Source organism: Mesorhizobium sp. LMG17149 (genome assembly GCF_024518695.1).
Classification (GTDB): Bacteria; Pseudomonadota; Alphaproteobacteria; order Rhizobiales; family Rhizobiaceae; genus Mesorhizobium.
This window is the reverse complement of record NZ_JANIFL010000008.1, coordinates 169,012-223,702: the sequence shown is the minus strand read 5'-3', so window position 1 is coordinate 223,702 and position 54,691 is coordinate 169,012. Positions and strand designations below refer to the sequence as shown.

61 protein-coding genes (2 of these 61 running past the window's edge) are annotated in these 54,691 nt (G+C 63.3%); 35 read left to right on the top strand and 26 right to left on the bottom strand.

Features of this window, described 5'->3' with window-relative positions; all coding sequences use genetic code 11:
- On the bottom strand, window positions 1–303 hold the start of the coding sequence (locus NP945_RS20685; RefSeq protein ID WP_245456832.1) for a YadA-like family protein. Its footprint begins 1,020 nt before the window's first position; the window shows 303 of its 1,323 coding nt (coding positions 1–303); its start codon is at window positions 301–303; its stop codon lies beyond the left edge, outside the window.
- A gap of 411 nt (window positions 304–714) precedes the next feature.
- Between NP945_RS20685 and NP945_RS20680 the strand changes: the two genes are divergently transcribed.
- Complete coding sequence (locus tag NP945_RS20680; RefSeq protein ID WP_256747394.1) at window positions 715–1,851, top strand: helix-turn-helix transcriptional regulator; 1,137 nt, start codon at window positions 715–717, stop codon at window positions 1,849–1,851.
- A gap of 131 nt (window positions 1,852–1,982) precedes the next feature.
- Window positions 1,983–2,600, top strand: coding sequence for a LysE family transporter (locus NP945_RS20675; protein ID WP_127271743.1), 618 nt, complete (start codon window positions 1,983–1,985; stop codon window positions 2,598–2,600).
- Between the two features lie 24 nt (window positions 2,601–2,624).
- On the opposite strand, the gene NP945_RS20670 is transcribed toward NP945_RS20675, so the two are convergent.
- The 5 genes from NP945_RS20670 to NP945_RS20650 all read right to left on the bottom strand — a co-directional run bounded on the left by NP945_RS20670 (window position 2,625) and on the right by NP945_RS20650 (window position 6,675).
- A complete protein-coding gene (locus tag NP945_RS20670) occupies window positions 2,625–3,719 on the bottom strand; it encodes a helix-turn-helix transcriptional regulator (RefSeq protein WP_127273828.1) in 1,095 nt (364 codons plus the stop codon).
- Window positions 3,716–3,994, bottom strand: a complete 279-nt coding sequence (locus NP945_RS20665; protein WP_256747393.1) for a hypothetical protein — start codon at window positions 3,992–3,994, stop codon at window positions 3,716–3,718. Before NP945_RS20665 ends, NP945_RS20670 begins: the two co-directional genes overlap by 4 nt.
- A complete protein-coding gene (locus NP945_RS20660; protein WP_127270920.1) occupies window positions 3,991–5,097 on the bottom strand; it encodes a helix-turn-helix transcriptional regulator in 1,107 nt (368 codons plus the stop codon). Before NP945_RS20660 ends, NP945_RS20665 begins: the two co-directional genes overlap by 4 nt.
- Before the next feature lie 266 nt (window positions 5,098–5,363).
- Window positions 5,364–5,504, bottom strand: a complete 141-nt coding sequence (locus NP945_RS20655; RefSeq protein WP_013529236.1) for a DUF1127 domain-containing protein — start codon at window positions 5,502–5,504, stop codon at window positions 5,364–5,366.
- A gap of 160 nt (window positions 5,505–5,664) precedes the next feature.
- Window positions 5,665–6,675: an NAD(P)H-quinone oxidoreductase gene (locus NP945_RS20650; protein ID WP_256747392.1), complete on the bottom strand. Its 1,011-nt coding sequence runs from the start codon at window positions 6,673–6,675 to the stop codon at window positions 5,665–5,667.
- A gap of 123 nt (window positions 6,676–6,798) precedes the next feature.
- Between NP945_RS20650 and NP945_RS20645 the strand changes: the two genes are divergently transcribed.
- From NP945_RS20645 to NP945_RS20635, 3 genes are read left to right on the top strand one after another with little or no spacing between them, the layout of a single operon-like run.
- Window positions 6,799–6,993: a DUF1192 domain-containing protein gene (locus tag NP945_RS20645; RefSeq protein ID WP_023810953.1), complete on the top strand. Its 195-nt coding sequence runs from the start codon at window positions 6,799–6,801 to the stop codon at window positions 6,991–6,993.
- Window positions 6,960–8,330, top strand: coding sequence for an MFS transporter (locus NP945_RS20640; RefSeq protein WP_348628944.1), 1,371 nt, complete (start codon window positions 6,960–6,962; stop codon window positions 8,328–8,330). Before NP945_RS20645 ends, NP945_RS20640 begins: the two co-directional genes overlap by 34 nt.
- A 32-nt stretch (window positions 8,331–8,362) precedes the next feature.
- Window positions 8,363–8,626, top strand: coding sequence for a helix-turn-helix transcriptional regulator (locus NP945_RS20635; RefSeq protein WP_013529232.1), 264 nt, complete (start codon window positions 8,363–8,365; stop codon window positions 8,624–8,626).
- Window positions 8,627–8,632: 6 nt separating this feature from the next.
- Here NP945_RS20635 and NP945_RS20630 read toward each other — a convergent pair whose 3' ends face one another.
- Window positions 8,633–9,289, bottom strand: a complete 657-nt coding sequence (locus NP945_RS20630; RefSeq protein ID WP_256747391.1) for a glutathione S-transferase family protein — start codon at window positions 9,287–9,289, stop codon at window positions 8,633–8,635.
- A gap of 105 nt (window positions 9,290–9,394) precedes the next feature.
- Entirely contained in the window at window positions 9,395–10,225 is an 831-nt protein-coding gene (locus NP945_RS20625; RefSeq protein ID WP_256747390.1) for an alpha/beta fold hydrolase, read from the bottom strand.
- 99 nt (window positions 10,226–10,324) lie between these two features.
- Between NP945_RS20625 and NP945_RS20620 the strand changes: the two genes are divergently transcribed.
- The 3 genes from NP945_RS20620 to NP945_RS20610 all read left to right on the top strand — a co-directional run bounded on the left by NP945_RS20620 (window position 10,325) and on the right by NP945_RS20610 (window position 11,739).
- Window positions 10,325–10,846, top strand: a complete 522-nt coding sequence (locus tag NP945_RS20620; RefSeq protein ID WP_256747389.1) for a helix-turn-helix domain-containing protein — start codon at window positions 10,325–10,327, stop codon at window positions 10,844–10,846.
- A 77-nt stretch (window positions 10,847–10,923) separates the two neighbouring features.
- Window positions 10,924–11,157 carry a hypothetical protein gene (locus NP945_RS20615; protein WP_027037125.1) on the top strand — a complete coding sequence of 78 codons (234 nt, stop codon included), beginning with the start codon at window positions 10,924–10,926 and terminating at the stop codon, window positions 11,155–11,157.
- Window positions 11,158–11,307: 150 nt separating this feature from the next.
- The gene (locus NP945_RS20610; RefSeq protein WP_256747388.1) at window positions 11,308–11,739 is read left to right on the top strand and encodes a heme-binding protein; all 432 of its coding nucleotides are present in this window, start codon (window positions 11,308–11,310) and stop codon (window positions 11,737–11,739) included.
- Between the two features lie 78 nt (window positions 11,740–11,817).
- Here the strand turns inward: NP945_RS20610 and NP945_RS20605 are convergent, their stop codons facing one another.
- The 3 genes from NP945_RS20605 to NP945_RS20595 all read right to left on the bottom strand — a co-directional run bounded on the left by NP945_RS20605 (window position 11,818) and on the right by NP945_RS20595 (window position 13,548).
- Entirely contained in the window at window positions 11,818–12,219 is a 402-nt protein-coding gene (locus tag NP945_RS20605; protein ID WP_023810946.1) for a hypothetical protein, read from the bottom strand.
- 245 nt (window positions 12,220–12,464) lie between these two features.
- On the bottom strand, window positions 12,465–12,647 hold the full coding sequence (gene rpmF / locus NP945_RS20600) for a 50S ribosomal protein L32 (RefSeq protein ID WP_008834724.1): 183 nt from the start codon (window positions 12,645–12,647) through the stop codon (window positions 12,465–12,467).
- Between the two features lie 139 nt (window positions 12,648–12,786).
- Window positions 12,787–13,548 (bottom strand): transglycosylase domain-containing protein, encoded by a 762-nt coding sequence (locus NP945_RS20595; protein WP_256747387.1) that lies wholly within the window; start codon window positions 13,546–13,548, stop codon window positions 12,787–12,789.
- A 222-nt stretch (window positions 13,549–13,770) separates the two neighbouring features.
- Here NP945_RS20595 and NP945_RS20590 point away from each other — a divergent pair, with 222 nt between their 5' ends.
- The 3 genes from NP945_RS20590 (at window position 13,771) to NP945_RS20580 (ending at window position 18,112) form a co-directional block, all read left to right on the top strand.
- Window positions 13,771–14,688, top strand: a complete 918-nt coding sequence (locus tag NP945_RS20590) for a polyprenyl synthetase family protein (protein ID WP_256747386.1) — start codon at window positions 13,771–13,773, stop codon at window positions 14,686–14,688.
- Between the two features lie 161 nt (window positions 14,689–14,849).
- Window positions 14,850–15,656 (top strand): class I SAM-dependent methyltransferase, encoded by an 807-nt coding sequence (locus tag NP945_RS20585; protein WP_256747385.1) that lies wholly within the window; start codon window positions 14,850–14,852, stop codon window positions 15,654–15,656.
- 116 nt (window positions 15,657–15,772) lie between these two features.
- The gene (locus NP945_RS20580; protein WP_128307235.1) at window positions 15,773–18,112 is read left to right on the top strand and encodes a response regulator; all 2,340 of its coding nucleotides are present in this window, start codon (window positions 15,773–15,775) and stop codon (window positions 18,110–18,112) included.
- Window positions 18,113–18,131: 19 nt separating this feature from the next.
- Here the strand turns inward: NP945_RS20580 and NP945_RS20575 are convergent, their stop codons facing one another.
- From NP945_RS20575 to NP945_RS20560, 4 genes are all read right to left on the bottom strand, one after another.
- Entirely contained in the window at window positions 18,132–18,953 is an 822-nt protein-coding gene (locus NP945_RS20575; RefSeq protein WP_256747384.1) for a Stf0 family sulfotransferase, read from the bottom strand.
- 85 nt (window positions 18,954–19,038) lie between these two features.
- Window positions 19,039–19,893, bottom strand: coding sequence for a lytic transglycosylase domain-containing protein (locus NP945_RS20570; RefSeq protein ID WP_127319382.1), 855 nt, complete (start codon window positions 19,891–19,893; stop codon window positions 19,039–19,041).
- 5 nt (window positions 19,894–19,898) lie between these two features.
- Window positions 19,899–21,149, bottom strand: a complete 1,251-nt coding sequence (ispG, locus tag NP945_RS20565) for a flavodoxin-dependent (E)-4-hydroxy-3-methylbut-2-enyl-diphosphate synthase (RefSeq protein ID WP_164761630.1) — start codon at window positions 21,147–21,149, stop codon at window positions 19,899–19,901.
- A gap of 334 nt (window positions 21,150–21,483) precedes the next feature.
- Complete coding sequence (locus tag NP945_RS20560; protein WP_013529217.1) at window positions 21,484–21,663, bottom strand: YdcH family protein; 180 nt, start codon at window positions 21,661–21,663, stop codon at window positions 21,484–21,486.
- Window positions 21,664–21,902: 239 nt separating this feature from the next.
- Here NP945_RS20560 and NP945_RS20555 point away from each other — a divergent pair, with 239 nt between their 5' ends.
- A complete protein-coding gene (locus tag NP945_RS20555; RefSeq protein ID WP_013529216.1) occupies window positions 21,903–22,106 on the top strand; it encodes a YdcH family protein in 204 nt (67 codons plus the stop codon).
- A gap of 24 nt (window positions 22,107–22,130) precedes the next feature.
- Here the strand turns inward: NP945_RS20555 and NP945_RS20550 are convergent, their stop codons facing one another.
- Window positions 22,131–22,919 carry an IclR family transcriptional regulator gene (locus NP945_RS20550; protein ID WP_128307236.1) on the bottom strand — a complete coding sequence of 263 codons (789 nt, stop codon included), beginning with the start codon at window positions 22,917–22,919 and terminating at the stop codon, window positions 22,131–22,133.
- A gap of 127 nt (window positions 22,920–23,046) precedes the next feature.
- On the opposite strand from NP945_RS20550, the gene NP945_RS20545 reads away from it, so the two are divergent.
- From NP945_RS20545 to NP945_RS20480, 14 genes are all read left to right on the top strand, one after another.
- Window positions 23,047–23,928, top strand: a complete 882-nt coding sequence (locus tag NP945_RS20545) for a transporter substrate-binding domain-containing protein (protein ID WP_127267516.1) — start codon at window positions 23,047–23,049, stop codon at window positions 23,926–23,928.
- 172 nt (window positions 23,929–24,100) lie between these two features.
- Window positions 24,101–24,766 carry an amino acid ABC transporter permease gene (locus tag NP945_RS20540; RefSeq protein ID WP_127331004.1) on the top strand — a complete coding sequence of 222 codons (666 nt, stop codon included), beginning with the start codon at window positions 24,101–24,103 and terminating at the stop codon, window positions 24,764–24,766.
- A gap of 1 nt (window position 24,767) precedes the next feature.
- A complete protein-coding gene (locus NP945_RS20535) occupies window positions 24,768–25,418 on the top strand; it encodes an amino acid ABC transporter permease (protein ID WP_023810936.1) in 651 nt (216 codons plus the stop codon).
- A 2-nt stretch (window positions 25,419–25,420) separates the two neighbouring features.
- Window positions 25,421–26,215: an amino acid ABC transporter ATP-binding protein gene (locus tag NP945_RS20530; RefSeq protein WP_128364174.1), complete on the top strand. Its 795-nt coding sequence runs from the start codon at window positions 25,421–25,423 to the stop codon at window positions 26,213–26,215.
- Between the two features lie 38 nt (window positions 26,216–26,253).
- A complete protein-coding gene (locus tag NP945_RS20525) occupies window positions 26,254–26,715 on the top strand; it encodes a RidA family protein (protein ID WP_127271288.1) in 462 nt (153 codons plus the stop codon).
- A 25-nt stretch (window positions 26,716–26,740) separates the two neighbouring features.
- A complete protein-coding gene (locus NP945_RS20520; RefSeq protein WP_256747383.1) occupies window positions 26,741–27,946 on the top strand; it encodes an aminotransferase class V-fold PLP-dependent enzyme in 1,206 nt (401 codons plus the stop codon).
- A 221-nt stretch (window positions 27,947–28,167) separates the two neighbouring features.
- Window positions 28,168–29,157 (top strand): TIM barrel protein, encoded by a 990-nt coding sequence (locus tag NP945_RS20515; RefSeq protein WP_127809061.1) that lies wholly within the window; start codon window positions 28,168–28,170, stop codon window positions 29,155–29,157.
- Window positions 29,158–29,199: 42 nt separating this feature from the next.
- A complete protein-coding gene (locus NP945_RS20510) occupies window positions 29,200–30,252 on the top strand; it encodes a substrate-binding domain-containing protein (protein WP_256747382.1) in 1,053 nt (350 codons plus the stop codon).
- Between the two features lie 68 nt (window positions 30,253–30,320).
- A complete protein-coding gene (locus NP945_RS20505; protein ID WP_256747381.1) occupies window positions 30,321–31,835 on the top strand; it encodes a sugar ABC transporter ATP-binding protein in 1,515 nt (504 codons plus the stop codon).
- A 9-nt stretch (window positions 31,836–31,844) separates the two neighbouring features.
- Window positions 31,845–32,813 carry an ABC transporter permease gene (locus tag NP945_RS20500; RefSeq protein ID WP_256747380.1) on the top strand — a complete coding sequence of 323 codons (969 nt, stop codon included), beginning with the start codon at window positions 31,845–31,847 and terminating at the stop codon, window positions 32,811–32,813.
- A complete protein-coding gene (locus NP945_RS20495) occupies window positions 32,810–33,685 on the top strand; it encodes a MurR/RpiR family transcriptional regulator (protein WP_127415931.1) in 876 nt (291 codons plus the stop codon). Before NP945_RS20500 ends, NP945_RS20495 begins: the two co-directional genes overlap by 4 nt.
- Complete coding sequence (locus tag NP945_RS20490; protein ID WP_256747379.1) at window positions 33,682–34,575, top strand: ribokinase; 894 nt, start codon at window positions 33,682–33,684, stop codon at window positions 34,573–34,575. Before NP945_RS20495 ends, NP945_RS20490 begins: the two co-directional genes overlap by 4 nt.
- Window positions 34,576–34,677: 102 nt before the next feature.
- Complete coding sequence (gene purE / locus NP945_RS20485) at window positions 34,678–35,175, top strand: 5-(carboxyamino)imidazole ribonucleotide mutase (RefSeq protein ID WP_127296872.1); 498 nt, start codon at window positions 34,678–34,680, stop codon at window positions 35,173–35,175.
- A complete protein-coding gene (locus NP945_RS20480; RefSeq protein WP_256747378.1) occupies window positions 35,172–36,251 on the top strand; it encodes a 5-(carboxyamino)imidazole ribonucleotide synthase in 1,080 nt (359 codons plus the stop codon). The genes purE and NP945_RS20480 overlap by 4 nt, the downstream gene beginning before the upstream one ends.
- A 6-nt stretch (window positions 36,252–36,257) precedes the next feature.
- Here NP945_RS20480 and NP945_RS20475 read toward each other — a convergent pair whose 3' ends face one another.
- Window positions 36,258–36,680: a lysozyme inhibitor LprI family protein gene (locus tag NP945_RS20475; protein WP_256747377.1), complete on the bottom strand. Its 423-nt coding sequence runs from the start codon at window positions 36,678–36,680 to the stop codon at window positions 36,258–36,260.
- Window positions 36,681–36,921: 241 nt separating this feature from the next.
- Between NP945_RS20475 and ykgO the strand changes: the two genes are divergently transcribed.
- From ykgO to NP945_RS20460, 3 genes are all read left to right on the top strand, one after another.
- Window positions 36,922–37,047, top strand: coding sequence for a type B 50S ribosomal protein L36 (ykgO, locus tag NP945_RS20470; protein ID WP_006327841.1), 126 nt, complete (start codon window positions 36,922–36,924; stop codon window positions 37,045–37,047).
- A 112-nt stretch (window positions 37,048–37,159) separates the two neighbouring features.
- Window positions 37,160–37,765 (top strand): hypothetical protein, encoded by a 606-nt coding sequence (locus tag NP945_RS20465; protein ID WP_256747376.1) that lies wholly within the window; start codon window positions 37,160–37,162, stop codon window positions 37,763–37,765.
- Between the two features lie 119 nt (window positions 37,766–37,884).
- Window positions 37,885–38,949, top strand: a complete 1,065-nt coding sequence (locus tag NP945_RS20460) for an alpha/beta fold hydrolase (RefSeq protein ID WP_256747375.1) — start codon at window positions 37,885–37,887, stop codon at window positions 38,947–38,949.
- Window positions 38,950–38,995: 46 nt separating this feature from the next.
- Here the strand turns inward: NP945_RS20460 and pyk are convergent, their stop codons facing one another.
- Entirely contained in the window at window positions 38,996–40,432 is a 1,437-nt protein-coding gene (gene pyk, locus NP945_RS20455; protein ID WP_013529204.1) for a pyruvate kinase, read from the bottom strand.
- A complete protein-coding gene (locus NP945_RS20450) occupies window positions 40,429–40,917 on the bottom strand; it encodes a DUF1036 domain-containing protein (RefSeq protein WP_127266899.1) in 489 nt (162 codons plus the stop codon). The genes pyk and NP945_RS20450 overlap by 4 nt, the downstream gene beginning before the upstream one ends.
- Before the next feature lie 245 nt (window positions 40,918–41,162).
- Between NP945_RS20450 and NP945_RS20445 the strand changes: the two genes are divergently transcribed.
- From NP945_RS20445 to NP945_RS20435, 3 genes are all read left to right on the top strand, one after another.
- A complete protein-coding gene (locus NP945_RS20445; RefSeq protein WP_256747374.1) occupies window positions 41,163–41,960 on the top strand; it encodes an N-formylglutamate amidohydrolase in 798 nt (265 codons plus the stop codon).
- A gap of 11 nt (window positions 41,961–41,971) precedes the next feature.
- On the top strand, window positions 41,972–42,280 hold the full coding sequence (locus NP945_RS20440) for a DUF1244 domain-containing protein (protein WP_027037142.1): 309 nt from the start codon (window positions 41,972–41,974) through the stop codon (window positions 42,278–42,280).
- 122 nt (window positions 42,281–42,402) lie between these two features.
- Window positions 42,403–43,578, top strand: a complete 1,176-nt coding sequence (locus tag NP945_RS20435) for an MFS transporter (protein WP_127380694.1) — start codon at window positions 42,403–42,405, stop codon at window positions 43,576–43,578.
- Here NP945_RS20435 and NP945_RS20430 read toward each other — a convergent pair.
- Window positions 43,542–44,450, bottom strand: a complete 909-nt coding sequence (locus NP945_RS20430; protein ID WP_256747373.1) for a LysR family transcriptional regulator — start codon at window positions 44,448–44,450, stop codon at window positions 43,542–43,544. The genes NP945_RS20435 and NP945_RS20430 overlap by 37 nt on opposite strands.
- 133 nt (window positions 44,451–44,583) lie before the next feature.
- Here NP945_RS20430 and NP945_RS20425 point away from each other — a divergent pair, with 133 nt between their 5' ends.
- Both NP945_RS20425 and NP945_RS20420 read left to right on the top strand, forming a co-directional pair.
- On the top strand, window positions 44,584–44,793 hold the full coding sequence (locus tag NP945_RS20425; RefSeq protein ID WP_256747372.1) for a DUF680 domain-containing protein: 210 nt from the start codon (window positions 44,584–44,586) through the stop codon (window positions 44,791–44,793).
- Between the two features lie 98 nt (window positions 44,794–44,891).
- Window positions 44,892–45,851: an SDR family oxidoreductase gene (locus NP945_RS20420; RefSeq protein WP_256747371.1), complete on the top strand. Its 960-nt coding sequence runs from the start codon at window positions 44,892–44,894 to the stop codon at window positions 45,849–45,851.
- Window positions 45,852–45,914: 63 nt separating this feature from the next.
- Here NP945_RS20420 and NP945_RS20415 read toward each other — a convergent pair whose 3' ends face one another.
- The 6 genes from NP945_RS20415 to NP945_RS20390 all read right to left on the bottom strand — a co-directional run bounded on the left by NP945_RS20415 (window position 45,915) and on the right by NP945_RS20390 (window position 54,088).
- Entirely contained in the window at window positions 45,915–46,073 is a 159-nt protein-coding gene (locus NP945_RS20415; RefSeq protein WP_023810914.1) for a DUF3309 family protein, read from the bottom strand.
- Between the two features lie 92 nt (window positions 46,074–46,165).
- Complete coding sequence (locus tag NP945_RS20410) at window positions 46,166–49,345, bottom strand: efflux RND transporter permease subunit (RefSeq protein WP_127266905.1); 3,180 nt, start codon at window positions 49,343–49,345, stop codon at window positions 46,166–46,168.
- Between the two features lie 82 nt (window positions 49,346–49,427).
- A complete protein-coding gene (locus tag NP945_RS20405) occupies window positions 49,428–50,588 on the bottom strand; it encodes an efflux RND transporter periplasmic adaptor subunit (RefSeq protein WP_256747370.1) in 1,161 nt (386 codons plus the stop codon).
- 154 nt (window positions 50,589–50,742) lie between these two features.
- Complete coding sequence (locus NP945_RS20400) at window positions 50,743–51,351, bottom strand: hypothetical protein (protein ID WP_256747369.1); 609 nt, start codon at window positions 51,349–51,351, stop codon at window positions 50,743–50,745.
- Window positions 51,348–53,621: a xanthine dehydrogenase family protein molybdopterin-binding subunit gene (locus tag NP945_RS20395; protein ID WP_256747368.1), complete on the bottom strand. Its 2,274-nt coding sequence runs from the start codon at window positions 53,619–53,621 to the stop codon at window positions 51,348–51,350. The genes NP945_RS20400 and NP945_RS20395 overlap by 4 nt, the downstream gene beginning before the upstream one ends.
- A gap of 5 nt (window positions 53,622–53,626) precedes the next feature.
- A complete protein-coding gene (locus tag NP945_RS20390; protein WP_256747367.1) occupies window positions 53,627–54,088 on the bottom strand; it encodes a (2Fe-2S)-binding protein in 462 nt (153 codons plus the stop codon).
- 122 nt (window positions 54,089–54,210) lie between these two features.
- Between NP945_RS20390 and NP945_RS20385 the strand changes: the two genes are divergently transcribed.
- Window positions 54,211–54,691, top strand: partial view of a TetR/AcrR family transcriptional regulator gene (locus NP945_RS20385; protein ID WP_256747366.1) — the 5' portion only. The gene runs 116 nt beyond the window's last position; 481 of the gene's 597 nt are visible here — the first part of the coding sequence; its start codon is at window positions 54,211–54,213; its stop codon lies off the right edge, out of view.

The window sequence follows — 54,691 nt, the reverse complement described above, 5'->3', positions numbered from 1 at the left end:
AGCGCCTGTCGCCGTTGAAAGTCGGCCTGTCGCCTTGGAACTTGCACCGAACGCGCTGGAACCCAGCCCATTGGCCGTTGCGAAAGTCCCCACTGCGGTCGATATGTCCCCCTCAGCCTTGGCCAAGGTTCCGACAGCCGTAGCAAAGCCAAAGGTGGGGCTCGCCGGATCAGGCGGATTGGCGCTGGCCTGGGAGCCACACGCTAAGCTGTTCGGTCCGGAAGAGGTCGCACCACCATCGGTGCCGTCGTCTATCAGACAGCGATACTGCGCAAAGCCGCTGCCGGTCGTCAGCAGCAGCATTGTCCCGGCAAGCACAAACGACAGGCGAATTTTCAAAGAGAAAACCAACATCCACCCCCGAGAATGACGCCGCAGGGTTGCCTTGCACCAGACTTGATGCCTCTTCAGCCACCCCACAACGATTGTTTCGGCTCAGCGTTGGAAGAGATCCAACGAGCAATAAGCCGAACCTGACAATGGCGAGGCATCCCGAACAGTCGTCATATGACGACTGTTCGTCGCTTTGTCGGGTGGTTACGACCTTGTTGAACGAGGCTGTGACTCCAAAACCACAGATTAGTTTCTTCTAATGCTTCGCGGACTTGACCTGGAACCACCACAACTTGGCTGCACAGCGTCACAACTTGCACGAGACGATCCGCATGTTTAGGCTATCTCCCCAACGACAATCCTTGAACGCCGGAAGGGTCAATGGCTGACGTGAGCATCGAAGCGGTCTCCGCAGTGGTCGGCAAGGTCTATGAGGCCGCTTACGATCAGGAGCGCTGGTTCGATGCGGTAACTGGCCTGCGCGACCTGTTCGGCGGCTCGCGCTCCTGCATCGTGCGCATCAGCCCACACACATTCGATGCGGTTGCAACCGATTTCGATCCCGAGTTCACCTCGCCAAAGGGCATCGAAGCCCTGCTGCGCGATCCGCTGGCGGCGGCATCGGCCGCCTTGCCTCTCGGCGTGGTCAGTCGCTGGCCCCTTACGGAGGAGGTGGCGGCGTTCCGCCGCCGCGAACTCTGGCAGGACTGGCTGCGGCCGCGCGACATGTATCAAGGCCTCGTCTCCAACCTGCTCTCGTCGAACGACTCGCACTGGATGCTCAGCATCGATCGCGGCCCAGGGCAGGAAGCCTTCGGCGCCGAAGACATCGACCTGTTGCGCAAGATCGTGCCGCATATGCGGCGCGCCGGACAGATCGGCCAGCAGTTGGAGAAAACGTCGGCTCTGGCGTCGGCGTTTTCGCATCTGCCATTCGGCGTGTTTCTGATCAACGGCCATCAGCAGATCGCACAGATGAACGAGGCCGCCGAAGCGATGCTGTCGCGGCCCGACAGTCCGTTGCGATTGAGGGATGGGACAATCGCGGCCGCCAGTGCCGAGGATACGCAGGAGCTGGAGCGGCTCGTTGCCGACGCCTGCTCGCTGCATGACGGGGTCATGCCCGGCGTCGGCGGTACACTGCTGGTGCCGTCCGATCGCCGGCAATCCGACCTGGCGCGATTGGTGCTGTCGGTGGCCCCGTTCGTCGATGCCCGCGCCTATGGCCTGGCGTCCGAACGTTGCGCGGTGGTCATGGTGACGGAGGTCGCCCGCCGTATTCCCGACGGCTTCGAGTTGCATGTCCGCGAGCTGTTCGACCTGACGCCGGCCGAAGCCCGCCTGGCGACGGAACTGGCATCGGGACGCTCGCTGAAGGAGGTCGCGGCAGCGTCCAACATCACGGTAAAGACCGGCCGCACCTATCTCGAACGTATCTTCGCCAAGACCGAAACCCGCCAGCAGAGTGAACTGGTGGCGCTGCTCAAGAGCACCGAACCGCTTACCGGGCGCAGGTAGCAACCTGGTTTTTGGAACCCGACAGTCGGCATATGCCGACTGTCGGAGGCAAAGCATTCCGTGCAAGTTCCGCCCTCGATTGCAGCGGCCCGCCTTGAGGAGGCGGGCCGCTGCCGATGCGGGGAAAGTCGATGTTCGAAACCGGACACGCCGTGGTGGCGGGGTTGCTTCCGTTCGCCATTTCCTATGCGCTGGTGGCAATGCTGCCCGGCGCCAACTTCGCCGTCGTCACGCAGGCCGCGCTAACCGCTTCGCGCGCCACGGCTCTGTCTGCCGCCGCCGGTGTTGCCTTGGGCGCGAGTTCGCTGGCGACCATCGTCGCGACTGGGGCCGGAGCGTTGCCGTCAGGGGGCTTCGCACACCAGATGGCCGCCAGCCTCTACGGTGCAATGCTGGTCTTCATCGGTTGGAATTCGATGCGGCGGGCGCTGTCGATCAAGGTTGGCTTCGACGTGCCGAAGCCCGTTCCAATCACGCGATACTTTCGGCTGGGCTTTGTCACGGCAGTGGCAAACCCTGCAACTGCATTGTTCTTCGCGTCCTCCACACTGAACTTGGATGCGCGCGGGGCAATGCACCTATCCTTGGCTGTGCTGGTTTTTGCCATTGCCATCGCCTGGTTTGGCCTTCTCGGCCTTTGTATTTCCCAACCGGTCGCCCAGCGATTTTACGCACGTTTTCGAAAGCATGCAGACATCGTATTGGGAGGAACTCTGGTGGCGCTCGGCTTCTCCGCATTTGGACATTGAGCGACAGGTGTATGCGCCCACTTGTCAGCCGCGGTTGGGCAGCTCCACGTTCTTCAGCAACGCCACGAGCTGGCTTTGCTGGCGGGTTCCGGTCTTGGCGAAAATCCGTTCGAGATAGGTGCGGCCGGTTTTCACGGTGATGTTGGAACGCGCCGCCGCCTCCTTCAACGGCCGCCCTTGCGAAAGGGCGGCCGCCAGCCGCGCTTCGGCGGGCGTCAGGTCGAACAGGCCGGCAAGCAGGGTTGGCGAAGGCACCATGGAACTGGCGCTCACCGCCGTCGCGGCGATCAGGATGTCGCCCCCCGAAAAGATATCATGCGCCGAACGGAGCAGCGGCAGGACATGGACGATGATCGACTGCCTGTCTTGTCGCGCGGGTACCGGGATTGATCGGACCGAGGGTTCGATCTCGCTGCGCACGGCGGCGATGGCTTGCTGAAACAAAAGGTCTGCTTGCACATCGCCAATCGCCATGCTGCCGAAGGCGACCGGCAGGAACATCGCGGGCATGGCCTCAAGCAGCGGGTTGGTGGCCAGCACGCGTCCATTGGATGAAAGGACAGCAGCCGGCAGTCCCATTCTTTCCATTGCCGCAACTGTTCCTTGCGCGCGCTCAAGCCCGAGCCTCGCCGCAATCAGGCTGGCACGCGCCAGATGCGGCCGCAGCGCGTTCATTCGCGCGAGATCGTCTGCCGAAGGACGATCGTTGTCGCGCCAGCGCTCGGTCGAAAACAGTGCCATTTCCCCCGTCGGCATGACGATGAACGAACCAATCTGTCCGCCAATCCCCAGCGGCCGGGTGCGATCGAGGCGCAGGTGATTGCTTGCCAGAGCTCCGGCGGGGAAATAATCGGCGTCGTAGACAAAAGCCGAAGGCGGGGTCATCGAGAAGAGGAGTTGCACCTCCTCGCTCTTCTGCCATCCATTGGCAGCGTCGAAAGCCTCCAGCACTGGCGAGATCAAATCGGTCGCGATGAATTTTGGCGGGGCTCGGTCATCGAACAGGACAAGCGAGGCGGCAGCCGAGTTGGACTCGCTGCTCAACTGCTCCAGGACGTCGCGCCACATCTCCGGCACGAATGCAGCCTCGTAGATGCGGTCGGCCAGATCGGAAGTCACTTGTGCCTCGTTGGCTGCGCTACCAACTCCGCGTTCTTCACCAAGGCGGCAAGCTGGCTTTGCTGTCGGGTTCCTGTCTTGGCGAATATCCGCTCAAGATAGATGCAGCCGGTTTTCACGGTGATGGTCAGATCGGACGCCGCATCCTTCAACGGCCGCGGTTCTGCATCAGCGACAATCAGTTGGAACTCTCCGCAGGCGGAACCGGTCGTGCCGGGCCAGAGCTCGGGAACGAAAGCCGCCTCGTAAATCGCTTCGATCAGGCCGCCGCTCATCGGAACGGCTCCGCGCTCTTCAACAAGGCGACAAGCTGGCTTTGTTGCCGTGTCCCGGTCTTGGCGAAGATCCGTTCGAGATAGGTGCGGCTGGTTTTGACGGTGACGTTGGAGCTTGCCGCTGCCTCCTTCAACGGCCGCCCTTGCGCAAGGGAGGCCGCCAGCCGCGCCTCTGCGGGCGTCAGGTCGAACAGGCCGGCAAGCAGGCTTGGCGACGGCACGGTGGCGCTGGCGCTCATCGCCGTCGCCGCAACCAGAATGTCAGCCCCGGAAAAGATCTCATGCGCGGCACGGCGCAGCGGCAGGAGATGAATGACCAGCGCCGGTTGGCCTTCCCTGGCAGGAATGGGGATGGAACGGACGACCCGATCTTGCAAATTGTGCGTAATGGCTTGCCGGAAAAGCTCATTGGCGGATACGTCGGCAAGTGCCATGCCGCCATGTGCGGCGGCGATGAAAACGGATGGCATGTTTTCCAGCAGCACATTGGCCGTCAGCACGCGTCCCGATGCGGTCATTACCGCCGCCGGCAGACCAAGGGCCTCGAGCGCCGAGACGCTCGCTTTGGCCTGCTCCATGCCCAGCCGCGCCGATACCAGGCCGGCACGCGAAAAGTGCGGGCGAAGCTGGTCGAGCCTGTCGATCGACGTCTGATCGTAGGTGCCGTCCCGCGTCCAGCGTTGAAAGACAAATGTAACCAGTTCGCCGCTCGGCATGGCAACAGCCGAACAGATGTGAGCGCCGATACCTGCCGCCCTCAATTGTATCCGTACCGGATCATGCTCGAGCTCGTCGGCAGTCAGAAAATCTTCGACCTGCACGAAACTCGCCGGTTGCAGGCTGCACATGCGCTGAATCGCATCGGAGAATTTCCAGCTGTCGCCGGCAATGAATTCATCGAACAGCGAGCGGACGGTTTCAAGGGAATTGCCATGCCCGGGAGACTCGTCACTCAACCGGCCGCGAACAGGGGAGCCGTCGCTGAACAGGAAGATCGCGCCGTCAGCCGAACTCGAAAGCTCGCTGGCCGCTTCGAGCGCACCCGCCCACAAATCCGGCACGAACGCGGCCTCGTAGATCCTGTCCGTAAGATCATCGAACATGAGAGCGCACAGCCCTTTCAGAGTCAGCGTCTTGCCGGCTCGGATCGTCAACGCGCTCCCACACGCCAACCGATACCCGCAGGATCAAAATGCCATGCTGAAAGCTGAGGTCAACCTCAGATTGCTGTCGAGCCGCATGCAGTTGCCGGCCCCAAAACGACAAAACCCGCCGGACTGAGTCCAGCGGGCTCGGAACCGCGACAAAAATCGTCTGGTGCGGCTCTGGCTTCCACGGCTTGGTCCGCCGGAGCGGACCAGACGTGGCTTTAGATAGCCCTGCGGGCGATCTTTTCGATGTCGGCGCGGTTGATGCCGAGATCGCTGAGCTGACGTGCGTTGAGACGGTTCAGTTCGCGGACGGTCTCGGTGTACATACGCCAGTTACGGAAAGCGCGGATCGGGTTCATGGTAGTCCTCCAAATTGATGTTCGTTTCGATGGTGCTCAAATAGGCGTCATCGATGAGGACTTGAATGGCTGATTTTGCATAGCAATAATGCAAATGCTGCATTGCAGCATTAAGCTTCTGTTCATCTTGTAGGCAGCGAGGCGCTGACCTCGCTCGCTGTCAGCCGACGTCGAGCACGATCTTGCCGATGTGTTCGCCGTCCTCCATGCGCTCGTGCGCCCGCCAGGCTTCGCTGAGCGGGAAAATCATGTCCATGACAGGAGCAACCTTGCGCGTGCCGAGCAACGGCCACACCTGCGCTTCCAACGCTGCCGCGATCGCCGCCTTGAACTCGACGGTTCGCGGCCTCAGCGTCGACCCGGTGTGGGTAAGCCGCTTGACCATGATTTTCGAAAAATCCGCGCTTGCGACAGCGCCGGCCTGCACGGCGATCTGGACGATCCGACCCTCAACCGCAGCGGCCTCGTAGTTACGCCCCACATAGTCGCCGCCGACCATGTCGAGGATGACATTGGCGCCCTTGCCCCCCGTTGCCTCCTTGACCGCGGCGACGAAATCCTCCTCGCGATAGTTGATCGCCCGGTCTGCGCCGAGCTTCAGGCAGGCGTCGCATTTCTCCTTGCTGCCCGCAGTGGTGATGACATAGGCGCCGAAGGCCGAGGCAAGCTGGATCGCCGTCGTGCCGATGCCGGACGAGCCGCCATGGACGAGCAGCGTCTCGCCTTTCTTGAGGCCGCCACGCTCGAACACATTGTGCCAGACGGTGAAGTAGTTTTCCGGCACCGCCGCGGCTTCGGTATGGGTGAAGCCGGCGGGCAACGGCAGCACGCTCCCGGCATGCACCTTGACATATTCGGCATAGCCGCCGCCGGGCGTCAGCGCGCAGACGCGGTCGCCGATGCGCCAGCGCGATATGTCGTCGCCAAGGGCCGCCACTTCGCCCGACGCCTCGAGGCCCGGCAGGTCCGACGCGCCGGGCGGCGGCGGATAGGCGCCCTTGCGCTGCTGGATATCGGGCCGGTTGACGCCGGCGGCATGCACCTTGATCAGGATCTCGCCGGGGCCGGGCTGCGGCACGTCGCGTGTTTCCGGCTTCAGGACCCGAGGGCCACCCGGCTCCGAGATCGCGATGGCCGTCATCCTTGCCGGAATTTTCTGTCCGCTCGCCATGAGATTTCCCGTCTTTCCTCGCCGTTGTCCGATCGGCTGTTTGCATCGACGCCCCTGCCCTATGTATGCTGATTGCCAAATCAGGCAAATGGCCAATCTGGTCTTGGCGGAGGAGGAGCGACGATGGCGATCTTCGACGACGAACCCAAGAAGAAGGCACGCCCGCACGAGATCGGGCAGGACCTGTCACTGCTTTCCGTCAGCGACCTGACCGAGCGGATCGGTATCCTGCGCGACGAAATTGCCCGCCTGGAAGCCGAACTCAAGGCCAAGGACACCACCAAATCCGCGGCCGAAGCACTGTTCCGCCGCGGATAGGCGCGCTGGCGCAAAGCCCGCCGCCGAAAAGCCCGAATGCGGCTGTCTTCAGACCCAGCGTCCCCGCCAAACCTGAGCCGGATCAAACAATGTTCGCAACCTACCGACCGATCCTCTCGCTGCTTCGCGGCACCGCTTTCCTGCTCGCGGCATCTGGATTGCATGGACTGCTCTTGCCCCTGCGCGGTCAACTGGAAGGTTTCTCGACCGCATCGCTCGGCCTGATGGGCACGGCATGGGCCGGCGGCTTCGTCACCGGCTGCTTCTTCGCACCGCGCATCGTGCGCCGCGCAGGCCACGTTCGCGCCTTTGGCGCCTTTGCCGCATCCGGCGCCATCGTGGCGCTACTGACCGGGCTGATCATCGACGAATATGTCTGGATCCTGCTGCGCGCCTTCACCGGCTTCACCATGGCCGGTGCCTTCATGGTCATCGAAAGCTGGCTGAACGAGAAGGCCACCAACGAGAACCGCGGCACCGTCTTCGGCCTCTACATGATGGTCACTTATGCCTCGATCATGGGCGGGCAGATGATCGTCGCCGGCGGCGACGTGAAGTCCGCATCGCTGTTCATGATCACCGGCATCCTGTTTTGCCTATCGCTCATTCCGACGGCGGTCTCGACCGCCTCTCACCCCAAGCCGCTGCAGGATGTCTCACTTGATGTCAGAGGCCTTTATGCCAATTCGCCGGTGTCGGCGGTCGCTTGCGTGTTGATCGGCATCGCCAACGGCGCCTGGGGCACGCTTGGCGCCGTCTATGGCGCCCGCATCGGCATTTCCACGGCCGAGATCGCCCTGATGATGAGCCTTGTGGTCGTTGCCGGTGCCGCCATGCAGCTTCCGGCCGGGCGTCTCTCCGACAAGACCGACCGGCGTTTCGTGCTGGCGGGAGCGGCTTTCGGCGGGGCTTTGTTCGCGCTCTTGATCTTTCTGTTCGAGCCGCGCTCCGGCGTCTTCGTCATCGTCTTCACTGCCGCCTATGGCGCCTTCGCCTACACGCTCTATTCGATTGCCGTGGCGCATGCCAACGACCACGCGCGCTCGGAGGATTTCGTCAAGGTATCTGGCGGGCTGTTGCTGCTCTACGGCTTCGGCACGATGATTGGACCCTTGCTCGCCGCCGCTTTGATGGGCTGGATGCGCCCGGAAGGTCTGTTCCTGGCGACCGCCTTGGCGCATCTCTGCCTGGCGGGCTACACGCTGCTGCGCATCAGCCGCCGCGCGCCGGTGCCGATCGGCGATCGTGATGCCTTCAAGACGCAGCCGGCCGACCGTTCGGTCACCCCGGAAGCATTGCGGCTCGATCCCAGAAGAAAAGCAGAAGCAGACGGTTGAGATTCGAAAGGCTTTGCCTCACTAATACAGGCATGATGTTTTCCGACGCCTTCATGGCGATTGCCGATCCCAATCGGCGCCATCTTCTGGAAGAACTTCGCCGCGGCCCGAAAACCGTCACCGAACTGGCCGCCGGCTTGCCGGTCTCGCGCCCGGCTGTGTCGCAACATCTGAAAGTGCTGCTCGATGCCGGCCTGGTCCACGCCAAGCCGGAAGGAACAAGGCGCGTCTATACGGTAAGCGGCACCGGCTTCCTCAAACTCAACATCTGGCTCGATCAGTTCTGGGAAGCCTAACCCCGATCAACCGTTGTTGTAGGGGAAGAACTTGAAGTAGGGCTGCGCCTCCTCGATCACCCGGGCGAAGGCGGAGCGCTGCAGCAGCCGGTCATGGTAGCGTTTCACGGTCGGATACTTGTCGCCGAACGGCTCGACCTTGTTGGCATAGAACAGCGCCGGGGACGCTGCGCAATCGGCCATGGTGAAGGTGTCGCCCATCGCCCAGATCTTCGACTGCATGTCTTGTTCGATGATGGCATAGGAATTTCGAAGCTGGTCGCAGGCCTGCTCGACGCCGAACGGGTCGGTCTTGTCCTGCGGCCGCAACCGGTCGCCAACGATCTTCTGCATTGGCTCCTGCACATAGAAATCATAGAAGCGATCGGTCTGGCGGACGGCCAGCGCCAGATCGATGTCGGCGGGAACGAGGTCAACCGGCCCCGGATAATGCGCGGCCAGATATTCGACAACAATGGTCGATTCCAGCACCGTGCGGTCGCGCGCATCGTCGCGCAGCGCCGGCATCTTGCCGGCCGGCGAAATCTTCAAGAAGGCCGCGCGCGACTGAGCATCGCCAAGGTCGACGATGACAGGCGTGAACGGCGTGGCGTTCTCGTACAGCGCGATCAGCGGCTTCCAGCAGAAGGAGGCCAGCGGATGGAAATGAAGCGTCAGGGACATTTTTTGCTCGCCTGTTTCCTGGTTTACGGTGGCCGGCGCCGGGCACGCTCGTCATAGGTTAAACACTGCGGCAAGCATTGTCCGCCAAGACCTGCTTTGGCCGCTTCAAGCGGCGTGGGCGACGATGCCGGCAACAATCATATCCCAGTCGTTTGGATGCAGCTCGTGGCCGCCACCTTCGATCCGGATGATTTTCGCGCCGGTGACCGCCTTCCCCAGCGCCTCGCCATGTTCGACCGGAAAGACCGGATCGGCCGTGCCGTGGATGACCAGCAGCGGCGACGCGATCTCGTGCAGGCGGCCCTTCCAGGCGTCGCCGCCCCTGAGCATGAAATGGTTGGTGGCGCTCAGGAAGCCGCCGGAGCGGTCGTAGTCTTGCTCGACGAAGGCACGCATCCGGGCTTCGTCGAATGGGTGCGCGATGCTGGCGATCGCCCGCGCGTCCCTGACGATGAAATCGATCACCTGGCCACGGTCCGACCACTCGACTTTGGCGCCCTCGGCCGAGTGTTCCATGTAGGCTTCGGTCGTCCCAGGAAGGCCGGATGTGTCGATTCCCACCGGCGAACTGCTGATCACGGTCAGAGAAACGACACGGGACGGGTGTTCCAACGCCACAAGTTGCGCGATCATGCCGCCCATCGACATGCCGACGACATTCGCCTTGCCGATACCGTGGTCGTCGAGAACGCGCATTGCATCGTCGGCCATATCATCGAACGTGTAGGGCGGCTCTCCCGGCTTGTATTTGGTCGAACGGCCGCTATCGCGATTGTCGTAGCGGATCACGAACAGGCCGGCACCGGCCAGTTTCCGGCAAAACGCCTCCGGCCACCACAGCATCGAGGCCATCGCTCCCATGATCAGCAACAGCGGCGGGTTCGCCGGATTGCCAAAGGTCTCGGATATGATCTTGGGGCGTTGGGTGGTCGTCATGGCGCAGTCTCCTCTCTGCAAAACTGATTGCATTTTGCAATCGGTTGCACGATAATAAAACCGATACGATAATGCAACTGGTTTTGGAGAAAAAATCTCATGAGCATGGATCGCCGGTCCGGATGTCCGATCAACCTGTCGCTGGAAGTGTTCGGCGATCGCTGGAGCCTGATCATCCTTCGCGACATGATCTTCGGCGGCAGGCGTCATTTTCGCGAGCTGCTCAACGGATCGATGGAAGGCATCGCCTCCAACATCCTCGCCGATCGGCTGAAGCGGCTGATGGAACTGGGCATGCTGACCAAAGCCGACGACCCCTCGCACAAGCAGAAGGCGATCTACAGCCTGACCGAAATGGCGATCACGCTGGTGCCGATCCTGGCCCATCTCGGCGCCTGGGGCCGCGTCTGGCTGCCGGTCAGCGAAGAACTCTCGATCCGCGCCGAACTTCTGGAAAAGGGCGGACAGCCGATGTGGGACAAATTCATGGACGAGTTGCGCCATGAACATCTCGGCAAGCCGCTCGATACCGCGTCGGATCCTTCTGTCCGCGCCACCTTGCAGGCCGCCTATGAAGCCCTGGTTGCCAGCAAGGCTCTCGCCGCCGACTCTGCCGCTTGACCAACTTATTTTCCCGTTTGGGGGCCGGCTCTGCTAGAAGAAGCGGAAAATCACAATTCACGGGATTGGATAAGGTCTTGGTTGAGAACTCTCGGGATGCTGCCCGCGCACGCGCCGACCTGCGCTTCAAGAAGCAGGAAGAGGCGGCAACCGTCCGCCAGAAGGCGATGGCCGAATACGTCGCCGAGAGCGACGCCCGCCAGGCCAAGACCAACAAGCTGCGGGCGCTGCGTCTCGCCAAGGAAGCCGAAGACCTCGCCAACGCGCCGGCGGAACCTGCCAAGAAGCCGGCCCGCGCCAAGAAAAAATAACCTGAAGCCGCACAGGCACCAACTCCTATCCGGGAGGCTGTGACGGTCGCTTCCATCCCACCTTTCACGCGAAGCAATTTCAACCGAAACCGGGATGTTATCTCGCCCGTCGACGGTCGATGATCGACGCCTTTCAGACAGGAGACCGCCATGACCGCACTGCCGCTCGAAAAAGCCAGGCAAATCATCGATGCCGCCTTTGCCAAGGGCTCCGATCTCAAGCTTAAGCCGCTTGGCGTCTCAGTGCTCGACGCCGGCGGGCATCTGGTCGCCTTCCAGCGCCAGAACGGCGCCTCGTTCCTGCGCCCGCAAATGTCGGCCGGCAAGGCCTTTGGTGCGCTCGCCATCGGCATGGGCTCGCGCAAAGTCGAGGCTTTCGCCAAGGAGCGCCCGCACCTCGTCGCCGGCATCTCGGACGTCTCTGGCGGACGCGTGCTGCCGGTCGTCGGCGGCGTGCTGATCCGCGACAAGACTGGCGCTATCATCGGCGCCGTCGGCATTTCCGGCGACACCTCGGACAATGACGAAGCCGCGGCCATCGCCGGCATCGAGGCCGCCGGCTTCACCGCCGATCCGGGCTGAGCGTCGGGGACGTTACGGGCGTTTCCGACAACTGTCAGCGCAAGCGCCCGTCAAACTTCCGCCTTCCGCGCTGGGGACCTAATTCAGATTGATGTCCCGGCTGGCCGATCGCATCGACACTGCGAATCCGGCCAGCACGTCGAACAGCGCGATGACCATCAGCGTGAAGAAGACGGAATGGGCCGCGCCCTTCACCAGCAGGAACTCGACCAGGAAGGCCACGAACACCAGCGTCGACAGAAGATGGTCCATGATCGAGGCGTTGGTCGTGCGCACCGACTTCGCCATTTCGAGGAACAGGAAGACCAGCCCGATCAGTATCATCAGGTCGCCCAGCGTCATCGAGAACACGCCGCCCGACATCATACTGAAGGAGAAGACCTCGCTCGCCCAAGGATCGTCACCGCTGCCGAAAATTCCCAACAGTCCGAGGTTGTAGAGCACGAAAGGCACGATCAGCAGCGGAATGGCACCGAACATCTGGCGTCTCCATGTGGGGGCAATCCTTTGTAGAATGCGCCACAGGCACGCCGTCAAGATGTTTCGATGGCAGCGTTGAACACGGTCGAAGACCGCACGCAACAACCATGTCAGCCGGTTGCCGGCCGAAGGATTTGCAACGCCTGCGGTGCACGCCTCGAAATGCGCTGCCGGCCGGCCCAAACGCAAAAGGACCAGCCACCGGCCGGTCCTTATGGAAATTCAAACCTTTGAAAAAGCTGGGCTCAGCTTTCCTTGGGCGTCAACACCTGACGACCGCGATACATGCCGGTCTTCAAGTCGATATGATGCGGACGGCGCATTTCGCCGGAATTCTTGTCCTCGACATAGGTCGGGGCCTTGAGGGCGTCGGCCGAGCGGCGCATGCCGCGCTTGGACGGAGAGGTTTTACGTTTCGGAACGGCCATGGATATGCTCCACTACATGGTCAAAAGCCCGCCCGCCCTCGTGAAAGGGCCATGTCGGGGCCTAAATCTGAGAAAGTCGGGTGCCTATACACGCCCTGTGCCGTTTTGGCCAGCACTGGCGCGAATTTTTTTGGATCGGCTAGCGGAGACAACCGACATAGGCGCCGGAGCGGCCGGCGCGCCGCTCGATCAGATTAGCGAGCCGCCTCAAGCCAGGCCCGGGTTTGGCCGGATTGCGGGCGATCGGATTTGGCAAGGAGACCGCAAGCAAGGCGGCCTGCCGTCGCGACAGCTGTTTTGCCGAAACGCCAAAATGGTGCTGTGCCGCAGCCTCGATGCCGTAGATGCCCGGCCCCCACTCGGCGATGTTGAGGTAGATTTCCATGATGCGCCGTTTCGACATCACCGCATCGAAATAGACGGCCAGCGGCAATTCGACCACCTTGCGCACCGAGCCCAGCGGCCGCGACCACAGAAACAGGTTCTTTACCGTCTGCATGGTGATGGTCGAGGCACCGCGCGTCGCTTCGCCGGCCAGCGCGTCGTCGACGACGCCTCTCAGCTCGCCGAGATCGACGCCACGATGAAAGCAGAACTGCCCATCCTCCGACATGATGACGGAATTGGCCAGCACCGGCGACACGTCGTCGAGCGACACCCAGCGGCGGTCGTAGCCGGAGAACCTCGCCAGGTCCTTCAACATCAGCGTCGAGACAGGATGCACGAAGAACGGCAGGTAGAGAAAGGTCAGCACGACCGGAATCAAAGCCAGCACCGCAGCCACGACGATGCCGCGCCGGACCCAGCGTTTGAGACCGCGGCGATTTACGCCTCGCGATCTCGTCGCCATGTCCAGCTTTTCGGTTTCATGATCGACGATCGGTTCCGCCAAGCCGCCCAACCCGTGCCAGAGAGCTCGTTTTGAAACGCGCTCCTGTGAGTCATGTGACGGTGTTTTCGAGAACCGGAGCGGAGCGTACATTAGAGTACGCAAGCACCGGAAGCGCAGAAAACGCCCTCAGATGACCGCAGGAGCAGAGTTTCCAAACGGGCTCATACTGCTCCGGCATAATGGCGCTTGCCTTCTTGCGCAACGTCTGAGTGTCGGCTACCGGTCCCGGCCATGACGAATGACGACCAAATGGCGTTCGAAATGGCGCTCATCCGACGCGCTGCCGCCGTCGAGGTGCTGCTGCGGCGGCTGCTCGACGACCGCGCGCTTTCGGGCGAGATCGCCCGGCCTGAGCGGTTGATGGCAGCCATGCGGCACGGCGTGCTGAACGGCGGCAAGCGCCTGCGGCCCTTCCTGGTCATGGAAAGTGCCGCCCTTTTTTCCGCCGATGGCGAGGCGACACTGCGTGTCGCCGCCGCACTTGAATGCGTGCATTGCTATTCGCTGATACACGACGACCTGCCCGCCATGGACGACGATGACCTGCGTCGTGGCCAGCCGACCGTGCACAGAGCCTTCGACGAGGCGACCGCCATCCTGGCTGGCGATGCCTTGCTGACGCTGGCCTTCGACGTCATCGCCGGCGAGGCGACCGCCCTGCCCGCGGAGCGGCGGGCGGCCCTGGTGCTGGCGCTGGCCCGCGCCGCCGGACCCGGCGGCATGGTCGGCGGCCAGAAGCTCGACCTCGAAGCCGAACAGACGCCGCCGGACGAGGCCGGCATCGTCCGGCTGCAGGCGATGAAGACTGGCGCTCTGATCCGTTTCGCCTGCGAGGCAGGTGCCCTCATCGCCGGCGCCCCGGCCGATGACCGCGAGCGGCTGGCCGAATTCGGCTCGGCGATCGGTCTTGCCTTCCAGCTTGCCGACGACCTGCTCGATTTGACCGCCGATGCCAGCCAGATGGGCAAGGCAACCGGCAAGGACGCCGCCGCCGGCAAGGCGACGCTGGTGGCCTTGCATGGTGCGAATTGGGCTCGCAACCAGTTGCACGGCCTCGTCGAGCAGGCGCATGCACTGCTTGATCCTTATGGCGACGACGCCCAGTTGCTGAAAGAAGCGGCAACGTTCGTGGCGACCCGCACCAGTTGAGGTTGGCGCCAGCCGAGATATCGAGCTGACTAAAGTTCGCTCATCCTCCGCCGGCCAATTCAGAAATAGAACTTGAGCGGAAGCCTGCCGAGGCAGAGGATCGACATCGCTTTGCCATCCGCACGGCACGCACGCGGTGCGGGTAGAGTTGGAGGGGTGCCATGTCGACCACCGACAAGCTGTTCAGCGGTTCCATTGCCGAGGTCTACGACCGGGCGATGGTGCCGCTGATCTTCGAGCCGTATGCACGGGATCTGGCAGAGCGGGTGTCGAAGCTCGGGCCGCAATCGGTGCTCGAAGTGGCGGCGGGCACCGGTGTGGTGACACGTGCGATGGCAGCAAAGTTGCCGGCGCAAGCCCGCATCGTGGTCACCGACCTCAACCAGCCCATGCTCGACCACGCGCGCACGCGGATGGCGGACGATCCTCGGATCACCTGGCGGCAGGCCGACGCCCAGGCGCTGCCCTTCGAGGACGCAGAGTTCGACGCCGTGGTTTGCCAGTTTGGCGCGATGTTCTTCCCCGATCGGGTGGGCGCCTACGGCCAAGCGCGGCGGGTGATGCGGCCGGGCGGGCACTTCCTGTTCAACGTCTGGAGTGCCATCGAAGACAACGAGTTCGCCGAGGAAGTGACGCGGGCGCTCGGCCATTTTTTCCCGGCCGATCCGCCGCGCTTCATGGCGAGGACGCCGCACGGCTATCACGATGCGGACGTCATCCGCGCCGACCTTCATGCCGCCGGCTTCGGTAACATCACCATAGAGCCGCTGGATGCCGTCAGCGCCGCTTCGTCGCCATATGAGGCGGCCACGGCCTATTGCCAGGGCACACCCCTGCGGGCTGAGATCGAGGCGCGCGGCGGCTCGCTGGAGGAGGCGACGCGATACGTGGCGAATGCCCTTGGGAAACGGTTCGGGGAAGGCCCGGTGCGTGGCCGCATCCGCGCCCTCGTCGTGGAAGCGGTCTAGGCGCGCTGTCCATCCGGCGGTTCGCATGGCCTGCCTGCCCTCTCACGAACGAAATTTTAATGTAAATGAAGCGTAATCCCGGCCATTAAAATGGTGCGTATGTGTTGGGGTTGCGCATGCCTGAATATTCGTCCTTCATCCGGTCGGTCCGGATCCGCTATATTTCAGGGTTGCTGATCTTCGCGCTGGCTTCCGCCGGTATCGTGATTGCGCTTGACCGCGTCAATTCCTTTCGCCGCGACATCGATGCGCTGAGCAGCAATCTCGTCATCTTCACCCGCGACCTGCGCAACGCGACCAGCTTCGCCGAGACCACCGGCACCGCCTGGCGGGCGGAGACACGCGATGCCCTGACCACATCGGCGCGCGGCCATTCGGAGCGCCTGACCGGCGAGATCGAGACGCTGACCGCCCAGCTTGCGGCGATCAAGCCGCGGCTGTCGATCAAGACCGTCAACGAACTCCAGTCCGCTTCCGTCAACGGCGATCTGTTCTGGTCGCCGCGCGACATGGTGCGCAATTTCAACCTGATGTCGATGGCGCAAAAGGTCGACGAGTGGAGCTATCGCGAAATCCGCAACCAGAACGACCTGTTCGCCCAGCCGATGCTGGTCCGCGTCCGCACCGCCATGGATGATGAGCGCCACCTGGCCGATGCCTCAAGCGACAGGCTGCTGCTGTGGGCGAGCGGCATCCTGTTCGCGGCACTTGCCATCGTCGCCTTCTGGATCTTCCGCCCGATGGAAGTGGCAATCCGCCGCGCCTTTGCCGAATCCGCCGAATCCCTGTTCAAGGCCGAGGCCGCCGACCGCGCCAAATCGGAATTCCTGGCCAATATGAGCCACGAAATACGCACGCCGATGAACGGTGTGCTCGGCATGGCCGAACTGCTGGCCAAGACCGATCTGACCCCGCGCCAGAAGACCTTCACCGACGTCATCGTCAAATCCGGCAACGCGCTGCTCACCATCATCAACGACATCCTCGATTTCTCCAAGATCAATGCCGGGCAACTCACTCTCGACCCTGCTCCCTTCCGCCTTTCCGAGGCGGTCGAGGATGTGGCGACGCTGGTCTCGGCGCGCGTCGCCGAAAAGAACCTCGAACTGATCGTGCGTGTCGACCCGCGCCTGCCGGCCCATGTCGTCGGCGACGCCGGCCGCTTCCGGCAGATCATCACCAACCTGCTCGGCAATGCCGTGAAGTTCACCGAGAAGGGTCATGTGCTGATCGATGTCGGCGGCGAGATCGTCAACGACGTGGTCCAGCTCAAGGTCCGCGTCGAAGACACCGGCATCGGCATACCGGCCGAGAAACTGCAGAACGTGTTCGAGAAATTCGCGCAAGTGGACGGCTCGTCCACCCGCCGCCATGAGGGCACGGGGCTGGGCTTGGCCATCGCCGCCCGCCTCGTCGACCTGATGGCAGGCAAGATCGGCGTCGAAAGCGAGATCGGCCGTGGCTCCGTGTTCTGGTTCGCTGTGCCGCTGCCCGCGCATCAGGCCGCGGCGCGCGACGAGATCGTGCCGGTCGACGTCACCGGCGCGCGCGTGCTGGTCATCGACGACAATCCGGTCAACCGCGAAATCCTGCTCGAGCAGCTCAGAAGCTGGAGCTTCGACTGTGCCGCCGCCGAAAGCGGCGCCGTCGGCCTGGCCTTCCTCGACCGCGCCTTTCAACTCGGCGCCGCCGTCGACTGCATCATCCTCGACTACCAGATGCCGGGCATGAACGGCGCCGACGTCGCCAGAGCCATTGCTTCCGACAGCCGCCTGTCGGCCATCCCGATCGTTATCCTGACCTCGGTCGACCAGGTCGATTTCGGCAAGATGATCATCGACTTCGGCATTGCCGCGCATCTGACCAAACCGGCGCGCTCCGCGGTGCTGCTCGGCACCGTCATCTCGGTGATTCAGAAGGCCCGTTCGCAGGTCGGCAAGGCGCGGTTCGTCCGCGAACCGATCGTGCAGGCTCCCCTGGCAGCGCCGCCCGCCTTCACCGTCATCCGCGGCCCGGCAATGCCGGTCGCGGCAGCGCCGGAATCGACAACCGCGCCGAACGGACCGATCGACATCCTCATTGCCGAGGACAATGACGTGAACCAGTTGGTCTTCGGCCAGATCCTCAATGGGTTGGGCTTGAGCTACCGTATCGCCGGCAATGGCCGCACGGCGGTCGAAATGTACCGGGCGCTGCGCCCCAAGCTGATCCTGATGGACGTTTCGATGCCCGAAATGAACGGCTACGAGGCGACCCGCGCCATCCGGGCGATGGAGGTCTCGACGGGCGCCCACATCCCGATCATCGGCGTCACCGCGCACGCGCTGAAGGGCGATCGCGACAAGTGCATCGATTCAGGCATGGACGACTATCTGCCGAAGCCCGTTTCGCCCGACCGCCTAGGCACCAAGATCGGCACCTGGCTCAGCGAGACCGTCGTGGCCAAGACCGCCTGACTGCATCCATGAGGATGCGTCAGACGGCGGCAGCCTCCAGACGATAGCGGCGCATCCAGTCGAGGCTTGTCGCGTCAGCAAGCTTTGCAACGCCGGGGCTTACATCCTCCTCGTCAGGTGCTGGGACTCCCAGGGCTTCGCAGATGCCTAGCAACGTCGCAGCCGGATTGCCTGAAAGGCGCTCATAGCCGACGCGCAGCGGGGATATGCCTTGCTCTGCGAACCAAATGTTCCAGGCCGCGTCATAGGTCTCGAGTTCCGTGACCTCTCGTTTGATACGCTCGAAATCATATTGGGGCTCTTTCGGCGGTGCGACCCTTTCGATCTCGGTGCCATCGGGAGCGATATGCCAAAGACCGGTCTGCTCCGCCTTGATCAGGGAGACAGCCTGCGCGAGCTTGTTCTCCCGCGAGAGGTGTATGTAGAGGACGCGGCCAAAGGCCTTTTCAAGACGCGCTCTGTCCGACTGCAGTTTTGGGAAAATCCGGTCGAGGATTGCCGAAAGCTCATCCAGATTTTCGCGCATCAAGCGAAGGCCGAAGAGGCCGGTCCCACCCTTGCCCGCAGCGATCGCCGCGTTGAGATAGGCGACATTGAAGTCGAGCTCACTCATCGTGTCGCGATCAGGCAGCTTCCACTCTTCAGCCCACTCCAGCACATCCTGCCGCCGATAGAATGAGTGCGGATCGCCAGTCGTCTTCGTGGATGCCAGAAGCTTGCACAGTAGCGTGCTTCCGGTCCTCGGCGTGCCGCAGATTATGTATCCATCGAACATGTTGTGTCCATGCTGCTCGTCAAAGGCAGGGGCTGTCGCCGCCCTTGTGAAGATGGCCGCCGCCATAGCTGAAATCTTTGCTGGATGCGACGTCACGGCTGTCGCTCTTAAATGCCTCTCTCGGACAAACACCATGCCGGCAGCGGCCAATTTACCGGTTGCGCACCACCACGCACGCCCCACCGACACTTTGCAATTTCTGGCAAATAACGTTGGCATCGGCGCGGCGGTCGACACCGATCCTGACCGCGTAGATGCCGCGCCGGCCGATCGGCGTGCGCACCCGGCTGACCACCGGATCATGCCCGTTGAGCAGGGCCGGGAACCGGCTCCTTACCCTGAGCCACTGGGTGATCGCGGCACTGCGGCGAAAATTGCCGGCCACCTGGATGCCCCATGGCTTTATGTTGATCGAAGCCATGGCCACCGTCCGCGACATGATCACCGGCAGTTTTCGGCAAGCGACGGCAAAATCCGTCTTTGCGTCGAGCGGCTCGACCCTTCCGGCATAGGCCCGGTCGGTGAACTTGTCGGCTGGTTCGCCCATGATGTCTAAGACATAGCTTTCGGTTTCCATCGGCAGGAAACCGCCGGAGCTGAGCCAGCGCGACACCCGGCTCTCGCCGGCATTGTAGGCGGCGGCGGCCAGGCCGAGATTGCCGTAGCCGGTTTTCATTTCGGCGAGATATCTGGCCGAAGCCGGGATCGCCTGGTTGATGTCGAAGGAATTGGCAAGCCCGCGCATCTTGGCGGTGCCCGGCATGAACTGGGCAATGCCTTCGGCACCGACCGGACTGACGGCGTTGGGATCGAAACGGCTTTCCTTCCAGATCAGCCGAGCGAAGAAATCCCTGGACAGGCCGTTCTGGTCGGCATGCGCCTGGATCAGATTGCAGACTTTGTCGATCAGCCGCTGTTTGGCGGATTGCGGCGGATCGGCCTGCACAAGGGTCGACCAGGTCAGCCCGTACAGCAGGATCAGCGCTGCCCAAAGGAAACGCTGCATCGGTTCTACTCCGCCGCGGCCTTGCCGCGACCGAACCGTTGCTCGATATAGTCGGCGACCATTTTCTCGAAATCCGCGGCGATCGACGGCCCGCGCAGCGTCGCCGCCTTTTTGCCGTCGACGAAGACAGGCGCCGTCGGCATTTCGCCCGTGCCGGGCAGCGAAATGCCGATGTCGGCATGCTTGGACTCGCCAGGGCCGTTGACGATGCAACCCATCACCGCGACCTTGAGGTTCTCGACGCCGGGGTATTTGTCGCGCCACACGGGCATGTTCTTCCTGAGATCGGCCTGTATGTTCTGGGCGAGTTCCTGGAACACGGTGGAGGTGGTGCGGCCGCAGCCGGGGCAAGCGGCAACAATCGGCACGAACTGTCTGAACCCCATGGTTTGCAGCAATTCCTGCGACACCTGCACCTCGCGCGTGCGGTCGCCGTTCGGCTCCGGTGTCAGCGAGATGCGGATGGTGTCGCCGATGCCTTGCTGGAGCAGGATGCCCATGGCGGCCGACGAAGCGACGATGCCCTTCGAGCCCATGCCGGCTTCGGTCAGGCCGAGATGCAGCGCATGATTGGAGCGGGTGGCGAGTTCGGTATAGACGGCGATCAGGTCCTGCACGCCGCTGACCTTGGCCGACAGGATGATTTTTTCGCGGCCAAGGCCGATCTCTTCCGCCATCTCGGCCGACAGGATCGCCGACTGCACGATCGCCTCGCGCATCACCTCCTGCGCGGTCAGCGGAAAACCCTTGTCCTGGTTGTCGTCCATCAGCCGGGTCAAAAGCTCCTGGTCGAGCGAGCCCCAGTTGACACCGATGCGCACCGGCTTGTCATGCCTGATCGCCATCTCGACGATATCGGCGAACTGGCGGTCCTTCTTGTCCTTGAAGCCGACATTGCCCGGATTGATGCGGTATTTGGCCAGCGCCTCGGCGCAGGCCGGATGATCGGCCAAAAGCTTGTGGCCGATATAGTGGAAATCGCCGACCAGCGGCACGTTGATACCAAGCCGCTGAAGCCGCTCATGAATGCGCGGCACGGCGGCGGCACTCTCGTCGCGATCGACAGTGATGCGCACGATTTCCGAGCCGGCCCGGTGCAGTGCTGCGACCTGCGCAACCGTCTGGTCGATATCGGCCGTGTCGGTGTTGGTCATCGATTGGACGACAACGGGCGCACCGCCGCCGACGACCACGCCGCCGACATCGACGCCGACCGACGTGCGGCGGGGGAAAGGAGAGGAAAAATATCCGGTCATGCCGGCAGCCTTTTGTCTCTGGAGCATCTTGTGTCCTGCATGGACGCACAACGACGCCCCGGGCCGATGCGCTGAGGTCCGGGCATGAGGTGGAGGAGCAAAGATGGCTTGTCAATGGCGACAGGTCGCCACTGGCCGGAATCGCCCGCCGCCGGCGACCAGAAACAATCGATGATCTGGCGAAACGGGCGACCGCCGAAGCGGAGATTGAGCCGGGTGCAAGTCCAGCTTCGGCTGACAGACCGGTGCTGGAAAATCAAAACCCTCCACGCCGGCGGCGGGGTGCCGCCGGGAAAAGAGGCCGCGGATATTGGGCGGCTATGTCAGGAGGGCGTCAATGCGTGGTCGGTTTGCCTCTTAGTTTTTCAATCTCGTCCTTGAGTGCCAGCTTGCGTCGCTTGAGATTCACGATTTCGAGGTCGTCGACCGATGGATGATTCATCGCGTCATCGATTTCACGTTCGATGTCGCCGTGTTTCCGCTGCAACTCATCAAGATGGGATGCAAGAGACATGATTGGTTCTCCCTTTCATGGTTTTCCTCGATTGCAACCGTCACGGCGCGTCCACCGCAGGTTCGCTTCTGTGACGGCACGGTGACAGTGTGTCACCTTCCGCGGACGATGTCGAATGATCCGTGGTAGCATTCCACGACACTGTGAAATGTGATATGGGCTGCACGCCGGTGACAAAACACCCGGCCCCGCCCAATCAGGCCCAGCTTTGGGCGCCGCAGACGTGCAGACGGTAGAGAATGTCCGATCAGGAACAGGCCGATATTCGCCTCGAATTTTCCCGCCTGAAGCAGGAACACGCCGATTTCGATGCCGCCATCAACGCGATGATCGCCATGGCCTGCGATCCGCTGCAGATCCAGCGCATGAAGAAGAAGAAGCTGTTCCTCAAGGATCGGCTGATGGCGCTGGAAGACAAGATCATTCCCGACATTATTGCCTGAACTGGCATTCGCTCGTTCGCATGCCTAGGCTGCGATCGAAAGCCTCGCGGCACGATCACGCAGGAGGCCGATAAGTTCGCCGGTCCGCCCCTCGGATGTATCGATGGGGACCACCAGGCACATCGTCGCCTCGACCTTCCCCGGCGCTGAAAACACCGGTGCGGCAAGGCACTTCGTATAGGCATCGACAAGGCCCGAAGTGACGCAATAGCCGGTGACCTGCGCTTTTGCGATGTCGGCGACGAAATCGTCGAGCCGCAGTTTGCGCCCGTCGGGCAGCACGAGATCGTCGTTTGACACCATGCCTTCGATCTCAGCCTTCTCCAGCCCCGCCAAAAGCAGCCGCCCCGAGGCCGTCCAGGGCAGCGGTATCTGCAAGCCGGTGGCGGAACTGATGCGGAACGGCCTGGTGCCGGGACTCGCATGGACGATCGTATAGCGGCCGCTCTGCAGCATGCACAGTTCGGAAGTCTCGCCGGTCTCGCGCGACAGATTGTCGACCTCCTGGCGCCCCCGCCTCAACAGGTCGTTGCCCCGTACATAGTCCATTCCGTAGAGATAGAGCTTCTTGCCGAAATAGACGCGATTGCCGTCGCCTTCCATTTCCAGCAGTCCCGCATCGACCAGCGACCGCACCAGCGTATAGGTCGTCGAACGGGGCGCGTTCACGCCCTTGGCAAGGTCGCCAATGCCGATCGCGCGCTGGGTCGTGTGAAGAAACTCCAGAATCTCGAGCACCCGGTTGAGCCCCTTTTCACGGGAGCCCGAAATCTTCTCGCCGGCTGAAAGTGCCGAGGCATTGCCATCTTGCATTGTTGATTCCCGGTGTTAGTATCTGTCCTGTACAGGATACACACGTCTCTTGTAAGAGACAATCGCTTCGACGTCACTGACGCGTGTATTGCCTGTGCAAGGGGAACACAAACGAAAGGAGGTCGCCGTGAACGACACATCCGGAAGACGTGATTTTCTGAAATTGGGAATGGCGGGACTGGCCACGGCCGGCGTCGTGGGTGCGGCGGTAGCCGTCGATGCCCAGAAGGCCGCTGCTCAGGCAGCACCCGACAGCCTGCTGCGCACCGTGCTCGATCGCGGCAAGCTGATCGTCGGCACCGGCAGCACCAATGCGCCGTGGCACTTCGAGAACGATGCCGGCGAACTCGTCGGCATGGACATCACCATGGGGCGCATTCTTGCCAAGGGCCTTTTCGACGATCCGACCAAGGTCGAGTTCGTGATGCAGGATCCGGCACAGCGCATCCCCAACGTCACCACCAACAAGGTCGACATCACCATTCAGTTCATGACGATGAGCGCCCAGCGCTCGCAGCTGGTCAATTTTTCCCGGCCTTACTATGTCGAGGGCGTCGCCCTGCTGAGCCTTCCGACCGCCGAGAACAAGACCTTCGACAAGCTGCTTGCCGGCGGCTCGGCGACACGCGTCTCCATCCTGCAGAATGTCGATGCCGAGGCGCAGGTGCATTCGGTGCTGCCCGAGTGCCAGGTCATGCAGATCGATACCCAGGCCAACGTGCTGCAGGCACTGGAATCGAAACGCGTCGACGCCGCTGCCGTCGATCTGTCCACGGTGCGCTGGCTCGCCTCGCGCAATCCGGACAGATATTTCGACGCCGGCAAGAGCTGGCTGAGCATGCTTTATGGCGCGGCACTCCGGCAAGGCGACCTTGATTGGCTGACCTTCGTCAACGCGACCTTCACCATCGCCATGTTCGGCCACGAAAACGCACTCTACGATGCCGCCTTCAAAGACTACTTCGGACAGGAGCCGCCGGCGCGCCATCCCGGCTTCCCGGCCATCTGATCTGCATCGGGCGGGAGGGCTTATCCAGCGCCCTTCCGCCTCCCTAGAGCAATTCCAGGAAAAGTGTGAAACGGTTTTCCGTCCGGAATTGCGTCAAAACAAAGAGTTAGGGCGGGTCGCCGTTTCCGTGAAACGGTGAACTGCTCTAAGCCTGCGGCACTGAGGCGGACGCATGGGCTATGCCCTCAATTTCAACCTGATCTGGCGGCACTTCGACAAGCTGTGGGGCGGACTGCTGCTCAGTCTCGAACTCGCCGTCATATCGATCGCCATCGGCATCGTCATCGGCCTGGTCCTGGCGGTCTGGTACGTGTCCGCTGGACGCACCGTGCGCACCATCATCGCCGCCTACGTCGAATTCATCCGCAACGTGCCGCTGATCCTGCTCGTCTACCTCGTCTTCTACGGCTTGCCGACAGTGGTCGACATCGCCTACAGCGCGCCGACCTCGTTCGTCGTCACGCTGTCGCTCTATAGCGGTGCCTATTTGGTCGAGGTGTTTCGCTCCGGGCTCGAAGCCGTTCCGCGCGGACAGCTGGACGCCGGCAAGGCAATCGGCCTGACACCCTGGCAAAGGCTGCTCAACGTGCGCCTGCCGACCATGCTGCGCATCACCTTGCCGGCATTGTCCAACACCTTCATATCGCTGTTCAAGGACACCTCCGTCGCGTCGGTCATTTCGGTGCCGGAGCTGACCTATGGCGCCCAGTGGATCAACTTCAACACCTTCCGCATCGTCGAGGTCTATCTCGTGGTCACGGCGATGTATCTGGTGACCGGCTACATCTTGCTTTTTGCGCTTCGGCTTGTCGAGCGCCGGTTCAGGGCGGCGCGCTGATATGCTGACCCAGATCGCCTATGCCTTGCCTTTCCTCGCCCAGGGCTTTGCCCTGACACTGTGGGTATCCCTGCTGGTCGTGGTATTTTCGCTGATTGCCGGCGTGATCATGGGCGTCGGTCTCGTCTATGGCCCGGTGCCGTTGCAATGGGCCGTGCGCATCTTCAGCGACACCATCCGCGGCATACCGATCCTGGTGCTCATCTTCTTTGTCTATTACGGACTGCCGGCCGTCGGGCTTCATCTGCCGTCGTTCTGGGCCGCCGTGCTGGCGCTGACCCTGTTCAAGACAGCCCAGGTCGTCGAATATTTCAGAGGCGCTGTCGGCTCCATTCCGAAAGGGCAGTCCGAGGCGGCGATGGCGATCGGGCTGACCTTTCGACAGCGGCTCGCCTACGTCATCTTCCCACAGGCGTTCAGGCGCTTCCTGCCGCCCTGGATCAACGGCGTCACCGATGCGGTCAAGGGCAGCGCGCTGGTATCGCTGCTCGGCATCACCGACCTGATGCAGGCCATCAACCAGGTCATCGGCCGCACCTACGAGGCCATGCCGCTCTATATTCTCGGCGCGCTCATCTACTTCGCTGTCAACTATGCCCTTTCGCTCGCCAGCCGGCGGCTCGAGCGGCGTTTCTCCTTCATCCGGGAATAGCAATGTCCACAAGTCCGAAAAACACCCCGGCCCTTCTCGACGTCCGCGACGTTTCCAAAGCCTTTGGGACCGTCCAGGTCCTGCGTTCGGTCAGCCTGCAGGTGGCGAAGGGGGAGGTGGTGACGGTCATCGGCCCCTCCGGCAGCGGCAAAACCACGCTGCTGCGTTGCGTCAACTTTCTCGAAAGCTATGACAGTGGTTCGATCCGCATCGACGGCAAGGAGGTCGGCTTTCGCGAAGCCGGAACCCGCCAGCGTCGCAGCGAACGCGATCTCGCCGCGATGCGCGCCGAGACCGGCATGGTGTTCCAGAGCTTCAACCTCTTTCCGCACCTGACAGCCGCCGGCAACATCATGCTTGGCCTCACCAAGGTGCGCGGCAAGAGCAACGCCGAAGCGCGCACCATCGCCGAACACTGGCTCGGCCGGGTCGGCCTCGCCCACAAGGCCGACAGTCTGCCCGCCGAACTGTCCGGCGGCCAGCAGCAGCGCGTCGGCATTGCCCGCGCCGTGGCCATGGGGCCGAAGATCCTGCTTCTCGACGAGATAACCTCCGCGCTCGACCCGGAACTGGTCGGCGAGGTGCTCGAGGTCGTGCGTAGCCTGGCCGAGGACGGCATGACGATGGTCATGGTCACGCACGAAATGGCCTTTGCCCGAGATGCCTCGAGCCGCATCATCTTCATGGCCGATGGCGGCGTCAGCGCGGCGGGTCCACCCGCCGAAATCCTGGCGGCCGACACCGACAATGAGCGCCTGCGCACCTTCCTGGCACGCTTCCGCGCCTCGCATTTCTAGAACGGGACAGCGAACGCTGTCGCAAGGAGCCTTCTTTCATGACGCCTTATATCCGGCTCGCCGCGTTGGGCCTGACGCTGCCCGAGCCGCCGACACCGATCGCCAACTTCGTCACCCATGCCGAAAGCGGCCGGCTGATCTTCCTGTCCGGCCAGGGTCCGCTGCGCACCGACGGCACGCTGTTTACCGGCAAGGTGGGGGAGGATGTCAGCGTCGAGCAGGCTTATGGCCATGCCCGCCTCACCGGCCTCAATCTGCTTGCCGTCATGCACGCAGCCACTGGCGACCTTGGCCGGATCGTGCGCGTCGTCAAGCTGCTCGGCTTCGTCAACGCCATACCGACCTTCAGCGACCACCCGAAAGTGGTCAATGGCTGTTCCGACCTGTTTGCCGATGTGTTCGACAATATCGGCGGCCATGCCCGCTCGGCGATCGGCGTCGGCTCCTTGCCTGGAAACATCACCGTTGAAATCGAGGCGGTTGTCGAGATCGCCGCCTGACCTTTAGAAGAATGGAATCCGAGAGATGAAAACCACTTCCACTGCCGGCTCCAACACCACCATCCGCGAACGGCTCGGCCTTCGCCCGATCATCAATGTCTCCGGCACGATGACCGCGCTCGGCGCGTCGATCATTGTCCCCGAAGCGATCAGTGCCATGGCGGAAATGGGCTCGCAATGGGTGGAAATGGATGACCTGCAACGTGCCGCAAGCACGATCGTCGCGCGCCTGACTGGCGGCGAGGCCGGTTTCATCACTGCCTGCTGCGCCAGCGGCATCACCATGGCGATCGCCGGTGCTATGACGGGGACCAATCTGCTCGCCATCGAGCGGCTGCCTGATAACACGGAGGGCCTGAAGTCGGAGGTCATCGTCCAGCTCGGGCACGTCGTCAACTATGGTGCGCCGATCGACCAGTCGGTCCGGCTGGCGGGCGCCAGGGTCGTGCCGGCCGGCACGGTCAGCGTGACGCAGGACTATCATGTGCGCGACGCGATCAACGACCGCACGGCGGCGGGCCTCTATGTCGTTGCGCACCACACCGTGCAGTATGGCATGCTGTCGCTGGAGGAATTCTGCGAGATCTGCCACGCCAGGGGTGTCCCTGTGATCGTGGATGCGGCTTCAGAGTATGATCTGCGCGGCTTCCTCGCGCGCGGCGCCGACATTGTCATCTACAGCGGCCACAAATTCCTGAGTGGGCCGACCAGCGGCATCGTCACCGGGCGCAAGGATCTGGTTCGCACCGCCTATCTCCAGAACCGCGGCGTCGCCCGCGCCATGAAGGTCGGCAAGGAGAGCATCGCCGGCACCATGGCCGCACTGGAAGCCTGGGAAAAGCGCGACCATGCCGGCATCCGCCGCCGCGAAGACGCCGCGCTCAACCTGTGGAAGGAGACGTTGCAGGGGCTGCCGGGCATTGTCGCGCAGATCATTCCCGATCCGACCGCCAACCCTCTCGATCGGCTTCAGATTTTTGTACTGCCCGAAAGCCGGTTCACGGCGGCCGGCCTCACCTCGGCATTGGCGGCGGGCTCGCCACCGATCATCGTGCGCAACCATGAGGTGGAGCGCGGCCATTTCTTCCTCGACCCCTGCAATCTTCATCCCGGCGAGGCCGAGATCGTCGCCGAACGGCTGCGCGCCATATTGACCGCCAAGGACCGCCCGGCCGATGCGATGAAACTCGCCCGCAAGGATTCGTCCGGCGTCTTACGCTGGCCAGATTGAACACCCGGCGAATCGCTTGCTGAAATGCGCCGACCGTAACCAGCACGCGCCATCATGCGCCTATTGGCCTGACGGGCTCTCCAGGGCACCGGCCGGGAAACTGCCGGCTCCCTTTGCGCGCCTTGGCGGGTCCAGCCTGGTGGCCGCTTCGTAGCCTCTCAAAACAATAACTTTACAAATATCTTTATTTATGTGAAGTCATGACGATTGAAGGATCGATCATGACAGCCACTCGTTTCGCCACGCGCCTGAATTCCTTTGCCTCGCGGCCGCAGGCCGAGTGGCCCGATCTTACCGGCAAGCCGTCGCTGCTGCAGATGGCGGCGCGCGCCGCCAAGGTCGAGGGGCTTACCGATCTTGATCTCAACTTTCCTGACCACGTCGGTGAAAAGCCCACGGAAATCGCCCTGAAACTGGGCGATCTTGGGCTCTCCATCAATGGCTTTGCCATGCGCTACTACTCCAACCCCGCCTTCAAGCTCGGCGCTTTCACCAATCCGGATCCGGCGGTGCGCCGCGAGGCCATCGACCTGACCAAGGCCGGCATCGATGCCGTGCGTGAGGCCGGCGCCAGCCTGATGACGCTGTGGCTCGGCCAGGATGGCTTCGACTACGCCTTCCAAGCCGACTATTCGACGCTTTGGCAACACGAAATTGATGGGATTCGTGAAGTTGCGGCACATGATCCCGACTGTCAGATCAGCCTTGAATACAAACCGAACGAACCCCGCTCCTACAGCCTGATGCCGGATGCGGCGACGACCTTGCTGGCGATCCGCGATGTCGGCCTGCCCAATCTCGGCGTCACGCTCGATTTCGCTCATGTGCTCTACGCCGACGAACAGCCGGCCTTTGCCGCGGCCCTGGTGGCGCGTCACAGCAAGCTGCTCGGTGTGCACCTGAACGACGGCTACGCCAAGCGCGACGACGGCCTGATGGTCGGCGCGGTGCACACGCTGCAGACCATCGAGCTGCTCAGGCAGATTCGCCGCGACGGTTACGCCGGCGCCATCTATTTCGACACGTTCCCCGATATGACCGGGCTCGATCCGGTGCGCGAGTGCGAAGTCAACATCGCCACCGTCAAGCGCATGCTGCGCGTCGTCGACCGGCTGGAGCAGGACAATCGCCTGTCCGCCGCCATGGACAGCCAGGATGCCGTTACGTCGCAGGCCATCATCCAGGAAATCATGCTCGGGCCGGATAGCTGAGGCATCCGCGCCATCGCCGTTTTTCAACCAGGGAGGAATACAATGAAACTTCTGCTTGCCACCGCTACCGCCGCACTGATGGCGCTCTCGATCGGCTCTGCCTTTTCCGCCGACCTCGCGCCGCTCAATTCCGACACGGAAAAGGACCGCATCGACTGGTCGCAGGTCGAGGCCAAGTTCGGCGCGTTCCCCAAGCTGCCCGAAGGCACCAAGGCAGGCGCGGTCTCCAAGACGCTGACCAATGAATACTGGCGCTCGCTGGGCGAGGGCTACACGGCATTCGGCGCCAAGGTCGGCGTTCCCGTCGTCTATCAGGCAGCGCAGAGCGAGGGCGACCAGCTCGGCCAGCTCACCATCGCCGAAGGCCTGGTGACGCAGGGCTACAACGTGCTGCTCGTCTCGCCGCAGACGGATGCCAATCTGCAGCCGATCATGGAGCAGGCCAAGGCCGCCAACGTGCCGGTGGTCAATGTCAATGACGCCGTCATCCCGCAGGCCGAGCATTATGTCGGCAACGTCCAACGCGACAATGGCGTGCGCGTCGCCAAATGGTTCATCAAGAACCGTCCGAATGGCGGCAAGGTCGCCATCGTCGAAGGCCAGGCTGGCGTCTATGCCGCCGTGCAGCGCACCGATGGCTTCAAGTCGACCATCACCGAGGGAGGCAAGTTCGAGGTTGTCGCCAGCGTTCCCGGCAACTGGGACCGCCAGACCTCCTATGACGCGGCCACCAACATCCTGCAGCAGCATCCCGACCTGATCGGCTTCTATGCCAACAATGACGGCATGGCGCTCGGCATCGTCGAGGCTGTCAAGGCCGCCGGCCTGCAGGACAAGGTTGCGGTCTTCGGCACCGACGGCATTTCCGATGCCTATGCCTCCATACGGGCCGGCGAACTGACCGGCACGGTCGACAGTTTCCCCGTTCTGACCGGCGAAGTGGCGTTGGAAACAGCTCTGCGTCTCGTCGCGGGACAGAAGCTGCCGCGCGTCGTCGCCACGCCACAGGCGCTGATCACCAAGGACAATGCCGACCGCTATTCCGGCGCCGGCGCGCGCAAGGCGCTGCTCGAGGACGCGGCTGCGGGCCAGTAAGGCCAACCAACAGTGCCGGTCAGGGCAATTCGCTTCTGACCGGCACCATGGCCCGGAGATAGAACTCGATGTCACCCCGGCTGCAATTCCAGGGCATTTCCAAGCTGTTTCCGGCCGTACGGGCGCTTGACGGCGTTTCGTTCTCGGTCGCGGCCGGTGAAATCCACGGCCTGCTCGGCGAAAACGGCGCCGGCAAGTCGACGCTGCTGCGCATCCTGTCTGGCGTCTACAGGCCGACAGCGGGAAGCGTCCTCATTGACGGCAAGCCGGTAACGCTCGCCAACCCGGTTGCCGCGCGCGCTGCGGGCGTCGCCATGATCCATCAGGAATTGCAGCAGGTGCCGCGCCTCAGCGTTGCCCAGAACATGTTCCTCGGCCATCCGCTGACGCGCGGCGGCATCTTCGTCGCCAGCAGAGAGCAGGAGCGCCGCGCCGCCGAGGCTCTTGCAGCCATCGACCCCTCCATCGATCCAGCCGCCCCGCTCGGCACTCTGAAGGTGGCGCAGCGGCAGATTGTCGAGATTGCCAGGGCATTGCTCGATCGCGCCCGCATCGTCGCCATGGACGAGCCGACATCGAGCCTGACGCCGAGCGAGTTCGAACGGCTGGCGCAAGTCATTACAGGTTTGGCGCGTGACGGCGTCGCCGTCGTCTATGTCTCGCACAAGCTGGACGAGGTGTTCGGCATCTGCCGGCGTGCCACTATCATGCGCGACGGCGTCGTCGTCGATTCCGTCGACCTGGAAAGCCTGTCGGAAAAAGCGGTCGTGGCGATGATGGTCGGCCGCGAACTGGCACAGGAACACCATAACTCCCACGCCTCGAACGAGGTGATGCTGAGCGCGCGTGGCCTCTCCTCGGCGACCAAGGTGCGGAACGTGTCGTTCGACCTGCATCGCGGCGAGGTGCTGGGTATTGCCGGCCTAGTCGGTTCCGGCCGCACTGAACTTTTGCGGCTTCTGGCTGGCGTCGACCGCGCATCCGCCGGCACGATCACCATTGACGGCAAGGCGACACGCCTCGCCAGCCCGCGCGATGCGATTGCCGCCGGCATCGGCCTGGTGCCGGAAGAGCGCAAGCGCGAAGGCATCGTGCCGCTGCGCTCGATCACCAGCAACATGGCGCTGGCCTCGATGGCTGTGTTCGCGTCGCGCGGCGTCATCGATCACAACAGGTTGAAACAGGTGGCGGCCGAGAAGATGAGCCGCGTCAATCTGCGCCCATTCCTGCTCGACCGGCCGATCCGCCTGTTCAGCGGCGGCAACCAGCAGAAGGCGATCATCGGCCGCTGGCTGGCGGCGGGAACGCGCATCCTTTTGTTCGACGAGCCGACGCGCGGCATCGATGTCGGCGCCAAGGCGGAGATCTATCACCTGATCGAGGAACTCGCCGCTGAAGGCCATGCGGTGGTCGTCGTCTCCTCCGAACTGCCCGAGGTGATCCGGCTCGCCGACCGCGTGCTGGTCATGCGCGACGGCACGATCGCGGCCGAACTCCACAGAGACGATATCAGCGAACAGGCGATCGCGGCGCACGCCATCCCGCAAACGCAAACGCCGGCCGCACAGCCGGCAAGGCAGTAGGTGACGGATATGTCGGATACCACTCTGGTGCGGCCGCGGGCCGAACTCCTGCGCGGGGTTTCCATGCGTGACGCCGGCACGCTGATCGGCCTTGTCGTGATCCTCGCTGTCTTCGGCGCGCTGGTGCCCGGCTTCTTCGCCGAGCGCAACCTGATCAACATCCTGCAGCAGTCGAGCATCAATGCCTGCCTGGCGCTGGGCATGACGCTGGTCATCATCTCCGGCGGCATCGATCTGTCGGTCGGCCCGACAGCGGCGCTCTCGGCCGTCATCTCGGCCTCGATGATGGTCGCCGGCGTGCCGTTTCCGCTGGCCATCGCCGCGGGCTTTGCCATTGGCCTTGCCTGCGGTCTCGTCAACGGCGTGCTCGTCGCCTATGTCGGACTGCAGCCCTTCATCGTCACGCTGGGAACGCTTAGCACCTACCGGGCGCTGGCGCTGATCTACACCGGCGGCAATCCGGTGCTCGGCCTGCCCGCGGGCTTTCGCGCTATCTTCAACGGCTCGCTGTTCGGACTGCCGCTGGCGGTCGTCATCGTGGCCTTCGTGGCCGTCGTCTCCTGGGTCGTTTTGAAGAAGACGCCCTTTGGCGAATATCTGCTCGCCGTCGGCGGCAATGAGGAAGCGGCCTACATCGCCGGCGTGCCGATCGCCCGCACCAAGATCGCCGCCTACATGATCTCAGGCCTGCTGGCAGCCCTTGCCGCGCAGATCCTGGTCGGGCGGCTCGGTGCCGCCGAGCCCATCCTCGGCAATCTCTGGGAACTCGACGCCATCGCGGCTGCCGCCATCGGCGGTGCCTCGCTGATGGGCGGCAAGGGCAGTGTCGTCGGCACCATCCTGGGTGCCATTATCCTTGGCGCCATGCGCAACGGTTTGACGCTGATGAACGTGCAGTCCTTCTATCAGCTTCTGGCAACTGGTCTTATAATCCTCGCCGCGATGCTTATCGATCGCGTGACGAGGGGGCGTGGATGACGTTGAGCGGGCTGGACCTGAAAGCGGTAGGACCGCGCATCCGCATGATGATGCCGCATCTCACCCCGCTGGAGGCGAAGGTGGTGGAAACCGTCTTCGGCCGGCGCGGCTTTGACGAGAGCATTCCGCTGAAGCAGATAGCCGAGGAATCCGGCGTGTCCGAGGCGATGGTGGTCAAGATCGCCAAGAAGCTCGGCTTCTCCGGCTATCGCGACTTCCGCACCGCCGTCTACGAATACAGCCGCCTGCCGACCGCCGAGATGCATCAGGAACTGTCGTCCGACGACAGTTCGGCCGAGATCGTACAGAAGGTGTTTCGCACCTCCATCCAGGCACTGGAGGAGACACTGGCGATCCTCGATATCGAGGATTTCGACCGCGCCGCCGATCTTCTCTATCGTGCGAAGAACCGGGATTTTTATGGCGTCGGCGGCTCGGCGCAGATCGCCCGCGACGTCTCGCACAAGTTTCTGCGCATCGGCATCCGCGCATCCGTCTATGACGATTCCCACATGATGCTGATGTCGGCCTCGCTGCTCGGTGGCGACGACATCGCCGTCGGCTTCTCGCATTCGGGCAACACGTCGGCCGTCATCGACGCCATCCAGCTGGCCCGCAAGAACGGTGCCCGCACGCTGGCCATCACCAACTACGACAACTCGCCGCTGGCTGCGGTCGCCGACATCGTGCTGTGCTCGACCGCGCAAGGCTCGCCGCTGATGGGCGAGAACGCAGCGGCGCGCATTGCCCAGCTCAACATCCTCGACGCGCTGTTCGTGGCGGTGGCACAGCGCGATTATCAGGCGGCGGAGCGCAATCTCGGCCGCACCATGTCCGCGGTGACATCGAAACGAAAAGACCGGGGCTCATGACGACATCGCCGCTGGTCACCGTGTTCGGCAGCCTGCATTACGATATCATGGTCGACGCGCCCGACCGCCCGCGCAAGGGCGAGACGGTGACCGGCCATGCCTGGCACCCGAAATGCGGCGGCAAGGGCGGCAATCAGGCTGTCTCGGCGGCGCGGGCCGGCGTGCGCGCGGCGATGATCGGCGCCGTCGGCGACGATGATTTCGGGCGGGCGTTGCTGGCCAATCTCAATCGCGCAGTGGTCGACCACCGCTTCGTGCGGGTGGCCGCTGGCGCCGGCTCCGGCATGAGCGTGGCGATCTTCGACGCGGGCGGCGACTATGGCGCGGTGATCGTCTCGGGCAGCAATCTGACACTGGACCATGCCGACATTGCCTCTGCTTCCGATGTGATGGTCCAAACGGCAGTGCTTTTGTTGCAGAACGAAGTGCCGGAAGCCGGCAACATTGCCGCCGCACGCGCCGTCAAAGCACGGGGCGGCCGCGTCGTGCTCAACGCGGCCCCCGCGCGCGAACTCTCCGAGGAGTTGATCGCGCTGGTCGACATATTGGTGGTCAACGCCATCGAGGCGGAATTCCTGGCTGGCACAGCGGTGGTCGAGACACTCGACGGCGCCGCGCAAGCCGCACGGCTATTGGCCGATCTTTATCCGGTGGCGATTGTCACGGCGGGCGGCGAGGGCGTCGCCTGTTGCGATCGGAGCGGCGAGGCCTTTGCTCTGTCCGCCATCCCCGTCAAGGTCGCCAGCACGCATGGCGCCGGCGATGAATTCGTTGGCGCGCTGGCGGCGGGACTTGCCCGTGGGCAGACCATGCGGGCGGCCATCACCGCCGCCAACGCGGCTTCGGCCTTGCTGGTCTCGACGCCAGAGGCCGAGCGCGACGGCATCTGACCGGCTGGTTTCCGTCTTGCCAGACCGCCGCGGCCGCCGCCTATCCTTGCGGCCTCGCGCGAATTCCGCTAAGGCGCGCCTTTGTCGCCGGGGAACACGGACTTGGACGATCAACGCGCCGACGTCGCCATCATCATGGGCAGCCAGTCCGACTGGGCGACGATGCGCCATGCGGCCGAAACGCTGGAAGCACTCGGCATCCCGCACAAGCGGCTGATCATCTCCGCGCATCGCACCCCAGACCGGCTCTATGATTTCGCCAAGGGCGCCAAGGCGGCCGGTTACCAGGTGATCATCGCCGGCGCCGGCGGTGCGGCGCACCTGCCCGGCATGACGGCGGCGATGACGCCGCTGCCGGTGTTCGGTGTGCCGGTGGAATCGAAAGCGCTTTCCGGGCAGGATTCGCTGCTGTCCATTGTCCAGATGCCGGCCGGCATTCCCGTGGGCACGCTGGCCATCGGCAAGGCCGGCGCCGCCAACGCAGCCCTTCTGGCCGCTGCCGTGCTGGCGCTGAACGATGACAGCCTTGCCGTCCGTCTGGATGCCTGGCGCGCCGCGCAGACCGCCAAGGTCGCGACCGAACCGACGGATACGCCGTGAGCCTGCCCACCGGATCGACCATCGGCATCATTGGCGGCGGCCAACTCGGCCGCATGCTGGCTGTTGCCGCCGCCCGCCTCGGCTACCGCACCGTGGTGCTGGAGCCGCAAGCGGATTGCCCCGCGGCACAGGTCGCCAACCGGCAGATAACAGCCGCCTATGACGACCCGGCCGCCCTTGCCGAACTGGCAGGCTCGAGTTCCGTCGTCACCTACGAGTTCGAGAACGTGCCGGTTGCAGCCGCCAGTGCGCTGGCCGCCAAGGTTCCGGTCTATCCGCCGGCGCGTGCGCTGGAAGTGGCGCAGGACCGGGTGGACGAAAAAACATTCCTCAACGGCATCGGCATTGCCACCGCCGATTTCCACGCCGTCGACAATGATGACCAGCTGATCGCGGCGCTGAAAGCATTCGACGGCAGCGGTGTCCTGAAGACCCGGCGCATGGGCTATGACGGCAAAGGCCAGCGCGTCTTCCGCAACATGGAAGCCGGCGGCTTCGCCGGCACATGCGAGGCGATGGGCAATGTGCCTCTGATCCTGGAGGCCTTCGTGCCGTTCGAGCGCGAGATATCGGTGATCGCGGCGCGTGGGCTGGACGGTGCGGTTGTCGCTTACGATCCAGCCGAGAATATCCATCGCAACGGCATTCTCCACACATCGACCTTGCCGGCCGCCATTATGCCGGAGACGGCGGAAGCGGCCCGAACGGCCGCATCGAAGATCCTGTCGGCGCTGAACTATGTCGGCGTCATCGGCGTCGAGTTCTTCGTGCTGGCGGACGGCTCGCTGCTGGCCAACGAGATCGCGCCGCGCGTGCACAATTCCGGCCATTGGACGGAAGCCGCCTGTATCGTCTCGCAGTTCGAGCAGCATATCCGCGCCATCGCCGGCCTGCCGCTCGGCGCCCCGGACCGCCATTCCGACTGTGTGATGGAAAACCTGATCGGCGACGATGTGCTGCGCGTCCCGGAGCTTCTCGCCGAGCCCGATCTGATGCTGCATCTCTACGGCAAGGCCGAAGCGCGGCCCGGCCGCAAGATGGGCCATTTCACTCGGATCAGCCGTCGCGCCTCATAGGGTTGCCTACTGCAAATCGTCGCTCTCGTCCTCGCCTGGATTGGCGCAACTCACATCGCCTTCCTCGCAATTGGCCGCGGCAGCGAGCTGCTTGACGCGATCATTGGTCAATCTGGTCAGGCATTGCGAGACTTCCATCGAATGGATCGAGCCGCCTTGACTGGCGGCGGTGGAATGCGCGCATTCGGCATCGCGAAAACTGATCCAGGCGCGCTGCGCCACCTGCAGCAATCTCTTGCCGCCGGCGTCATCCGAGCTGGTGAGGTCCTGATAGGCCTTGTTCAGCTTGGTGTCGGCCGCCTGATAGTCTTCGCCGGCACAGATGTTCATCATCTGCTGGCTATCGTCGCTGCGGTCGCATTCCTGCGCGCGAGCAACCGAAGCTGCCGCCAGCAGGACAAGGCAGGCGGACAGGAACATTCGGCGCATGGTTCTCTCCAAATCACTTCACGGCGACCGCATCATCCCAGCCGGCCCCAGGGCCGCGCAATGCCGAAGGCCGACATGGCGGATAATTGATGACAGGGACGATTCACAGCCGCTATGGAGCACGCTTGCGGTTGACAGGGACAAGGCTCCTCGTTTATGAGCCTCCCACAGTTCAAAGGCGCGTCTTCTGGCGCGCCTTAAAATTTCGACCCGGACCGGGTCCACACCGACAGGCAAGACCATGAAGATCAAGAATTCGCTCAAGGCGCTGAAGGCGCGTCACCGCGACAACCAGTTGGTTCGCCGCAAGGGCCGCGTCTACATCATCAACAAGACCGCCCCGCGCTACAAGGCACGCCAGGGCTGAGTTTTCGGGCAGGAGGCTGTTGCCTCCGCCCATTTGATGCTTGTTGCCGCCTGCCGGCATTTTCACGCCAAATTCAGTTTGACGTTCCGTCGCCCGGGACTAGAGTCCGGCGATGCGGATTCTTTTTGCATTTTTGACATCTCTGCTTGTTTCCGGCGTCATTTATGGCCCGGCATGGGCGGATGATGCCGTCGCGCCGCCGGCCACTCAGGACGCGCGGCCCGCCGCAACGACGAAACAAGCCCGCCTCGACCAGCTGTTCAGCGATCTGAAACGCGAGCGCAACGAAAAGGCGGCCGAGCGCATCGCCGGCAACATCTGGAGCGAGTGGTCGCAATCCGGCAGCGCCTCGATCGACCTGATGATGCAGTGGTCGCAGAAAGCTATCGAAGGCCAGAAGTTCGACGTCGCGCTCGATTTCCTCGATCAGGTGGTGACTTTGCAGCCGACTTACGCCGAAGGCTGGAACCGGCGTGCCACCGTCCATTTCATGATGAAGAACTACGGCAAGTCGATGTCCGACATCGACCATACGCTGCAACTCGAACCACGCCATTTCGGTGCGTTGTCCGGCCTGGCGCAGATCATGGCGCTGACCGGCCACAAGCAATCGGCGCTCGAGGCCTGGCAGAAGGTGCTGGCCATTTATCCGATGATGCGCAGCGCCCAGGACCAGGTCGGCACGATTTCGGAGGAGCTTGCCGGTGAAGGTATTTGAGGGAATAGGCAGTAGGGATTAGGCAGTAGGTCCAGACCGCTCTGCGGAACACACATGCCTACTGCCTACTGCCTACTGTCTCCCCTACAACTTATCCCCACCACCTCCGTATCTCCCTCATGAACCTGATCTACGCCGCCCTTGCCTTCCTGATGGCGCTTATCTTCGGCTTTGTCGGCGTCACCCGCGTCGGCTCATGGCTGATCGAGCGTCGCAATCCGCCGATCGGCGAGTTCGCCGACATCGACGGCGCCCGCATCCACTATGTCCATGTTCCGGCGCCCGCCAATGCCGAGCTGCCGCCGATCGTCTTCATCCACGGCGCCAGCGCCAATCTCAGGGACCAGATGCTGCCGCTGCGCCCCTTGCTCGAAGGCCGCGCCGAAATGCTGTTCCTCGACCGGCCGGGCCATGGCTGGTCGGGTCGCGGCACCACCAACGAGAACCCGTCGGCGCAGGCCAACACCATTGCCGCACTGATGGACCATCTCGGCATCAGGAATGCTGTCATCGTCGGCCATTCCTTCGGCGGCTTGGTGACATCGGCCTTTGGCCGCGAACATCCAGACAAGACGCTCGGGCTCGTCTTTCTCGCACCGGCGACCCACCCATGGCCGGGCGGCGCAACCGCCTGGTACTACGATCTGACCACCATGCCGGTGCTCGGTTGGCTGTTTTCCGAAACGCTCACCTATCCGGCGGGAGCCCTGCAGATGGCTGACGCCACCACCTGCGTCTTTTCGCCCAACAAGGTGCCGGACAATTACCTCAGCTCGGCCTCTATCCCGCTGGTGCTGCGACCAACAGCCTTTCGTGCCAACGCCACCGATGTCGCCGGGCTCTATCGCTACGCGCTCGCCACCGCACCGCGTTACGCCGAGATCAAGGCGCCGACCGTGGTGATTTCAGGCGATCGCGACAAGGTGGTCTATGCACATATCCATTCGGTCGGCCTGGCGCGCGACATTGCCGGTGCCGAACTCGTCTGGGTGCACAATCTCGGTCACAAGCCAGACTGGATCGCGACCGACCTGACCGTCGGCGCCATCGAGAAGGTCGCTGGCAAGAATATAGACCTGCAGGCGATGGCCAGGACCGTGGAGGCGCGCATCGCCGGCGACGCCTACGGCGCCGGCAGATGCGCCGATATCAAGGTACCGCAGGCCGAACTCGCGCCGACCTAAAAAGCGGGCCGCCTGAATCCGTTCAGAGGCGACACGCTTCAGGAATCTAGCGGCTGACTTGTGTGTCCGAACCGATATAGGCGATGCGCAGCATGTTGGTCGAACCCGGTGTCCGCAGCGGCACGCCCGCGGTGATGATGACGCGGTCGCCAGGCTTGCCGAAGCCTTCGTCGAAGGCGATGCGGCAGGCGCGATTGACCATGTCGTCGAGATCGACGGCGTCGGGTGAGACGACGCAATGCGTGCCCCACAAAAGCGACAGCCGCCGCGCCGTGTTGAGGATCGGCGACAGCGCGATAACAGGCACTTGCGGCCGCTCGCGGGCGGCGCGCAGGCCTGTGGTGCCCGATGCGGTGTAGGTGATGATCGCCGACAGCTTCAGCGTTTCGGCGATCTCGCGCGCGGCCAGCGAAATGGCATCAGCGCCAGTCGCCTCCGGCTCGGAGCGCTGGGCGTTGATGATGCCGGCATAGGTCGGATCGGTTTCGACCTTGGTGGCGATACGGTTCATCATCGCCACCGCTTCGACGGGATAGGCGCCCGCCGCGGATTCCGCCGACAGCATGATGGCATCGGCGCCTTCGAAGACGGCGATCGAGACATCAGACACCTCGGCGCGGGTCGGCACCGGTGCCGTGATCATCGATTCCAGCATCTGCGTTGCAACCACCACCGGCTTGCCGGCGCGGCGTGCGGCGCGCGTGATCTGCTTCTGGATGCCGGGCACCGCCTCGAGCGGCATCTCGACGCCGAGATCGCCGCGGGCGACCATCAGCGCGTCGGAGAGTTCGATGATCTCGGCCAGCCGGGCGACAGCCTGCGGCTTTTCGATCTTGGCCATGATCAGCGCCCGGCCGCGTGCGATCTTGCGCGCTTCGGCCAGATCCTCCGGCCGCTGCACGAAGGACAGCGCGACCCAGTCGACGCCTGTGGCCAGCACGGCATCGAGATCCTTGCGGTCCTTCTCGGTCAGCGCGCCGACCGGCAGGTCGGTGTCGGGCAGGCTGACGCCTTTCTTGTCGGAAATCGTGGTGCCGGCGACGACGGTGCAGACGATCGACTTGCCGTCGCTCTTCACCGCCTTCAGCTCGAGCTTGCCATCGTCGATCAGCAGGCGATGGCCGGCTTCGACCGAGCTCAGGATTTCCGGATGCGGCAGATAGACCCTGGTCGAGGTGCCGGGCTCGGGATTGTCATCGAGGGTGAAGGTCTGGCCTTGCGTCAGCACTTCCTTGCCGTTGGCGAACTTGCCGACGCGCAGCTTTGGCCCTTGCAGGTCGGCGAGGATGCCGATCGGCCGGCCAACCGCTTCCTCGACAGCGCGGATGCGTCCGACCAGCGTGCGCATCAGCTCATGGTCGGTATGGCTCATATTGATGCGGAACACATCGGCGCCCGCTTCGAACAGTTTCTTCAGCATCTCCTCCGACGAGGAGGCCGGACCGATGGTGGCTAGGATCTTGACCTTGCGGCTACGTCTCATTGACTGTTTGTTCCCGGGGCGGCTGGAGCGCCTCCCGTTGTGGACTCATCGGTCAGCTGGACCATCCAGCTTGCCTGTTCGCCCGTGTCATATTCCTGGAATCCGGCGCGCTGGAAGCCCCGGGCGACGCAGTCGGTCACGCCTGCGATCTTGAACTCTTTCTCAGCCACGCACATGTTGATCGGGCCGTCCCAGCGTCCGCCGCGTTCGGCGTCTTCTGCATAAAGATAGTAAAACCTTGATGACAGCGGCCCTTCGATCAGCGTCTTGCAGCTCGATCCCTCGATGTGCCACCAGCCTTCGGTGATCCAGCCGGCCTTGGCGCGATAGCCGATGCCGACGCCGACCAGGTTCTGCGTGGCGTTGCAGACGCGGAAATCGGCACGCGCCGGCGAAGCCACGACCATCGCCGACAGGCCCATGGCAAGAGTGAGGAGCGGCATGGCAAAGGCAGAGCGCATGCGCTGCCCGCCGGCGGAACTCATCCGAAAACCCCTCAAAAACCACATCAGCATCTCTCTGCGCCCCTTTTCGGAAAAGTCCGGGCGCATGTCAACGCACCGTTTTGTCCAATTCCAATCGATTTAGAAAGGCTCCGGCGCACAATTCGCCGACGTGTGCCAGATTTCCCGGGAAACCTTGGCCAAACAACGGCATTGCGCAAGCGTCGTCTTCGTGGAATGACGATAGCACCCTCCCCGGAAGCCCGCGAACAGACCATTTCCCGCCAATGACCCGATCCACAGTTTTCGCGCCTTTCGACATCATCGAGGGCGACCGCAAGCGAGGCATCGTGCTGTTGGGCGATCATGCCCGTCGCGACCTGCCCGACGACTACGGCAGCCTCGGCCTGCCCTCGGCCGAGTTCGACCGGCACATCGCCTATGACATCGGCGTCGAGGCGGTGACGCGCGAACTGGCTGCCCTGCTCGGCGTGCCGGCGGTGCTCGCCAATTTTTCGCGACTGCTGATCGATCCCAATCGCGGCGAAGACGATCCGACGCTCATTCGCCAGCTTTATGACGGCACTGTCGTACCTGGGAATTACCCCATCACTGCCGAGGAGCGCGAGAGGCGGCTCGACGGGTTCTATCGGCCCTATCACGACGCTGTCGGCGCCATGATCGCATCGGTCGCACAGGCTTCCGCCCAGGCGCCCTTCATCTTTTCGGTGCATTCCTTCACCCCGGCCATGCAAGGAATCCAGCGTCCTTGGCACGTCGGCATCCTGTGGGATCTCGACGACCGCGTGGCGCGGCCGTTGATAGACATGCTGGCGCAGGACAAGAGCCTCGTCGTCGGCGACAACGAACCCTATGACGGCGCACTGCGCGGCGACACCATGTACAAGCATGCCATCGTCAACGGCTTCGCCCATGCGCTGATCGAGATCCGACAGGATCTGATATCGGACCAGAAGGGCGCGCTCGCCTGGGCCGAACGGTTGGCGCCGATCGTTGACGCGATCGACCGCCGTCCCGATATACATGTGGTGAAGATGTTCGGCTCGCGCACCGGGCCGCTATGACGGAGGTTTCGATGACCGAACTCAGCGACGAGCAGCAACGCGATTTCGAAGCGGCCGCCTTCCGCCGGCTGGTCGAGCATCTGCGCGAGCGCAACGATGTGCAGAACATCGACCTGATGAATCTCGCCGGCTTCTGCCGCAACTGCCTGTCGAACTGGTATCGCGAGGCAGCCAATGCCGAGGGCGTCGATCTCACCAAGGATCAGTCGCGCGAGATCGTCTACGGCATGCCTTATGGGGAATGGCAGGCGCTGAACCAGACCGAGGCCTCCGACGCCAAGAAGGCCGAATTCGAGGCAAGGCGCCCCCAGGACCATTGACACCGTCGCCCAGCGATCGCTTAAGGCTATGTTTGGCCCAAAATGCTTCCCGAAAGAGCCTTGACTGAAAATTGAATCGATCTAATTTGCCGCGCGAAGCCATTTTCAGCGGGATTCGCCTCATGAACGCGTCAATTGCCAAGCTGACTGCCATTCGCGGACGATGGGCGCTCGCGGCCATTTTTCTCGCCAACGGCTTCCTGACGGGCAGTTGGGCGCCGCAGATCCCGGTGTTCCTGACCCGGCTGGAGATTTCGAAGTTCACGCTCGGCCTGCTGATTCTCTTATTCGGCGTCGGTGCCGTCGTCGCGATGACCTGGTGCGGCCATTTGATCTCCAGACATGGCTCGCGCACCGTACTGCGCTGGTTCGCCCTGTGCGGCAGCCTCGGTCTGATGGTCGTGGCGCTGGCGCCCAACGTACCGCTGGCGGCCGCGGCCATGATCATCTTCGGCGGCTCGATCGGTGGCATGGACGTTGCCATGAATGCCAATGCCGTGGTGGTCGAACGGCGGCTCTCCCGCGCCGTCATGTCGTCCTCGCACGGCTTCTGGAGTCTCGGCGGCTTCGCCGGCGGCGGCCTCGGCGGCTTTGCCATCCAGCACTACGGCCACCTCGCCCACGCGGCGGCGGTAACGGTGTTTGCCTTCGCGGTGATCGCGGTGGCCGTTCGCCATCTCCTCACCGAAGACAGCCCGCAGGCAGCCGAGCACCACAAATTCGCACTGCCGGCAAACCCGCTGGTTTATCTGATCGGACTGATGGCGCTGCTGGCGATGATCTCCGAAGGCGCGGTGCTCGACTGGGCAGCCCTGTATCTGCGCCAGGAGCTCGGCGCCGATCTTGCCGTTGCCGGCCTCGCCTACGCCGGATTTTCGGGCGTCATGGCGGTTACGCGGTTCTTCGGCGACGGCATACGCAATCGCTTCGGCGCGGTGACGACGCTGCGCGTGTCGGCCCTCGTAGCCGCGGTCGGCATGCTGGTGGCTGGCCTGGCGCCCTCGCCCTGGCTCGCCATTGCAGCCTTTGCCTTTTGCGGCTTCGGCATCGCCAATATGGTGCCGATCATCTTTTCGGCCGGCGGCAACCAGGAAGGCATGTCTTCTGGCACCGGCATGAGCGTGGTCACCACTATCGGATACTGTGGCATACTGGTGGCGCCGTCGGCGATCGGCTTCGTTGCCGAGCACTCCAGCTTTGGCCCGATCTTCATCACCATGTCGGGACTGCTGATCATCGTGTTGCTGATGGCCGGGCTCGCTCACCGCGCCGAATTCGCGCCAGCACCCGCCGAATAGCGTTTCAGCTCCTCGTGGAGAAAATCCACCACCCGGCGGATGCGCACGCTGGTACGCACGTCGCGATGCATCGCTAGCCACACCGGCAGAACTGGCAGCGGCAGATCTGGCAGAACCTTCTCTATCAAAGGATCCCTGTCGGCCAGCGGCTCCTGACCGAGGCCGATGCCGTTTCCCGCCCGCACCGCTTCCCACAAAACGATCTGGTTGTCGGCCCTGAAGCGGAAGCTGCTCCGGGTGACGGGGATGCCATGCTGGGTAAAGCCCCTGATGATCTCGTCGCCGCGGTCGAAGCCGACCAGGTCGTGGTCGACAAGATCGGCAGGCTTCAGCGGACGGCCGCGCCTGTCGAGATAGGATTTGGCCGCGCAGGCGCAGAGCTCGATATCGCAGACCCTGCGTGCCATCAGCTCGTTCTGCGCCGGCTTGACCATGCGGATGGCGATGTCGGCATCCCGACGCAGCAGGTTCTCGACCTGGTTGGAGGCGACGATCTCGACCTCGATGCCGGGCTCCTCGATCCCCAGCCGCATCGTCATCTCAGGCAGGACATAGGCCGCCACCACCTCGCTGGCGGCGATGCGCACCGTGCCTTCGATGGCCTCGACCGAACCCAGCGCCAGCAGTGAGAAGGCGCTTGCCTGCTCACTGACCGCCTTGCCGCGTTCGAACAGCGTGCTGCCGGCCTCCGTCAGTTCGTAGCCGTGCCGTCCTCGACGGAACAGTGTGACGCCGAGTGCCCGTTCCAACTCGCCGATGTGACGGCCAAGCGTCGGCTGGCTGGCCGAAAGCTTTCGCGTGGCGGCCGACAGGCTGCCGGATTCCGCCACGGCGACAAAGCTCTTGATCAGGTTCCAGTCGATTTCAGCCATTCATTTATGAATATCAGAACGCCATCTGTAGTCAATTTCCATTCGCGTTCAGAGCGATCATATTCCGGCTGCAGACACCAACACGGACTGCAAACACCAACATGGACTGCAAACACCAACCAGGAGAACTCAGATGACCAAGATCGCTTTCACCACCGCCGCCATCCTCATTTCCGTCAGCGCCGCCTTTGCCGGCAGCGACAAGTTTGGGTCGAACGACGCCGGCCAGGCGGCTGTCACCAGCACCGACAACACGACCACCGCTTCGATCCACAACCCGGATGCGGCCGTCCGGCAGCCGGTCACGCAAGGCAGCAACCGCGACCTCTTCGGCAGCCGCTGATCTCGATCGCGCTTGCCGCTGATCTCGATCGCGCTCGTCGCTGATCCCGATCGGGCCTTGCGACCGACCACGCAAATCCTAACCCAGGAGTGCTTCCAATGACCAGTATCGCAATTCTCGGTGCCAATGGCCGGCTCGGCCGGGTGGTCGCCAAGGCCTTCATCGACGCGGGCTACGAGGTCCGCGCCGTCACCCGCAACGGCAAACTGCCAACTGAACTCGAAGGCGCTACGGCCGTTGCCGGTGACGCGCTCGACCGGGAAGCGCTGATCCGCGCCACGGAAGGTGTCGACATCATCTTCAACGGCCTCAACCCGATCTACACCGAATGGGTCAAGTGCCTGCCGATCGCCGAGAATGTCATGGCCGCTTGCCGTGCCAACAACGCACTGCATCTCTTTCCCGGGACCGTATACAATTACGGGTCGCCGATGCCGGAGGTGATCACGGAAGACACGCCGTTCCGCCCGACGACCGAGAAGGGGCGCATCCGCGTCGCGATGGAGGACCTGTTTCACCGCGAGGCCGAAGCGCGCCGCGTCCGCACCATCATTTTGCGGGCCGGCGATTTCTTCGGCGGCACCGGCAGCGGCTCGTGGTTCGACCTGATCGTCGCCGCCAAGATCAACAAGGGTATCTATACGGCGCCCGGCCCGGTCGACCTCGTGCATGAATGGGCCTACCTGCCGGATCTGGCCAGGGCTTTCGTCGGACTGGCGCAGAACCTGGACAAGCTCGGCGCCTATGAAGCCTTCAACTTCCCGGGCCATCCCGTCACCGACCTGGAGATCAAGGCGGCCGCGGAGAAGGCGCTTGGCCGTCCGCTCAAGATGACCTCGATGGCGTGGTGGGTGCTGCGCGCCGGCAGCCCGTTCGTGGCGATGTGGCGTGAGATCGTGTCGATGTCCTATCTGCGCTTCGAACCGCACCAACTGGCGTCGGCAAGGCTGGAAGGCATCATCGGCGCGATCCCGCGCACGCCGCTGGATCAGGCCGTCACTGAAGCTCTCGGGGATATCGGCATTACCACCGTGACCGGCGTTGCGAAAGCTGCCTGACCTCCGCGATGGCGGGCGATACTCCTCCGCACATTAACAATCTCCGCGGACTGAGAGGGCGCCTCAGAGCCGTCCCATCAACAGCAGCACCATAAGCACCACCAGCACCACGCCGACAATACCCGAGGGCCCATAGCCCCAGGAGCGCGAATGCGGCCAGGCCGGCACCGCGCCGATGAGGATAAGGACCAGGACGATGATGACTATGGTGGTGATCGGCATGAGAACCCCGCAATTCGACTTTTCGCCTAAGAACAATGCAAAAGGCCGCCCGGTTGTTCCGGGCGGCCTTTGCCGGTCAAATCGGCAATGATCTATTCGGCGGCTTTCGGAAAGGCGATATCCGGCCCGGCTCCGGCATCCCGCCCTGGCGCATCGGTCGATGAAATCTCGACCTTGCCGCGCCGGAACAGACGGCTGATCAAGCCGCGCCGTGCGCCCGGTTTGACCTTGGCGCGGGTGAACACCATCAGCATCGAAGGCGTCACCACCAGCGTCAGCACCGTGGCGAAGGACAGGCCGAAGACGATCGCCGAGGACAGCGAAATCCACCATTGCGTCGACGGCGCGTTGATCGTCGTCTCGTGATGGAAGATTTCCAGCCCGAGGCCGAAGGCGATCGGCAGCACGCCGAGAATGGCCGACACAGCCGTCAGCACGACCGGGCGGGCGCGCTCGCGGCAAGTCTGCAGCACCGCCTCGACCTTGTCCCAGCCTTCTTCACGCAGCCGGTCATAGGTGTCGATCAGCACGATGTTGTTGTTCACCACCACGCCGGCCAGAGCGATAACCCCGATGCCCGACATGACGATGCCGAACGTCTCGCCGGTTATCAGCAGCCCGAGGAACACGCCGATCGTCGCCATGACCACGCAGGACAGCACCAGCCAGACGCTGGTGAACTTGTTGAACTGCGCCAGAAGCACCAGGAAGATCAGGAAGATCGCCGCCCCGAAGGCCTTGCTGAGGAAGGCGCTGGCTTCGGCGCTGTCCTCGTTCGAACCGGCCAGCTTCCAGCGGATGCCGCTGCCGAGATCCATGTCGGAGACGGCCTTGGTCACCTGCTCCTGCACAGCCGCGACCTGAGCGCCGGCGGCGACGTTGGCCTGGACGACCACCGTACGCGCGCCGTCGATGCGGTTAAGGATGCCGACCGTCGGCTCCGGCTTGCGCACGACGAAGTTCGAGATCGGCACCGAGCCTTGTGAGGTCTGCACCCTGAGTTCGTCGAGCGTCGACAGCGTGCGCCGGTCTTCGGGCAGCCGCAGCCTTATGTCGACCGCGTCGTCGGCTCCGGCAGGCCGGTATTCCGAGAGTTTCAGCCCGTTGGTCACCAGTTGCACCACCGTCCCGACCGAGGTTGGGCTGATGCCGTACTGCGCCGCCTTGGCACGATCGACCTCAAGCGCCCAGTCGACACCGGGCGGCGGCAGGCCGTCGGAAATATCGATGACGCCGGGCACCTTGCCGATGCGCGCCGCGACCTCACGGGCCTTGTCGTCGAGCCCCTTGGGGTCGACGGCCGAAAGCCTGATCTGGATCGGCTTGCCGGTCGGCGGACCGGCTTCCGGCACGCGCACCTCGACATCGACGCCAGGAATGCCGGCCATGACGCCGCGCAGATCGTCCAGGATGTGGTTCGCCGACTTGCGCTCGCGCCAGTCGATAAATTCGTACTGGATGACGCCGACGACGTCTTCGGGGATATCCTGGCCGCCGCCTTGCGTCTTGCCGACGCGGGTGTAGACCGACTTCACACCCGGCCAGCCGAGCAGCCTGTCTTCCGCGATCTTGGTCGCGGTATCCATTTCGGCCAGCGAAAGATTGCCGCGCGCATGCACGTAGAGCAGGCCATAATCCGGCTCGACATTCGGGAAGAACTCGACGCCGGCGCCGTATTTCGAATAGGCAAAGCCGACGCCGAACAAGAGCGCGACGGTCAGCACCAGCACGGTGATGGGGAAGCGCACCGCCTGCTTGACGATCGCCATGTACCAGCCGTCGCGATTGTCATCCTCATGATGCGGCGGCGCCTTGGCGAAGATCGCACCCAGCGTCGGCGCGAAGACAAGCGCGTAGAGCATCGAGGCCGATAGCGTGACGATCAGCGTGATCGGCATGTACTTCATGAAGTCGCCGATGATGCCCGGCCAGAACAGCAGCGGCGAGAAGGCGGCGATGCGCGTCATCGTCGCGGCGATGACCGGACCGGCCATACGCTTGGCGGCGAGCGCGAAGGCTTCCTCCTTCGGCATGCCTTCGCTCATCCGCCGTTCGGCGAACTCGGTGACGATGATGGCATCGTCGACCAGCATGCCGACGGCCAGGATCAGGCTGAACAGCACGATCATGTTGATCGTGTAGCCCATCATCGCCAGCAGCAGGATGCCGATCAGGAAGGACGACGGAATCGCAAGCCCGATGAGCAGCGAGGCGCGGCCGGACAGCGCGTAGAGGATGACGATGAACACCAGGATGACGGCGATCATCACATGGTTCTGCAGGTCGCCGAGCAGCTGGTTGACGAAGACCGACTTGTCCTGCGTGTAGGTGACGTTCATGCCCTCGGGCATCGACTTGACGAACTCGTCGGACACCGTTCGCACCTTGGCGATGGTGTCGATCAGGTTGGAGCCGATGCGCTTCTTGACTTCGATGGCGATGGCCGGCTTGCCGTTGAGACGGGTCACCGTCTCGGCATCCTTGAAGGTCGAACGGATCGTCGCGATGTCCTTGGCCTGCACCACGGCATTGGGGCCGGCGACCACCGGCAGTGCGGCGACATCCTCCGGCGTTTCGATCAGCGACGGTACCTTGACGGCGTATTTGCCCTCCGAGCCTTCGATATTGCCGGCGGCGACCAGGCTGTTGGAGTTGCCGACCGCACCGATCAGTTGATCGAGTTGCAGCCCATAGGAAGACAGCTTCATCGGATCGATGACGACCTCGACGAGATCGTCGCGCGCACCCTGCAGCGAGCCCTCGAGAACACCGGGAACCTCCTCGATGCGGTCGCGCAGTTCACGCGCGGCGGCGGTCAGCACGCGTTCGGGCAGATTTCCCGAGAGCGTGACGACGAGCACGGGAAATTCGGAAATGTTGACTTCGGTGACGACGGGTTCTTCCGCCGCCTGCGGCAGGTCGGCCTTGGCGTCCTGCACCTTGCTGCGCGTGTCCTGCAGCGCGGTGGCCAGATTGGTCTGCGGCTGGAATTCGACCAGCACGTAGCCGCCGCCCTGGAAAGCGGCCGAACGCATCTCCTTGAGGCCCTTCAGGCTTTTCAGCTTGCTTTCCATCGGCCGCAGCAGAAGCCGCTCCGAATCCTCGGGCGAAATGCCCTGGTAGATCAGGCTGACATACATCATCGGAATCGGAACGTCGGGCTCCGCTTCCTTTGGCGTCGCCTGATAGGCGACCCAGCCCGCCAGCAGAAGGAAGACGAGGACCGAAATGGTCAGGCGGGCATTGTTGATTGCGAGTCTGACGATATCCATGGCTAACGCCTGTTCTTGAATTTTCACGAGCTGCGTCGCAGCCGATTGTCCCCGCCCAGGGCTAATCCGTCGCGATCTCTTGCTACTGCGTGCCGGCCGTCGCTTCGCCGAGCAGCTTCTTGATGATCGCCTGGTCGGCCTCGACCGGATTGACCAGATCGCCTTCCTTCACCAGTTCCTGGCCGGCGACGATGATGCGGGCGTCGGCCGGTATGCCGCCGAGGACGAGGCCTGTCGGCGTGTCGTCGACGAGGTCGATGGGGAAGAACGCCACCTTGTTGTCCTTGCTCACGGCACGGATGCCGAGGTCGCCCTTGTCGCCGAGCGTCACAACCGAGCGCGGCAGCAGCACCGCGTCGGTCGGCTGTGCGTTGAGCGCGATTTCCGCCGTCATGCCGGCCGGCACGGAGCCGTCGGCATTGGGGACGGCAACCTCGACGCGGAAGGTGCGGGTCGCCGACGAGGCGTCGCGGCTGATGTAGCGCACGGTGCCTTGGACGGTCTGGCCGCTGACCAGCCGTATGGTGGCCTTGTCGCCGAGCTTGAGGTAGCCGAGATCGCGCTCGCTGACTTCGCCGCGAGCAATCACCGGATCGAGCTTGAGGATGGTCGCCACCTCGCCGCCTTGCATGATGGAGCTGCCAAGTTCCACCGGCACCCGGTCGATAACGCCGTCGAAAGGCGCCTTCACCTCGTTGCGGTCGAGTTCGGCCTGTGCCGTTTCCAGTTGCGACTGCGCCGAGGTCAGGTTCGAGCGCGCGGTGTCGAGCTGCAGCTTCGGCAGATTGCCTGATTTCATCAGCCGCAAGGCTGCGTCCAGCTCGGCCTGACGCTGCACCACCAATTGCTTGGCGTTGTCGACCATCGAGATCTTTTCTTCCGCCGCAAGCATCAGCACCAGATCCCCCGTCTTGACGTGATCGCCTTGCTTGACAGGCAGCTTGTCGATGACACCGGCGACGCGCGTCGCCAGCACCGCCCGCTTGTCGGCTTCGGTCAGCCCGGAAATGCGGATGGCGCGTGCATAGGTCTTGCGTGGCGGCGTCACCACAGCGACCGTGCGCAGCGGTGCCTTCGGCTCGGCTTCCGCCGCCGCATCGGGCGCCTTGGCCTGTTCGGCTTCGGCTGCCTTGGCTTTGTTGGCGGCTACGCTGCCGACTGACGAAAACTCGCCTGTCGCCATCCATGCCGCGAAACCAATGAGCACAACAACGGCTGCAAGCTTGTGAAACCTGATTCTCATCGTCGTTTTTTCCACTGCGGGTTCGGCCAGCGTCCTCATAACGCGGGCGCGTCGCCGATATGGGTGCGCGCCGGGCCGTGTTCAATTTGCCGTGATCGGCGAAGCGCGCTTCTACATCAAAGTTGCACCGCAATATAGTCTGAAAGTTGCAAGATCATTGCGCAACCGGGCAAGATGCGCCCGCCGCCGCCCAGTTTTCGATCGCTTGATAGGTCGCTTCGGCGGAGCCCGGAGCCGGTTCACGACCCGATCCCGGCGCCCAGCCCCAGGCGACCAGTCTGTCGTCGCGAACATGCAGCGCGATGTCCTTCAAGCTGCGGTTGCCATTGCGCAAGGGATCCTTGATCTGGGCGCAGATTTCGGCCGAGGACTTGCCGAACCAGGCCATCTCGGCTGGCGCCAGATGCCAGTTCTCGGCCCCGGGCGGCCCGTGCAATGCCCTGGAATTGCTGGAGAAATGGCAAGTCATGCAACGCAGGCCCGGACTGCCGAAGCCCGACCCGTCAGCACCGCGCTGGACATTGAAGGCGTGCACGCGCGTGCCGCCGTAATGCGCACCCGACCAGCGCGGTCGCTCGTCCGCGACATGACAGTCAGCGCAGCGCGGATGCGAGAACACCGCATAGACCTTGTCCCATTCGGACAGGGCTTTTGCTGTGTCGACTGCCACCGGCGCCGGCGTCTGGCTCTCTTGCGCGATCGCAAACGGTGCTGCGAGCACAAGCATGGCAGCAGGCGTCAGCATGATGACGAGCTTCTTCATGCGAAGGCTACCGCTTTCGACAGCGGCAGCGTGCGGATGCGCTTTCCGGTGAGCGCGAAGATGGCGTTGGCGAGCGCCGGAGCCGCCGGCGGTGTGCCGACCTCGCCGACGCCGCCCATCCTGTGGAAGTTTTCCAGGATGGCAACTTCGAATACCGGGCACTGGAAGATCCGCATGGCGTCGAAATCGTGGAAGTTCGACTGTTCGACCATGCCGTCGGCGAAGGTGATTTCCTGCCCCATCGCCGCCGAAAGACCGTAGATGGCCGCCGAGATCAACTGCGCCTCGATGATGCCGGGGTCGAGCGCGGTGCCGACATCGGCGGCGATCCACACCTTCTCGATGCGGATGCCGGCCGGCGTGTCCGCCACCTGGACGATCTCGCCGACCCAGCTGCCGAAGGACAGCGTGAAGGCCATGCCCCTGGCCTTGCCGGCGGGCAGCGCCTCGCCCCATTTCGCCATCGCGGCGACTTTCTCCACCACCTTCACCGCCGAGGGATAAGCGGCCATCAGTCTCTTGCGCATCTCGACCTGATCGATTTTTCCGGCAATGGCGATCTCGTCCATGAAACCCTCGTGGAAGAAGCCGTTGACCGAGCTGCCGACCGAGCGCCAGGAGCCGACAGGGATGGAGACCGGCGCCGCGACACCAGTGACCCGGTAATTCGGGATGGTGTAGGGTTGGTCGTAGGCGCCATCGACGATGGTCTTGTCGGGACCGAGCGGCGATATCGAGGGGAACAGCCGGCGCAGCATGCCGGCAATCACCGATGGCGAGGCCATCTTCATGTCGACGGCCACTGGCATGCCATCGTCGCCGAGCCGCGCCTGGAACTTGCCTATTGCGGCTGGCCGGTAGGCGTCGTGGCGCATGTCTTCTTCACGCGTCCAGGTCACCTTGACCGGACGCCCGCCCGTCTCCTTCGCCATCAGCGCGGCGCACAGTGCGTAATCCACCTCGACGCGCCGGCCGAAACCGCCGCCCATGAAGGTGGTGTGCACATTGATCTTGTCCTGCCCGATGCCGACCGCGTTGGCGCAAAGCTGCCGCACCAGGGTCGGCGCCTGGTTCCCGCACCAGATGTCTAGCGCGCCGTCCCTGAGCTGCGCCGTGGCGTTCATCGGCTCCATCGTCGCATGCGCCAGATAGGGCACGGCATAGTCTGCCTCGACGATCCTTTCGCGCGGCGCGTCGGCAAAAGCGGTATCGACGTCGCCATTGTCGCGCATCACCGACCCCTTGGTGGCAAGCGCCTGCTTCAGCACATCTGAAATGGCGGCGCTGCCGAGCGGGTATTCGGGATCGGACCACTGGGCGTCGATCGCCTCGGCCGCCTTGAACGCCGCCCATGTATTGTCGGCGATGATGCCGAAGCCATGGCCGTAATTCGTCTCGAGCGGCACGATCTTGATCACCCCGGGCATTTTCTCGGCTTTGGAGAGGTCCGCCTTGACCGTCCTCGACCAGAAGCGCGGGCTCATCTTGACCGTGCCGTAGACCATCTCCGGCAGCCGGACATCGATGCCGAAGATCGGCGCCCCGGTGACCTTGGCCAGCATGTCGATGCGCTTTTGCGGCTTTCCCAGCAGCTTCCAGTCGGCTTTGTCCTTGAGTTTGACTTCGGCCGGCGGCGCCATCGCAGCGGCGGCCGCGGCGACCGCGCCATAGGTCAGCGACTTGCCCGACGCCTTGTGCAGGATCGAACCGTCGGCCGTTTCCAGATCGGCGGCGGCGACACCCAGTTTTTGCGCCGCAGCCGCGATCAGCATCTGCCGGGCGGCGGCACCCGCTTGCCGCATCTTGTCAAAACCGTCGCGTGTCGAAGCCGAACCACCGGTGCCCTGCAGGGCAAGGAACTTGCCGACCACGCCGAGACCCGAGCGCACCGCTTGCGCCGTCATGCTCTCGTCGAAGAAGGCGAACGGACCGCCCTCTTGAAGGATCGCGGCGTTATAATAGGCATGGGATGCCGGTCCATGCTCGACCTTAACCCGGTCGAGCCCGACGTCGAGTTCCTCTGCGACCATGGCCGCCAGCGTCGTCGAGATGCCTTGCCCCATCTCGGCGCGCGGCGCGACGATGGTGATGGTGTTGTCGGCGCCGATCTTCACATAGGGGTTGAACGTCGCCTCGCCCTTGCCGAGTTCGGCCTCGAGCGGGTTCGGAAAGGGCTTGCGATAGTAATAATAGCCGACGGCAACGCCGCCCGCGACGGCGGCAGCACCAATCAGAAACGTGCGGCGGGCGATCTTTCCAACACTGGCCATGGTGATCAGAGCCCCGCCGTCTTGAGTGCCGCGGCCTTCTTGATGGCCGAGCGGATTTTGGGATAGGTGCCGCAGCGGCAGAGATTGCCGCCCATGGCGTTGTCGATGTCGGCATCGCTTGGGTCGGCGACTTCATCGAGCAGCGCCACCGCGCTCATGATCTGGCCGGCCTGGCAGTAGCCGCATTGCGCGACTTGTTCCTCCAGCCATGCCTGCTGCACCGGATGCAGTCCGCCTGCTGTCCCGATGCCTTCAATGGTGGTGACGGCGCCGCTGACCTGCCCAACCGGGAGTGAGCAGGAACGCACCGGCTGACCGTCAACGTGAACTGTGCAGGCGCCGCAGGCTGCGATGCCGCAGCCGAATTTTGGCCCTGTCTTGCCAATGAGATCGCGAAGCGCCCACAGCAGCGGCATTTCAGGATCGGCATCGATATCGAAAGACTGACCGTCGACGGTAAGGCGCATGGGGATACCCTTTGTTGTCGTCCACTGCCAAGGCGAAGCGTCCTCTCGAACGTTTCGCTCCGATACAGATTGACAAATTTCGTCATTTTGTCAAACAGGATTTTGCAGGATAGAATTGCTCCATGAACCCGATCGAAGACATCGCCGCCATAGATCCCAAGCGCGTCCGCATCCTGGACGGCGCGATGAAGGTGTTTTTGGCCTATGGTTTCTCGCGCACCACCATGGACGATATCGCCCGCGCCGCAGACATGTCGCGCCCGGCGCTCTATCTCCTGTTCAAGAACAAGACCGACATTTTCCGCGCCATCGCCATGATGATCCTGTCACGCTCGGTCGAGGCGGCAAAAACGGCTCTAGCCGGCGAGGGTGCTTTCACCGAGCGCATGATGCGGGCCATCGACGAGGCATTCATCTCAATGATGGGCGCGGTCGTTGCTTCGCCGCACGGCGCCGAATTGCTGGACATGAAATCGAGCCTTGGCGATCTGGTGGGCTGCTGGCGCGGCGGGCTTGGCCAACACATCGGCGCCGCGATAGAGCGCGAGGCAGCCAGGAACGGCGTCGACCTGGCGGCCAGAGGCCTGTCGGCGCAACTGCTTG

Bases quoted from the DNA above. Each gene is read 5' to 3' on its own strand.
- NP945_RS20680 (WP_256747394.1), top strand. From the start codon at position 715: ATGGCTGACGTGAGCATCGAAGCGGTCTCCGCAGTGGTCGGCAAGGTC.
- NP945_RS20675 (WP_127271743.1), top strand. From the start codon at position 1,983: ATGTTCGAAACCGGACACGCCGTGGTGGCGGGGTTGCTTCCGTTCGCC.
- NP945_RS20665 (WP_256747393.1), bottom strand. From the start codon at position 3,994: ATGAGCGGCGGCCTGATCGAAGCGATTTACGAGGCGGCTTTCGTTCCC.
- NP945_RS20660 (WP_127270920.1), bottom strand. From the start codon at position 5,097: ATGTTCGATGATCTTACGGACAGGATCTACGAGGCCGCGTTCGTGCCG.
- NP945_RS20655 (WP_013529236.1), bottom strand. From the start codon at position 5,504: ATGAACCCGATCCGCGCTTTCCGTAACTGGCGTATGTACACCGAGACC.
- NP945_RS20650 (WP_256747392.1), bottom strand. From the start codon at position 6,675: ATGGCGAGCGGACAGAAAATTCCGGCAAGGATGACGGCCATCGCGATC.
- NP945_RS20645 (WP_023810953.1), top strand. From the start codon at position 6,799: ATGGCGATCTTCGACGACGAACCCAAGAAGAAGGCACGCCCGCACGAG.
- NP945_RS20635 (WP_013529232.1), top strand. From the start codon at position 8,363: ATGATGTTTTCCGACGCCTTCATGGCGATTGCCGATCCCAATCGGCGC.
- NP945_RS20630 (WP_256747391.1), bottom strand. From the start codon at position 9,289: ATGTCCCTGACGCTTCATTTCCATCCGCTGGCCTCCTTCTGCTGGAAG.
- NP945_RS20625 (WP_256747390.1), bottom strand. From the start codon at position 10,225: ATGACGACCACCCAACGCCCCAAGATCATATCCGAGACCTTTGGCAAT.
- NP945_RS20620 (WP_256747389.1), top strand. From the start codon at position 10,325: ATGAGCATGGATCGCCGGTCCGGATGTCCGATCAACCTGTCGCTGGAA.
- NP945_RS20610 (WP_256747388.1), top strand. From the start codon at position 11,308: ATGACCGCACTGCCGCTCGAAAAAGCCAGGCAAATCATCGATGCCGCC.
- NP945_RS20605 (WP_023810946.1), bottom strand. From the start codon at position 12,219: ATGTTCGGTGCCATTCCGCTGCTGATCGTGCCTTTCGTGCTCTACAAC.
- rpmF (WP_008834724.1), bottom strand. From the start codon at position 12,647: ATGGCCGTTCCGAAACGTAAAACCTCTCCGTCCAAGCGCGGCATGCGC.
- NP945_RS20590 (WP_256747386.1), top strand. From the start codon at position 13,771: ATGACGAATGACGACCAAATGGCGTTCGAAATGGCGCTCATCCGACGC.
- NP945_RS20585 (WP_256747385.1), top strand. From the start codon at position 14,850: ATGTCGACCACCGACAAGCTGTTCAGCGGTTCCATTGCCGAGGTCTAC.
- NP945_RS20580 (WP_128307235.1), top strand. From the start codon at position 15,773: ATGCCTGAATATTCGTCCTTCATCCGGTCGGTCCGGATCCGCTATATT.
- NP945_RS20575 (WP_256747384.1), bottom strand. From the start codon at position 18,953: ATGGCGGCGGCCATCTTCACAAGGGCGGCGACAGCCCCTGCCTTTGAC.
- NP945_RS20570 (WP_127319382.1), bottom strand. From the start codon at position 19,893: ATGCAGCGTTTCCTTTGGGCAGCGCTGATCCTGCTGTACGGGCTGACC.
- ispG (WP_164761630.1), bottom strand. From the start codon at position 21,149: ATGACCGGATATTTTTCCTCTCCTTTCCCCCGCCGCACGTCGGTCGGC.
- NP945_RS20560 (WP_013529217.1), bottom strand. From the start codon at position 21,663: ATGTCTCTTGCATCCCATCTTGATGAGTTGCAGCGGAAACACGGCGAC.
- NP945_RS20555 (WP_013529216.1), top strand. From the start codon at position 21,903: ATGTCCGATCAGGAACAGGCCGATATTCGCCTCGAATTTTCCCGCCTG.
- NP945_RS20550 (WP_128307236.1), bottom strand. From the start codon at position 22,919: ATGCAAGATGGCAATGCCTCGGCACTTTCAGCCGGCGAGAAGATTTCG.
- NP945_RS20540 (WP_127331004.1), top strand. From the start codon at position 24,101: ATGGGCTATGCCCTCAATTTCAACCTGATCTGGCGGCACTTCGACAAG.
- NP945_RS20535 (WP_023810936.1), top strand. From the start codon at position 24,768: ATGCTGACCCAGATCGCCTATGCCTTGCCTTTCCTCGCCCAGGGCTTT.
- NP945_RS20530 (WP_128364174.1), top strand. From the start codon at position 25,421: ATGTCCACAAGTCCGAAAAACACCCCGGCCCTTCTCGACGTCCGCGAC.
- NP945_RS20525 (WP_127271288.1), top strand. From the start codon at position 26,254: ATGACGCCTTATATCCGGCTCGCCGCGTTGGGCCTGACGCTGCCCGAG.
- NP945_RS20520 (WP_256747383.1), top strand. From the start codon at position 26,741: ATGAAAACCACTTCCACTGCCGGCTCCAACACCACCATCCGCGAACGG.
- NP945_RS20515 (WP_127809061.1), top strand. From the start codon at position 28,168: ATGACAGCCACTCGTTTCGCCACGCGCCTGAATTCCTTTGCCTCGCGG.
- NP945_RS20510 (WP_256747382.1), top strand. From the start codon at position 29,200: ATGAAACTTCTGCTTGCCACCGCTACCGCCGCACTGATGGCGCTCTCG.
- NP945_RS20505 (WP_256747381.1), top strand. From the start codon at position 30,321: ATGTCACCCCGGCTGCAATTCCAGGGCATTTCCAAGCTGTTTCCGGCC.
- NP945_RS20500 (WP_256747380.1), top strand. From the start codon at position 31,845: ATGTCGGATACCACTCTGGTGCGGCCGCGGGCCGAACTCCTGCGCGGG.
- NP945_RS20495 (WP_127415931.1), top strand. From the start codon at position 32,810: ATGACGTTGAGCGGGCTGGACCTGAAAGCGGTAGGACCGCGCATCCGC.
- NP945_RS20490 (WP_256747379.1), top strand. From the start codon at position 33,682: ATGACGACATCGCCGCTGGTCACCGTGTTCGGCAGCCTGCATTACGAT.
- NP945_RS20475 (WP_256747377.1), bottom strand. From the start codon at position 36,680: ATGCGCCGAATGTTCCTGTCCGCCTGCCTTGTCCTGCTGGCGGCAGCT.
- ykgO (WP_006327841.1), top strand. From the start codon at position 36,922: ATGAAGATCAAGAATTCGCTCAAGGCGCTGAAGGCGCGTCACCGCGAC.
- NP945_RS20465 (WP_256747376.1), top strand. From the start codon at position 37,160: ATGCGGATTCTTTTTGCATTTTTGACATCTCTGCTTGTTTCCGGCGTC.
- NP945_RS20460 (WP_256747375.1), top strand. From the start codon at position 37,885: ATGAACCTGATCTACGCCGCCCTTGCCTTCCTGATGGCGCTTATCTTC.
- pyk (WP_013529204.1), bottom strand. From the start codon at position 40,432: ATGAGACGTAGCCGCAAGGTCAAGATCCTAGCCACCATCGGTCCGGCC.
- NP945_RS20450 (WP_127266899.1), bottom strand. From the start codon at position 40,917: ATGAGTTCCGCCGGCGGGCAGCGCATGCGCTCTGCCTTTGCCATGCCG.
- NP945_RS20445 (WP_256747374.1), top strand. From the start codon at position 41,163: ATGACCCGATCCACAGTTTTCGCGCCTTTCGACATCATCGAGGGCGAC.
- NP945_RS20440 (WP_027037142.1), top strand. From the start codon at position 41,972: ATGACCGAACTCAGCGACGAGCAGCAACGCGATTTCGAAGCGGCCGCC.
- NP945_RS20435 (WP_127380694.1), top strand. From the start codon at position 42,403: ATGAACGCGTCAATTGCCAAGCTGACTGCCATTCGCGGACGATGGGCG.
- NP945_RS20430 (WP_256747373.1), bottom strand. From the start codon at position 44,450: ATGGCTGAAATCGACTGGAACCTGATCAAGAGCTTTGTCGCCGTGGCG.
- NP945_RS20425 (WP_256747372.1), top strand. From the start codon at position 44,584: ATGACCAAGATCGCTTTCACCACCGCCGCCATCCTCATTTCCGTCAGC.
- NP945_RS20420 (WP_256747371.1), top strand. From the start codon at position 44,892: ATGACCAGTATCGCAATTCTCGGTGCCAATGGCCGGCTCGGCCGGGTG.
- NP945_RS20415 (WP_023810914.1), bottom strand. From the start codon at position 46,073: ATGCCGATCACCACCATAGTCATCATCGTCCTGGTCCTTATCCTCATC.
- NP945_RS20410 (WP_127266905.1), bottom strand. From the start codon at position 49,345: ATGGATATCGTCAGACTCGCAATCAACAATGCCCGCCTGACCATTTCG.
- NP945_RS20405 (WP_256747370.1), bottom strand. From the start codon at position 50,588: ATGAGAATCAGGTTTCACAAGCTTGCAGCCGTTGTTGTGCTCATTGGT.
- NP945_RS20400 (WP_256747369.1), bottom strand. From the start codon at position 51,351: ATGAAGAAGCTCGTCATCATGCTGACGCCTGCTGCCATGCTTGTGCTC.
- NP945_RS20395 (WP_256747368.1), bottom strand. From the start codon at position 53,621: ATGGCCAGTGTTGGAAAGATCGCCCGCCGCACGTTTCTGATTGGTGCT.
- NP945_RS20390 (WP_256747367.1), bottom strand. From the start codon at position 54,088: ATGCGCCTTACCGTCGACGGTCAGTCTTTCGATATCGATGCCGATCCT.